A 55898-nucleotide genomic window follows, 5' to 3' on the forward strand; every position below is an offset into this window, starting at 1 on the left:
GGGTTAAGGGAATGCCTCGAATCAGTGTCAGTTTCAAGAGCTAATCGGTTGGTCGAGCGGGATGCTTTTGTGGCGAGGGAGCTTGCTCCCGCTGGGCTGCGCAGCAGCCCCTCTCAAGCTCACTCAATCAACCTGATCTACCGTGTCGCCAGGTTTTAGGGCCGCTTCGCGCCCCAGCGGGAGCAAGCTCCCTCGCCACAACTGCATTCCAGGCGGAAAATCCAATCAATCCCAAGGTCTGGCGCAAAAGCTGCATCCCACGACCATTCGCCGGTTTTCCGACACCGGTTTTTTGGAGGGTAGGATGCGTAGCCTGGTTTTGCTGCTGGCCATTTTGGCGCTTGGTGGCTGCATGAATGTCAGTGACATGGGAGAGGGCGTTCGTTACCACATGAGCGACGCCGGCCTGCTAGACCATAGCGACAGCCGTCGTGTGAACAACCTGCGTATTCAGCCCGACTCGTTCATCTACATCGCCCAGGGCGCCTTCGCTCCGCCAGGCAGTGCTTATCCGCGTCCCAACGTCGTGGCCGAGGAAGCCTTCAATGGCTTCATCGAATATTTCCCCATGGTCCGTCGCGCCCGCGTTCCCGAAGGCCTCGACCAGGCCATGGGCGAGGCCCGTTCCGCTGGCGCCCATTATTTGCTGTACACCCGCTTCGCCAAGGCTGACAACCGTATCGGCAACACGGATGAATGGCAGGATGAAGAAGCCTTGGATCGCTTGGGTGTCGATACCAGCGTGATTCAAATCATGTTGATCGAGACCAGCACCCAGTATTTGATTGATACTGCACGGATCAAGAGTCGTGGCGGTTTACTGACGTTGCACGACAAGCAGCCACAAGACCTCATCGCCACGCCTTTGCGTGAATATGCCCGCAGCCTGCTGGGGATGAGCGACGAATAAATAATCAGGAGTCACCATGAGCGGACCGCAAAAAGCCAATGACTTGCTGGGGCAGATCCCCAAGACCAAAGGGCTGCCGCCGGTCCACTTGTGGAACCCCGACTTCTGCGGCGACATCGACATGCGCATCGCCCGGGACGGCACCTGGTATTACCTGGGTACGCCCATCGGGCGAAAGCCGATGGTCAAGCTGTTCTCCACCATCATCCGCCGCGACGGCGATGATTACTTCCTGATCACTCCTGTGGAAAAAGTCGGCATCAAGGTCGATGACGTGCCGTTCGTGGCCGTGACCCTTGAGGTCGAAGGGCAGGGGGAAGGGCAGTTGTTGCGCTTCACCACCAATGTCGAGGAAACCACTGAGGCCGGCGGCGAGCATCCGCTGCGGGTGGTGATCGATCCCCAGACCCAGGAACCCGCGCCCTACGTGCATGTGCGCAGCAATCTCGAAGCACTGATCCATCGCAATGTGTTCTACCAACTGGTGGAGCTGGCGGTCAGTCGCGAGATCGATGGGCAGCGCTGGTTGGGCGTGTGGAGCGGTGGCGAGTTCTTCCCCATAGGCCTGGAACCCTGAGCCCTTTTGGGAGCGATGGTTGATCCAACAGCTGTGTTGGCTGGACGACCGCTATCGCGAGCAAGCTCGCTCCCACAGGTGGGTTACGTAAATTCAAATTGACACCCAATCGTATGATGATTAGCGTGAGCCTCCTATAAGAGTGGCTCGCGGGGTTTTCATGTCCAGCAGTTTTCATGCATCGACCGTCGATTGGCTGGGGGGCTGGATAGCCGCCGGCCAGGTCAAGCCTGGGCAAACCATCAAGGTCGAGGCGGACTTGGGCGAACAATTGGGCGTCAGTCGCACGGTGATTCGCGAGGCGATCAAGACCCTGGTGGCCAAAGGCATGCTGGAGGTCGGGCCGAAAGTCGGCACGCGGGTGTTGCCGGTGCGACGCTGGAACCTGTTCGACCCCCAAGTGGTTGGCTGGCTGTCACGCAGCGGCTTGCCGGAAAATTTCGTCGATGACTTGCTGGACCTGCGCCGCACCATCGAGCCGATGGCGGTGCGTTGGGCCTGTGAACGGGCCACGGCCGACCAGGTGCAGGCGATCCGCCTGGCCTACCATGCGCTGGAGCGGGCCGTGGACAGCGGCGCGGATTACAACCGCGCCGACCAGTTTTTCCACGAATGCATCCTCGCCGCCAGCCATAATCAATTCATCGAACAGATGGTCCCGGCCCTGGGCGCGCTGCTGGCGGTATCGTTCGAGGTGTCGGCTGCCGACCCGGATGAGCTGCGCCGCACCTTGCCCATCCACAAGGACATCGCCGACGCCATCGCGGCCCGTGACGCGGCGCGGGGCGTCTGGGCCTGCATGACCCTGATCGATAACGCTGACCTGGCCATCAAGCGCTTTTACCCTAATGTCATGGCCGGTCGGACAGACGCTGCCGGGCAGATAGGGAACGGGAGGTTTCAATGAAGTGGACGGCTGTTACGGAACATCGGGCGATCTTGGGCGAGGGGCCGTTCTGGGATGAGCCGACCCAGGCGTTGTACTGGGTCGATATCGCCGGCAAGCAGGCGTTGCGTTTGATCGGCGCCAATGTGCAGATCTGGCAGATGCCCGAGCATGTGTCCGCCTTTATCCCGACGCAGAGTGGCGATGCGCTGGTGACGCTGAGCAGTGGTGTCTACCGGCTGGACCTCGATTCGCCGGGCCTGGAACCGCGCCTGACCCTGCTGTGCATGGCCGACCCGCAACTGGGCAATCGTGCCAACGAAGCCCGTTGCGATGCCTTGGGCCAGCTCTGGCTCGGCACCATGCAGAACAACATCGGTGAAAACGCAGAGGACCTACCCATCGAGCGGCGCTCCGGCGGCCTCTTTCGTGTCAGTGGCGATGGCCGGGTCATGCCGTTGTTACGCGGGCTGGGTATCCCGAACACCTTGTTGTGGAGTCCAGATGGCACCACGGTGTATTTCGGCGAGAGCCTCGACGGCACTTTGTATCGGCACTTTATCCATCCCGATGGCAGCCTGGCTCCCGCCGAGGTCTGGTTCGGTCCACACCCGCGCGGCGGGCCGGACGGTTCGGCGATGGATGCCCGGGGTTATATCTGGAACGCGCGCTGGGACGGCAGTTGCCTGCTGCGATTGAATCCGCAAGGCCAGGTCGACCGGGTGATCGAACTGCCCGTCAGCCGGCCGACCAGCTGTGTGTTTGGAGGCGAAGACCTCAAGACGTTGTACATCACCAGTGCGGCGAGCCCGTTGGGTCATCCGCTGGACGGTGCGGTGCTGTCCATGCGGGTCGACATACCGGGCGTGGCCTGTACTCGGTTTGCGGGATGAATCCCAAAATATGGGATGTAAATATATATATTGAGATTATTCGACGGTCGGGTTTATAGTCGGCTCCATCGGCAATACGCACTCACACTAAAAAAACAAAACAGGTGAAGTGATGCAACGATCCTCCCCCGTACGCCTCGGCGGCGTACGCGATTCACGGCTGCTTACAACGTCTTTTGACCGGTCGTCCCTGGATGCCCGGTTTTTGTCGTGCCTGCGTCCGGGAGTCTTGATCCATGGCTGAGCCGCTTTCATTGCCGCCAGTGCCCGAGCCCCCGAAGGGCGAGCGCCTGAAAAACAAAGTGGTGCTGCTGACCGGTGCGGCCCAGGGCATTGGCGAGGCGATCGTCGCCGCGTTCGCTTCGCAACAGGCACGGCTGGTGATCAGCGATATTCAGGCCGAGAAGGTCGAGACGGTTGCCGCTCATTGGCGTGAACGCGGGGCGGACGTGCATGCGCTGAAAGCCGATGTGTCGAACCAGCAGGACCTGCACGCCATGGCCCGGCATGCCGTCGAGCGGCACGGTCGCATCGATGTGCTGGTGAATTGCGCCGGTGTCAATGTCTTCCGTGACCCGCTGGAAATGACCGAAGAAGATTGGCGTCGCTGCTTCGCCATCGACCTGGATGGTGCCTGGTACGGCTGCAAGGCGGTGTTGCCGCAGATGATCGAGCAGGGCGTGGGTAGCATCATCAACATTGCTTCGACCCATTCGTCCCACATCATTCCCGGTTGCTTCCCTTACCCGGTGGCCAAGCATGGCCTGCTCGGCCTGACCCGCGCCCTGGGCATCGAATACGCACCCAAAGGCGTACGCGTCAATGCCATCGCACCGGGTTATATCGAGACCCAACTGAACGTCGACTACTGGAACGGCTTTGCCGATCCTTATGCCGAACGCCAGCGCGCGCTGGATCTGCACCCGCCACGGCGCATCGGGCAACCGATCGAAGTGGCAATGACGGCCGTGTTCCTGGCCAGCGATGAAGCACCGTTTATCAATGCCTCATGCATCACCATCGATGGGGGACGTTCAGTCATGTACCACGACTGAATATTCCTGGGTTGCAGTGGGAAACTTCGCCTGCAATCCAATCATCATACGATATGACTATTCAGGCCTATGCTGTGTAGCAACTTGATGTGACCGCCCAGCCTGCGCATTTCCACCGACGGTGGAGCAGAACCCTGGTCGTTTGGCTTTCAATAAAAAAAACAAGGAGTCAACTATGAAACATCGTCGTGGGATCCGTTCCCTGTGTCGCGCCGCCCTGGCGGTTACCGCGGTCAGCCTCAGCAGCCACTTGCTGGCGGCCGATGCAGTAAAAATTGGTTTCCTGGTCAAGCAGGCCGAGGAGCCTTGGTTCCAGACCGAATGGGCGTTTGCCGAGAAGGCGGCCAAGGATAAAGGCTTCCAGTTGATCAAGATCGCCGTGCCCGACGGCGAGAAAACCCTCTCGGCCATCGACAGCCTGGCCGCCAACGGTGCCAAGGGCTTCGTGATCTGCCCGCCGGACGTCTCCCTCGGCCCAGCCATCGTGGCCAAGGCCAAGCTCAATGACATGAAAGTGATCGCCGTCGACGACCGCTTCGTCGGTTCCGATGGCAAGTTCATGGAGGACGTACCGTACCTGGGCATGGCGGCGTTCGAAGTCGGCCAGAAGCAGGGCAGCGCCATGGCGGCTGAGGCGAAAAAACGTGGCTGGGATTGGAAAGACACCTATGCCGTCATCAACACCTATAACGAACTGGATACCGGCAAGAAGCGCACCGACGGTTCGGTCGATGCCCTGAAGAAAGCCGGGATGCCGGCAGACCACATCCTTTATTCGGCGCTGAAGACCCTCGACGTACCCGGGAGCATGGACTCCACCAACTCGGCCCTGGTGAAGCTGCCAAGCGCCGCCAAGAACCTGATCATCGGTGGCATGAATGACAACACTGTGCTTGGCGGCGTGCGCGCCACCGAAGCCGCTGGGTTCAAGGCGGCCAATGTGATCGGCATCGGCATCAACGGCACCGACGCCATCGGTGAATTGAAGAAGCCTGACAGCGGCTTCTTCGGCTCGATGCTGCCAAGCCCTCACATCGAAGGCTACAAGACCGCCGAAATGATGTACGAGTGGATCACCACCGGCAAGGAGCCGCCGAAGTACACCGCCATGGACGAGGTGACGCTGATCACCCGGGAGAACTTCAAGCAAGAGCTGGAAAAAATCGGCCTGTGGAACTGATGGCCGGTTGATTCAAAAGCGGCCCTGGTCACTTGAGTGGCGGGGTCGCTTGATCTCTGTAAGTTCGAGGTGGTTATGCAAGCGCAAACAGCGACACGGCAACACAACATCGGCGGCAGCTTGCGATTCAACGGGATCGGCAAGTCCTTTCCCGGCGTGCAGGCGCTGGCCAATATCAGTTTCGTCGCCCATCCGGGGCAGGTCCATGCCTTGATGGGGGAAAACGGCGCTGGCAAGTCCACGTTGCTGAAGATCCTCGGTGGTGCCTACATCCCGAGCAGCGGCGACTTGCAGATCGGCGAGCAGACGATGGCCTTCAAAGGCACCGCCGACAGCATCGCCAGCGGCGTGGCGGTGATTCACCAGGAACTGCACCTGGTGCCGGAAATGACCGTCGCTGAAAATTTGTTTCTCGGCCATTTGCCGGCGCGTTTCGGCCTGGTCAATCGTGGCGTGCTGCGCCAACAGGCGCTGACGCTGCTCAAAGGCCTGGCCGACGAAATCGACCCCCAGGAAAAAGTCGGTCGCCTGTCCCTCGGCCAGCGCCAATTAGTGGAAATTGCCAAGGCCTTGTCTCGCGGTGCTCACGTCATTGCTTTCGACGAGCCCACCAGTAGCCTGTCGGCCCGGGAAATCGACCGTTTGATGGCGATCATCGGCCGGCTGCGAGACGAGGGCAAAGTGGTGCTCTACGTCAGCCATCGCATGGAAGAGGTGTTCCGCATCTGCAATGCGGTGACGGTGTTCAAGGACGGTCGTTACGTGCGGACCTTCGAGAACATGAGCGAGTTGACCCATGATCAACTCGTCACGTGCATGGTCGGTCGCGATATCCAGGACATCTATGACTACCGTCCTCGGGAGCGCGGCGATGTGGCGCTGCAAGTGAAGGGCTTGTTGGGGCCGGGCTTGCATGAGCCGGTGAGTTTCCAGGTGCACAAGGGCGAGATCCTCGGTTTGTTCGGGCTGGTCGGCGCCGGTCGTACCGAGCTGCTGCGCTTGCTCAGTGGCTTGGAGCGCCAGCGCGAAGGAAGTCTCGTCTTGCACGACAAGGAACTGAAACTGCGTTCACCTCGGGATGCCATCGCCGCGGGCGTGCTGCTCTGCCCGGAGGATCGCAAGAAAGAAGGCATCATCCCGTTGGGCAGTGTGGGCGAGAACATCAACATCAGTGCGCGCCCGTCTCATTCCACGCTCGGCTGCCTGTTGCGTGGCGACTGGGAGCGGGGCAATGCCGACAAACAGATCAAGTCGCTGAAAGTGAAGACCCCCACGGCGGGACAGAAAATCATGTACCTGTCCGGCGGCAATCAGCAGAAAGCGATTCTCGGTCGCTGGCTGTCGATGCCGATGAAAGTCCTGCTGCTGGACGAGCCTACTCGCGGCATCGACATCGGGGCCAAGGCGGAGATCTACCAGATTATCCACAACCTGGCGGCCGATGGCATCGCGGTGATTGTGGTGTCCAGCGACCTGATGGAAGTGATGGGCATTTCCGACCGAATCCTGGTGCTTTGCGAAGGGGCCATGCGCGGCGAGCTGTCGCGTGACCAGGCCAACGAATCCAACCTGTTGCAACTGGCGCTGCCGCGCCAACGCGTTGCCGACGCGGCGAACTGAGAGGTAAATCATGACCATTCAAAACAATGCACTGCCAACGGCACGCAAACCCCTGGACCTGCGTCGCTTCCTGGATGACTGGGTCATGTTGCTGGCGGCCATCGGCATCTTCGTGCTCTGCACCCTGATGATCGACAACTTCCTGTCGCCGCTGAACATGCGCGGGCTGGGCCTGGCGATTTCCACCACCGGCATCGCGGCCTGCACCATGTTGTATTGCCTGGCGTCCGGGCACTTCGACTTGTCGGTCGGTTCGGTGATTGCCTGTGCCGGCGTCGTCGCGGCGGTGGTGATGCGCGACACCAACAGCGTGTTCCTTGGCATCAGCGCGGCGCTGGTGATGGGGTTGATCGTCGGCTTGATCAACGGCATCGTCATTGCCAAGCTGCGGGTCAATGCGTTGATTACCACATTGGCGACCATGCAGATCGTCCGCGGCCTGGCCTACATCTTCGCCAACGGCAAAGCGGTGGGTGTGTCCCAGGAATCGTTCTTCGTGTTCGGCAACGGGCAGATGTTCGGCGTGCCGGTGCCGATCCTGATCACCATCGTGTGCTTCCTGTTTTTCGGCTGGCTGCTGAACTACACCACCTACGGGCGCAACACCATGGCCATTGGCGGCAACCAGGAAGCGGCGCTCTTGGCCGGCGTGAACGTTGATCGCACCAAGATCATCATCTTTGCCGTGCATGGCGTGATCGGTGCCCTGGCCGGGGTGATCCTGGCCTCGCGCATGACCTCGGGCCAGCCGATGATCGGCCAGGGCTTCGAACTGACCGTGATCTCGGCTTGCGTGCTGGGTGGGGTGTCGTTGAGCGGTGGTATCGGCATGATCCGCCACGTCATTGCAGGCGTGCTGATTTTGGCGATCATCGAAAACGCGATGAACCTGAAGAACATCGACACCTTCTACCAATACGTCATCCGCGGCTCGATCCTGCTGCTGGCGGTGGTGATCGACCGCTTGAAACAACGCTGAACAACCCATAGCGATCTCTGGCGACTGATCTACCGCTATCGCGAGCAAGCTCGCTCCCACAGGATGTTGTGCCGGGACGCAGAACTCCAGCACAGCGCAGGCCCACTGTGGGAGCGAGCTTGCTCGCGAAGGCGTGCACCCAGACGCCGACAATCACCCCGCCTTGCGCAACGCCTCAACCAATTGCTGCTTACGCATCTTCGAGCGCCCGGGAATGTTTTTCGCCTGGGCCTCCTTCATCAGGCTGTCCACCGTCTGGGCCTCATGAGAGGCCTTGCTGGTGCGTGGATGACCTTCGCGGGTCTTGGCGGCGCGGCGGGCCGATTCCTTGCGGTCAGTTTTCTTTGCCGCGGCCGGTTTCGCCTTCCCCGAACCACCGGAGCGTTCGCCGCCGCCGGACTGTTTGTTGACCGTTGCCCAAGCGCGTGCCTCGGCCGTGTCCTTGGACAGGCCTTTTTTCTCGTAGCTCTCTTCGATGTGCTCGGCCTTGCGCTTTTGTTCGGCGGTGTATTTGTCTTTGCTTCCACGAGGCATGGATGTTCCTCCTCAAATGTCTGAGCAGAGGCTATTGGCTGGCGGCGCCCCCTTCGGAGCCCGAACCACCGGTCGTGGTTTTCGAGCCCACACCGGTCTCGGCGTTATCAGGCGCTGTCGAGTCCGGCGTATTCATGCCGCCCTGACGACCCGTGTCATTACCCTGCACACGCGGATCGGTGCCGGTGGCGGGTGGCTGGCCATTGTTCAGGCCGCCGCCGGTACCGTCGGTGTTCAATTTGGGCAGGCCTTGCGTGGCGGGGGAGTTGGGCGCTTGCACGGGATCGGTCGGCCCGGTGCCGGAGGTCGAAGCCGCGAAGGCCACCGAGGACAGCAACGCGGCGAAGGTGAATGCGGTCAGCCTTGAAGTGATCATGGGTGTCGCCTCCATTTTTCAGAATGCTTACCTGATCTTGGGCCTCGCTGGATTTGGGTTGGTGCCTCGGACGCGACGAATGGCGGTTCTGAAGGAGGCGTGCGCCGCGATCAAATAGTTGGATCGATATGTGACGAGCGCCGCGTCGCGGCTTAGTATGGCGCTTTCAATTGGCTACAAGGCCTGTTCATGTCCATCGAGATCCGTCCTGCGCAACCCAGCGATGCGCCTCAAATCCTTGCCTTCATCACCGAGCTGGCCGATTACGAAAAGGCCCGCCACGAAGTCATCGCCAGTGTGGCGGACATCGAGCGTAGCCTGTTCAGCGAGGGCGCGACCGCCCACGGCTTGATCTGCCTGCGTGACGGCGTGCCAATCGGTTTTGCGGTGTTTTTCTTCAGTTACTCCACTTGGCTGGGCAGCAATTGCCTGTACCTCGAGGACCTGTACATCACGCCAGAGCAGCGCGGCGGCGGGGCGGGCAAGACCTTGCTTCGCCACTTGGCGAAAATTGCCTGCGACAATGATTGCGGTCGCTTCGAATGGAGTGTCTTGGACTGGAACACCCCGGCCATCGAGTTCTACAAATCCCTCGGCGCGCAGCCCCAGGAAGAATGGGTGCGCTACCGAATGGACGGCAAGGTGCTACGGGATTTCGCCCACGGCAACTGAGCACTTCACGAATATGCGGCAGATGCGTACTCGGCAAATCCGGGGCGCTGTTCCAACCGCTTGCAATAGGCGGCGACCGCCGGATAGTCGGGACGCTCCATGGGGGTTTGGCGCCAGCGGTGCGCGGACAGGCCGATGAGCACATCGGCGAGGGAAAAATCCGCGCCGGCCACATAGGCGCCGGTGCGGTTCAACTGCTGCTCGAGCAAACCCATCTTCTCGTTCCAGCCTTTGATGCCGGCGGCGATGCGCTGTGGGTCTTGGAAGTCTGGATTCTTGCGTACCAGGGCGTGGAATGCGTAGCCCCATGACGGGTTGAGCTCTGTGGCTTGCCAGTCCATCCACTGTTCGATGCGCGCCCGGGCGGCAGGCTCGACAGGTAGCAGATCGCTGCGTCCATGCTTGCCCACCAAGTATCGGCAGATGGTGTTCGACTCCCACAGCACGCCGTTCTCATCGATGATCACCGGCACCTGGGCATTGGGATTCAAGGCCAGGAACGCCGGGTCGTGGGTTGAGGAAAAACCGATGCCCCAGTCTTCGCGCTCGTAGGCAATGTCCAGTTCCTGGCAGGTCCACAACACTTTTCTGACGTTGATCGAGGAAGTGCGACCGAGGATTTTCAGCTGTTGTCCCATCACTTTTTCCCTAGTTGTTTGGCGTCCGCTCAGAAACGTAGCAGGGTCTTGGACGGATGGCGATGGGCTTTAGGGTTGGCTCATCATATCCCAATATATGGGAGTGATATTTATATATTGAGATTTTGTCGCGCCCAGGTTTATAGTCCTTTCCACTCACTGCCAAAAAACAGAACAGGTGAAGCGGATGCAGGCGCAATTGATCGCGCTCGATTGGGGGACCACCTCATTACGGGCTTACAAACTCGCAGCCGGTGGCGAGGTGCTCGAGCAGCGCTCGCTGTCATCGGGGATCATGCAGTTGCCTTCCGGGCCGCGAACCCTGGCCGGCGGGGTGTGCATCGACGGTTTCGAACTGGCCTTCGACGAGGCCTGCGGCGACTGGCTCGATGCCCAGCCAGGCTTGCCCGTGATTGCCTGTGGCATGGTCGGCAGTGCTCAGGGCTGGCGTGAAGCGCCTTACTGCGACACACCCGCCAACGTCGCCAATCTCGGACATTCCCTACAAACCGTTCGCAGCCTTCGCGGTGTCGATGTGCACATCGTGCCCGGCGTGATTCAGCGTTCACGCTTGCCCAATGTCATGCGCGGTGAAGAAACCCAGGTGCTCGGCGCCTTGCACAGCCTGCCGGACGAGGCGGTGTTGATCGGCTTGCCCGGCAGCCATTCGAAATGGGTGGAAGTGACCGATGGCTGCATCGTGCATTTCGACACCTTCATGACCGGCGAGATCTTTGCCGTGCTCAGTGACCACAGCATTCTCGGCCGCACCCAGCAACGGAGTACGACCTTCGATGGCGTGGCCTTTGATCGTGGCGTACAGGTGGCGTTGTCGGTGGACGGCCAGATCGGTCCGCTGTCCACGGTGTTCAGCGCTCGCAGTCTGGGCTTGACCGGCGAACTGGAGGCCAGCGCCCAGGCCGATTACCTCTCGGGCCTGCTGATCGGCCATGAGCTGACGGCGCTGGCCGAGGTGCAGCGTCGGCGACGCGACAGCCTCCATCTGCCGACGGTGGTGCTGATCGGCAACTCCCAACTCTGTGTCCGTTATCAACGGGCCCTCGACGCCTGCGGCTTCGCCCGGGTGGTCCTGGCCGAACAGGCCACCGAACGCGGTTTGTGGCAACTGGCCGTAGCGGCCGGGTTGCTCGATTCCACCGCCCCCTGAACCTGACTGGAGGTCTGACATGCTCACTCAAGCACTGGCGCACAACGGGCTGATCGCGATCCTGCGTGGCCTGCGTCCCGAAGAGGCGGCGGCCATCGGCGAAGTCCTGTACAGCGCCGGATTTCGCGTCATCGAAGTGCCGCTCAATTCCCCCGAGCCGTACGAAAGCATCCGCATCCTGCGTAGCACCTTGCCCGCCGATTGCCTGATCGGCGCCGGCACCGTGCTCACGCCGGAGCAGGTGGAGCAGGTGAAAGCCGCTGGCGGCCAAGTGATCGTCATGCCTCACAGCGATCCGAAGGTGCTGCGGGCGGCGAAAGCGGCGGGTCTGTACCTGTCGCCGGGTGTCGCCACGCCTACCGAAGCGTTTGCCGCGCTGGCCGAAGGCGCCCATGTACTGAAGATGTTCCCCGCCGAGCAGATGGGCCCGGCGGTGGTCAAGGCCTGGCTCGCGGTGCTGCCGGCCGGGACCGTGCTGGTGCCGGTGGGCGGGATTACGCCGGACAACATGGCGGTGTTCGTCGAAGCCGGCGTCAAGGGTTTCGGCCTCGGTTCCGGGCTATTCAAGCCGGGCCTGACAGCGGATGAAGTGGCGGTGCGCGCCAAGGCCTACGTGGCCGCATGGAACGCCTTGAACTGAAGACTTTTCCAGCGCCCTGTGCGCTGCATCTGACAAGAGAGACAACAAGATGAAAATCACCAAGCTGACCACGTTTATCGTCCCGCCGCGCTGGTGCTTCCTCAAGGTCGAGACCGACGAGGGCGTGACCGGTTGGGGCGAGCCTGTGGTCGAGGGCCGTGCCCACACGGTGGCGGCTGCCGTTGAAGAATTGTCCGACTACCTGATCGGCAAAGACCCACGCAACATCGAAGACATTTGGACCGTGCTCTATCGCGGCGGCTTCTACCGTGGTGGGGCCATTCACATGAGCGCCCTGGCCGGCATCGACCAGGCGCTGTGGGACATCAAGGGCAAGGCCCTGGGTGTGTCGGTCAGCGACCTGCTGGGCGGCCAGGTGCGCGATAAGATCCGTGTGTATTCGTGGATCGGCGGCGACCGGCCGGCGGACACCGCCCGGGCGGCGAAAGAGGCGGTGGCGCGGGGCTTCACGGCGGTGAAGATGAACGGCACCGAAGAGCTGCAGTTTCTCGACACCTTCGAAAAAGTCGACCTGGCCCTGGCCAACGTGGCGGCGGTGCGGGATGCGGTGGGGCCGAACGTCGGCATTGGCGTGGACTTCCACGGCCGGGTGCACAAACCGATGGCCAAGGTGCTGATGAAGGAACTCGACCCTTATAAACTGATGTTCATCGAAGAGCCGGTGCTCAGCGAAAACTACGAAGCCCTCAAGGAGTTGGCGCCGCTGACCAGCACCCCGATTGCCCTGGGCGAGCGGTTGTTCTCGCGCTGGGACTTCAAGCGTGTACTCAGCGAAGGCTACGTGGACATCATCCAGCCGGATGCCTCCCATGCCGGCGGCATCACCGAAACCCGCAAGATCGCCAACATGGCCGAGGCCTACGATGTCGCGCTGGCGCTGCACTGCCCGCTGGGCCCAATCGCCCTGGCGGCGTGCCTGCAACTGGACGCGGTCTGCTACAACGCGTTCATCCAGGAACAGAGCCTGGGTATCCACTACAACGAGAGCAACGACCTGCTGGACTACATCAAGGATCCGCAGGTGTTCGACTACGACAAGGGCTTCGTGAAAATCCCGAATGGCCCGGGCCTGGGCATCGAGATCAACGAGGAATACGTCATCGAACGCGCGGCCATCGGCCACCGCTGGCGCAACCCGATCTGGCGCCATGCCGATGGCAGTTTTGCCGAGTGGTGATCGCCTAGACACCCACAACCCCTGTGGCGAGGGAGCTTGCTCCCGCTGGGCTGCGCAGCAGCCCTTCGATTTATGGACAAACAACCTGCGACTGCTGCGCAGTCGAGCGGGAGCAAGCTCCCTCGCCACGGGTCGACTCGACTGCTCGTTAGTTTCGCCCTCAATAACCATAAAAAGAGGCACCTCACATGCAAGCGCACACCCTGAGCGCGCAGGCGTCGTTGGTGACGCCCAGCCGCAAGCGTTTTTTCATCATGGTCCTGCTGTTCATCACCGTGGTGATCAATTACCTGGACCGCAGCAACCTCTCGATCGCCGCCCCCGCGTTGACCAGCGACCTGGGCATCGATCCGATCCATGTCGGGCTGATTTTCTCGGCGTTCGGCTGGACCTATGCCGCCATGCAGATCCCCGGTGGCTGGCTGGTGGACCGGGTGCCGCCGCGCATTCTGTATAGCGTGGCGTTGCTGTTGTGGTCGGTGGCCACGGTCATGCTGGGTTTTGCCGCCAGTTTCATCGCGCTGTTCGTGCTGCGCATGGCGGTCGGTGCCCTGGAAGCGCCGGCTTATCCGATCAACAGCCGCGTGGTCACTACCTGGTTTCCTGAGCGTGAGCGGGCCACGGCCATCGGTTTCTACACCTCCGGGCAGTTCGTCGGGCTGGCTTTCCTGACGCCAGTACTGGCGTGGCTGCAACACGCGTTCGGTTGGCACATGGTGTTTGTCGCCACGGGCGCGGTGGGCATTCTCTGGGCGGCGATCTGGTACGCGGTGTACCGCGAGCCACGGGATTTCAAAGGCGCCAACGCCGCCGAAATCGAACTGATCCGCGAAGGCGGTGGGCTGGTGGATATCCAGGCCGATACCGCCAAGGTCAAGGCCAAATTCAGCTGGGCCGACCTGGGCATTGTCCTGACGCAACGCAAGTTGTGGGGCATTTACCTGGGGCAGTTCTGCCTCAACTCCACGCTGTGGTTTTTCCTGACGTGGTTCCCGACCTACCTGGTGAAATATCGCGGCATGGATTTCATCAAGTCCGGCCTGCTGGCGTCGTTGCCGTTCCTCGCGGCGTTTGTCGGCGTGTTGTGTTCCGGGTTCTTTTCCGACTGGCTGATCCGCCGCGGTGCCACGGTGGGGTTTGCCCGCAAGCTGCCGATCATTGGCGGTCTGTTGATCTCCACCTCGATCATCGGCGCCAACTTTGTCGAGTCGACACCGCTGGTGATTGCCTTTCTGGCCCTGGCGTTCTTTGGCAACGGCCTGGCGTCGATCACCTGGTCGCTGGTCTCCACACTGGCCCCGGCGCGGTTGCTCGGGCTGACGGGTGGGGTGTTCAACTTCATCGGTAACCTGGCGGCGATCGCCACGCCGATCGTCATTGGCTTCCTTGCCAGCGGCGATTCGTTTGCCCCGGCCATCACCTATATCTCTGTCCTGGCACTGGCTGGCGCGCTGTCCTACATCCTGCTGGTCGGGAAGGTCGAGCGCATCGAGTTGTAGTCCGACGGGGCGGGCGACCATAATGCCGCCCGTTCCCGCTCACTGTTGAAGGCCGGCTATGCAGCAAGACGATCCAAAAATCACCAAGGATGCCGCACCTACGGGCACGCAGACATTGTTGCGTGGCCTGGGGGTGGTCCAGGCGGTCGCCAGCGGCGCCCGTGACTTGAAGGAAATCGCCCGGCTGATCGGCACCACCCGCAGCACCACCCATCGCCTGGCCAGTTGCCTGGTGGACGAACGTTACCTGCGCGTGGTGCCGCAAGTGGGCTACCTGCTGGGACCGAAGCTGATCGAGCTGGGTTTCCAGGCTCGCGAAGAGTTGCCACTGGTGAGCCTGGCGGGGCCGTACTTGGACGAACTGTCGGCACTGACCGGGGACACCGTTCACCTGGCGATTCGTGAGGGCGACGAAGTCTTGTACCTGCTGAAGAATCCAGGGCGCAACGGCCCGGAAATGCGTTCGCGCGTAGGCCATCGCATGCCGCTGGCGCGCACCGGGATCGGCAAGGCGCTGATGCTCGATGATTCGCAGGAACAATGGAAGCGGCTGTATGAAATCAGCCTGCCAGCCGGTGGGAAGAATCAGTTCTGGCCCCAGCATCAGGAGCAATCCTGGGAACAGTTCCAGCAACGGATGCTGGAGTACGTGGCGGGGGGTTATGCCTTCGACCTGGAAGACAACGAACCGTCGATTCGCTGTGTGGCGGCGCCGATCCGTGACGCCGGCAAGCGCATCGTCGCCGGTATCAGCATCGCCAGCACGGTGCCGTACATGCCGCTGGAAAAGATGGCCGAGCTGATTCCCCTGGTCAAAGGGGTCACAGCCCGGCTGTCGGCGGAACTGGGTGCCAAGGTTTGACGAAGGTCAGGCCTTGAGCGTCGCCATGTCGATGACAAAGCGGTACTTCACGTCCCCGGCGATCATGCGGCTGTAGGCCTCGTTGATCTGACGGATGTCGAGCATCTCAATGTCGCAACTGATGTTGTGCTCGGCGCAGAAATCCAGCACTTCCTGGGTTTCTGCGATCCCGCCAATCAACGAACCGGCCAGGACGCGCCGGCCCATGATCAAGTTGGCCGCATGGACCGGTGGATCGATCGGCTCGACCAGACCCACCAGGATGTGCACGCCGTCGAAGCGCAGGGTGCTGAGGTAGGGATTGAGATCGTGCTGCACTGGAATGGTGTCCAGCAGGAAATGGAAGCGTCCGGCCGCGGCGGCCATCTGCTCGGGATCGGTGGACACGATCACATGATCGGCGCCCTGGCGACGGGCCTCTTCAGCCTTGCTGGCCGAGCGGGTGAACAACGTGACTTCCGCGCCCATGGCTTTGGCGAACTTGATACCCATATGGCCGAGGCCACCCATGCCCAGCACGCCGACCTTGTCGCCGGCCTTCACACCGTAGTGCTTGAGGGGCGAGTAGGTGGTGATGCCGGCACAGAGAATCGGTGCGGCGCTGGCCGGGTCGAGCGCGGCCGGGATGCGCAACACGAAGTGCTCTTGGACCACGATGCTGTTGGAGTAGCCACCCATGGTATGCCCGCCGCTGACCCGGTCCGGGCTGGCATAGGTCTGGGTCATGCCCTGATAGCAGTATTGCTCCAGGTCCGCGTGACAAGCTTCGCACTCGCGGCAGGAATCGACCATGCAGCCAACACCCACCAAGTCGCCGACCTTATGACGGGTGACATTTGCACCGACGGCGGTGACTTTGCCGATGATCTCGTGGCCAGGCATCAGTGGATAAACGGCGATGCCCCATTCGTTGCGCGCCTGGTGGATGTCGGAGTGGCAGACGCCGCAATAGAGGATTTCGATCGCCACATCGTCAGCTCGCGGGCTGCGGCGTTCGAACTTCATGGGGGCGAGGGGAGTGGTGGGCGATTGGGCGGCGTATCCGATGGCGGTGTACATGATGGACCTCGCTAAGCAGTGAACAGTGAGGTGATCTATTCTGGGAGCCTTGACCGTATGCGGCGATGACCATTCCTACGGGTGTCATGCCTAATCCTCCGGCCTTGGCCTAGGATTGCTCCTATGTGACGCCAGACCTGCGATGATGTTCCCATCCATTTTTTCGTGAAGTTTCCCCATGTTGCTGACCCGTCATCTCGATGCCAACGCGGCGCTGGTTTCGCTGATCGAACCCTTGGCGACCCGTGACGGCTTTATTCCTACGCGCCTGCCTGGCGTGCAAGTGCTGCGGTGCAGCCAGGACATCGCCCGTGGCCCGCAGCTCTACGAGCCGAGCCTGGTGATCATCGCCCAAGGCAGCAAGCTGGCGTACCTGGGACCGCGTACGCTGGAGTACGGCGCCGGGCATTACTTGATCCAGGCGTTGCCGGTGCCGTTCGAATGTGAAACCTACGCCATGCCCGATGCTCCGTTGCTCGGGATTTCGGTTGCGATCGATCGGGCGCTGTTGGGCGAGCTGGTGCTGGCCATGGGATTGATGCCGGGGCGAAGCCTCGCGGCCCAGACGCCGGAGTCCATGACCAGCGCCGTGCTCGATGGCGCCATGCGCGGATGCGTCGAACGCCTGTTGCAGTGCTTGCACGACCCACTGGAATGCCAGGTCATGGGCCAGGCGCGGCTGCGGGAGTTGCTGTTCGTCGCGTTGCGCGGGCCCCAGGCCGATGTGCTGCGGGCGCTGGTGGAGCAGCAAGGCCAATTCGCCCGGATTGCCGCGGCCCTGAGCCATTTGCATACGCACTTCACCGAGCCGCTGAACGTCGAGACATTGGCCAGTTGCGCGAACATGAGCGCTTCGACCTTCCATGAGCATTTCAAGCGCAGCACCTTGCTGTCGCCCGTGCAGTACCTCAAGCGTCTGCGCCTGCTCAAGGCTCAACGACTGCTGCTCAGCGAAGGCTTGGGCGTGGCCCAGGTCGCGCATCAGGTGGGGTATCAGAGTTCGTCGCAGTTCAGCCGGGAATACAAGCGTTACTTCGAGCGCAACCCTGGGGAAGAGCGCGCCGCCTGATCCGCTGAAAATCCCTTGTGGGAGCGGTGTTCCTGGGATGGCAGGCAACAAAAAGGCCCCCATTGCGGGTAATGCTGTTCACTTAAGGCAGTCGACAAACCCGTGGCGAGGGAGCTTGCTCCCGCTGGGCCGCGAAGCGGCCCCAAAACCTGCCAAATACGGAGCATCAGACACACCGCACCCGGCGGTTTACGACTGCTTCGCAGCCGAGCGGGAGCAAGCTCCCTCGCCACAGGTCCATCATTTTTCTTAAGTGAACAGCATTACCCCATTGCGGGAGCCTCGATGTTCAGCGTGTCGGCTTACATGTTCGGGTAAGTCGGTCCGCCAGCGCCTTCCGGCGACACCCAAGTGATGTTCTGCGAAGGGTCCTTGATGTCACAGGTCTTGCAGTGCACGCAGTTCTGGGCGTTGATCTGGAAGCGCTTCTCGCCGTCTTCCTTGGTCACCACTTCGTACACGCCCGCCGGGCAGTAGCGTTGGGCTGGTTCGTCGTACAGCGGCAGGTTCTTGCTGATCGGGATGCTCGGGTCGGTCAGCTTCAGGTGGCAGGGCTGTTCTTCTTCATGGTTGGTACCGGAGATGAACACCGAGCTGAGTTTGTCGAAGCTGATCTTGCCGTCCGGTTTCGGGTAGTCGATCTTCTTGCTGTCGGCCGCCAGCTTGAGGCAGGCGTAGTCCGGCTTGTTGTCGTGCAGGGTGAACGGCAGCTTGCCGCCGAAGATGTTCTGGTCGAGCCAGTTGAAGCCGCCGCCGATGATGGCGCCGTACTTGTGGATCGCCGCGCCGAAGTTGCGACTGGCGAACAGCTCTTCGTACAGCCAGCTGTTCTTGAAGCTGTCGACGTAGGCGGTCAGTTCATCACCGCCTTCGGATTCGGCGAACAGGCGATCGGCCACCGCCTCGGCGGCGAGCATGCCGGACTTCATGGCGGTGTGGCTGCCCTTGATCTTGGCGAAGTTCAAAGTGCCGAGGTCGCAACCGATCAACGCGCCGCCCTTGAAGACCATTTTCGGCAGCGAATTCAGGCCGCCCTTGCAGATGGCGCGGGCGCCGTAGCTGACGCGCTTGCCGCCTTCCAGGTACTGCTTGAGCACCGGGTGATGCTTGAGGCGCTGGAACTCGTCGAACGGCGACAGGTAGGCATTGCTGTAGGACAGGTCGACGATCAGGCCGACCACCACCTGGTTGTTTTCCAGGTGATAAAGGAAGGAGCCGCCGGTGTTCTCGGTGCCCATGATGTCCAGCGGCCAGCCGGCGGTGTGCACCACCAGGCCGGGTTGATGCTTGGCCGGGTCGATTTCCCAGATTTCCTTCAGGCCGATGCCGTAGTGCTGGGCGTCGGCCTCGCTGTCCAGGTTGAAGCGCTTGATCAACTGCTTGCCGATGTGGCCACGGCAGCCTTCGGCGAACAGCGTGTATTTGCCGCGCAACTCCATGCCCGGGGTGTAGAGGCCTTCCTTCGGATTGCCTTCGCGGTCGACACCCAGGTCGCCGGTGATGATCCCGCGCACCACGCCGTTCTCGTCGAACAGCGCTTCCTGGGCGGCGAACCCTGGGTAGATCTCCACGCCCAGGTTCTCGGCTTGCTGGGCCAGCCAGCGGCACAGGTTGCCCAGGGAAATAATATAGTTGCCTTCGTTGTGCATGGTCTTGGGCACGAAGAAGTCAGGGATTTTGCTCGCGGTCTCGGCGTTTTTCAGGACATAAATGTCATCGCGTTTGACGGGCGTATTCAGCGGTGCGCCGAGTTCTTTCCAGTCTGGAAACAGTTCGTTCAGGGCACGGGGTTCGAACACCGCGCCGGAGAGAATGTGCGCACCGACTTCCGAGCCTTTTTCGACCACGCAGACGCTGATTTCCTTACCGGCTTCGGCGGCCTTCTGTTTCAGTCGGCAAGCGGCAGACAGGCCAGCGGGGCCGGCACCGACGATGACCACGTCGAATTCCATGTATTCGCGTTCCACAGGGCTATCTCCTACTCAAGGCTCACAGTTTTTTCTAATTGGAGGTTTGGCGTTGCATCCGTTGTTTCCTTCGCAAAAAGCGACGAAAGCGACAATGGATGAAACGCGTGTCTCTCTTAAGCGGCGCATTATATCTACACCACTCTCAGGGTCCAATACAAACGTTTGTTTGAAATTGCCGCAGCCCAGATAAATCACTGACGTACGGCTTATGACTGACCATTTTGCCGTATTGACCGGAATAGGCGTTCCGGTCAAGATACGGGCGGTTTTGCGCTCGCCGTAGGCTGACTGTTGGTTTCAAGAGCACCTCTAAAGACAGGGCGAAGGCAGCACAAAGTGACGCATTGCGTGGTTCCGACGCGCAGTTTACACGCCGCGATAATGAATGACTCATCGGTCATCACTGACGAATGGTCTTCACTCCCGTGAGCTGGGTCATGTGTGGTTCATGCCGGCGTTTTTAGAGGTGCCCTTGCGCCCATGAGCATCAACCGCCAGGTTCGCCTAGGCGACTTTTTTTCACCGGAGAGTAACGAGGAATCCATGAAGGTTCTTGTAGCTGTCAAACGAGTGGTCGACTATAACGTCAAGGTTCGCGTCAAGGCGGACAACTCCGGCGTCGACCTCGCCAACGTCAAGATGTCGATGAACCCTTTCTGCGAAATCGCCGTAGAAGAAGCCGTACGCCTGAAGGAAAAAGGCGTGGCGACTGAGATCGTCGTCGTCTCCATCGGCCCGACCACCGCCCAGGAACAACTGCGCACCGCGCTGGCACTGGGTGCCGATCGCGCCATCCTCGTCGAATCCGCCGAAGACCTGACCTCGCTGGCTGTGGCCAAGCTGCTCAAGGCCGTTGTCGACAAGGAACAACCATCGCTGGTGATCCTCGGCAAACAAGCCATCGACAGCGACAACAACCAGACCGGCCAGATGCTCGCTGCTTTGAGCGGCTACGGTCAGGGCACCTTCGCCTCCAAAGTCGAAGTGTCTGGTGACAGCGTTGCCGTGACCCGCGAGATCGACGGCGGCGCACAGACCGTTTCCCTGAAACTGCCAGCGATCGTCACCACCGACCTGCGTTTGAACGAGCCGCGTTATGCGTCCCTGCCAAACATCATGAAAGCCAAGAAGAAGCCGCTTGAAGTGCTGACGCCTGACGCTTTGGGCGTTTCCACCGCCTCCACCAACAAGACCCTCAAGGTCGAAGCGCCGGCTGCACGCAGCGCGGGCATCAAGGTCAAGTCGGTGGCTGAACTGGTCGAGAAACTGAAAAACGAAGCGAAGGTGATCTGATCATGGCTATCCTCGTAATCGCCGAACACGATAACAAGGCGCTGGCTCCGGCCACGCTGAACACTGTTGCTGCTGCCGCTAAAATCGGTGGCGACATTCACGTGCTGGTAGCTGGCCAGGGTGCTGGCGCCGTGGCTGAAGCTGCTGCGAAAATCGCAGGCGTGGCCAAAGTGCTGTCGGCCGACAACGCCGCCTACGCGCACCAATTGCCGGAAAACGTTGCGCCGCTGGTAGCCGAGCTGGGCAAGGGCTACAGCCACATCCTGGCGGCCGCCACGTCCAACGGCAAAAACATCCTGCCGCGCGTGGCTGCTGCACTGGACGTCGACCAGATCTCCGAGATCATCTCGGTCGAAAGCGCCGACACCTTCAAGCGTCCGATCTACGCGGGCAACGCCATTGCCACCGTGCAATCGACCGCTGCCGTCAAGGTCATCACCGTCCGCGCCACCGGTTTCGACCCGGTTGCCGCCGAAGGTGGCTCGGCTGCCGTTGAAGCCGTAGGCGCTGCCCATGACGCCGGCATCTCCAGCTTCGTCAACGAAGAACTGGCCAAGTCCGACCGTCCGGAACTGACCGCTGCCAAGATCGTCGTTTCCGGCGGCCGTGGCATGCAGAACGGCGACAACTTCAAGCACCTGTACGCCCTGGCCGACAAGCTCGGCGCTGCCGTCGGTGCTTCCCGCGCTGCCGTCGACGCAGGCTTCGTGCCCAACGACATGCAGGTCGGCCAGACCGGCAAGATCGTTGCGCCACAGCTGTACATCGCCGTCGGTATCTCCGGCGCGATCCAGCACCTGGCGGGCATGAAAGACTCCAAAGTGATTGTTGCGATCAACAAGGACGAAGAGGCGCCGATCTTCCAGGTGGCCGACTATGGTCTGGTCGCGGACTTGTTCGAAGCCATCCCTGAGCTGGAGAAGCTGGTCTAATCCGGCGTCTTCACTTATAAAGAGCCCGGCCCTTTGGCCGGGCTTTTTATTTCTGCCTCAGAGGAGCGTATTGCCATGGATCTGCGTCGTTTGGCCGGCTGGCCGTTGCTGTGGACGTTGGCGCTCGTGCCAGGCCTGTCTGTCGCCGCCGGCAAATGTGAACGACTGATCGCTACCGGCAGCCCGGATGCGCCGCCCTATCTCTGGCAGGACCCTCAAGACCCCAAGCACTTGATTGGCGCCAGTGCCGACCTGCTGGCGCACGTCGCGCAAGAACTGGGGATCAAGATCGAACTGCTGTATGCCGGCAAGCGCGCCCAGGCGTTGGACGAAGTGCGCAGCGGACGCATGGACCTGCTCACCGACGCGCCATTGACCGTTACCGGGCTTGAAGTGCTGGATTACGTTCATCCGCCCTTGCTCGAAAACGATTACCTGGTCTGGACCCGCAAGGACTCGACGCTGGTCATCAACCAGCCCGCAGACCTTCACGGTCATCCCGGGGCCTTGTCGGAAAAGGCCCGTATGACCCAGGGATTTGGCGTCTTTGCCGAGCAGCAATTGTCCCTGGTGCGCACGCCCAACCTGACCCAGGCCTTTCAGAAATTGCTGCTGGGAGAGGTGGAATATGTCCTGGCGGGGCGCTATTCGGGCCTGGCGATGGCGCAGACACTGGGGATGGCCAACGATCTGCAAGCCGCACCGCAACCGGTGGATAAACCCGGGCTGTTCCTTGCGGTTTCCCATAACTCCGCCTGCAATGACCCATGGTTACGCGGACAGCTGGCGCAAAAGATGACAGAATTGGCCGCGTCCGGTCTGACGGAGGCTGTGTTGCAGCGCAATCTCGAGCGTTGGAAAACACAGTTGCAGCCACCTGTCAGTGCCCCAAAACAGTAGGGAACATTAGTGACTATTCGACCTCTTTTCGCTGCCCTGGCCGTTCTGGCTCTGGCGGGCTGCGCAGCCGATCCGGCGCCGAATGAACAGATCCGCCTGACCGAACAGGCACTGGAGCAAGCGCGGGCCGTTGGCGCTACTGCCGACGAAGTGCCCGAATTGAAACTGGCTGAAGAAAAATTCGCTCGCGCCAAATCCAACATGGCCGACGAATCCTACAAGAAGGCGCGCATGCGGGCCGAACAGGCCGAACTCGACGCCCGCCTGGCCGAAGCGAAGGTGCTGACCCTCAAGAGCCAGGAGCAACTGAACGTGCTCGACACCCGCATCAAGCGCTTGCGCAAACAGCTGAGGGAGGATGCCCAATGAAGCACTCCCACGTATTGGGCGGTCTGGTACTCGCCGGCCTGGCCAGCTTGTATGGCTGCGCCGGCCAACGCAGCGAAGCGGCGCTCGACCAGGCCAGCACCGATTTCCAGAAGGTCAAGGAAGACGCCAACGTGTTGCGTGCCGCGCCCCGGGACGTGATTCGCGCTGGTGAATCCCTGGCCCGTGCTGATCGTTTGTCCAGCTACTGGGGCAGCGGCGAAGATGTGCAGCATTACGCCTACCTGAGCCAGCGCTACAGTGCGATCGCCCGGGAGCACAGCAATCAGGTGCTCAACGAAGAGCGCGCGGCGAAGCTCGAACTGGAGCGCCAGCGCCTGCAACTGGCCCTGCGCGAATCCAAGTTGCTGAGTGTGCAGCAGCAGGGCAAATGGCTCGAAGAACAGATCATGGCGATGGCGACCACCCAGACCGATCGCGGCCTGGTGATGACCCTGGGCGACGTGCTGTTCGACACCGGCGAAGCGGAACTGAAAAACTCGGCCAACCGGGTGGTGCTCAAGATCGTGCAGTTCCTGCAGCTCAACCCCAAGCGCGTGGTGCGTATCGAGGGGTATACCGACAGCACGGGCGGCAAGCAGGAAAACCTCAAGCTGTCTCGCGATCGCGCGCAAGCGGTCGCGGATGTGCTGGTGGACCTTGGGGTTGATGAAAAGCGCATCCAGGTCGAAGGCTACGGTGATGAATACCCGGTGGACGTCAACGCTACCGAGCGCGGCCGGGCACAGAACCGTCGCGTTGAAATTGTGTTCTCTGACGAAAAAGGCCAGCTCGGCGCCGCCCGCTAAGGGTTGCGTCACTGGAAAACCCGGCCCCTGTAGAAGGCGCCGGGTTTTTTTGGCCCTGCAATCGATGCGCGATGAGTACAGTTAGAGCTGTCACTCCACTGTACTGTCGAGTAATCTGGCAACTGTCCCAGTACACTTCTAAACTGTTCCGGTATCGTTTCCGACAAGAATAAAATGCCCGTGAAATCGAGTGCTGCGTCATGACTAACCTTCTGCTCTATCAACGTATTGCTCAACAGCTGGCTGAAGACATCCGGCGCGGTGTGTATCAGCCCGGTGAGCGCGTGCCTTCGGTGCGCAAGATGAGCTCGCAGCTCAACGTCAGCCATGCCACGGTGCTGCAGGCCTACGCCAACCTTGAAGACCAGGGGCTGATCCGCGCGCGGCCGCAGTCGGGCTACTACGTGCACCAGACGCCGGCCCTGACGGCACCGACGCCGGACATTGCCCGGGTCGAGCGTCCGGGGCTGGTGACGCGCAGCAGCATCATTCAGCAAGTATTGGTCGAGTCGCGCCGCGAAGGGGTGTTTCCCCTGGGCGCGGCGGTCCCGAGCGTCGACTATCTGCCTGTCCGGGCCCTGCATCAGCAATTGGCCAAGGTCACACGCTTCCACAGCCCGCGGGCGTTCAGCTACATGTTCAGCCCGGGTTTCGAGCCGTTACGCCGCCAAGTGGCGATTCGCATGCGCGATGCCGGCGTCGTGGTGGATCCTTCCGAGGTGGTGATCACCCACGGCTGCGTCGATGCGTTGCAGATGTCCTTGCGGGTGCTGACGCGGCCCGGGGACTTGATCGCCGCTGAGTCGCCGACCTATTACGGCTTGCTGCAACTGGCGGATCTGTTGGGCCTCAAGGTTATCGAGATCCCCAGCGACCCGGTCACCGGTATGAGCCTGGAGGCCTTGCAGTTGGCGGCCAACCAATGGTCGATCAAGGCGCTGGTGCTGACCACGCGCCTGAGCAATCCTCTTGGCGGCACCATGCCGGAAGAGCGGCAAAAGCAACTGCTGCGCCTGGCGTCGGACTTCGACATCCAGATCGTCGAGGACGATATCTATGGCGAGTTGATGTTCGAGCAGGGGCGCACCAAGGCCCTCAAGGCCTACGACCGGCTGGACCGGGTCATCTACTGCTCGAGTTTTTCCAAGACGTTGTCGCCGGGTGTGCGCATCGGTTGGATGATCGCGGGGAAATTCCAGCAGGAAATCCAGCGGCTCCAGACCTTCAGTACGCATTCGGCGTGCAGCGTCACGCAGATGGGCATTGCCGCGTACCTGGAAAACGGCGGCTATGACCGGCACTTGCGTTATATCCGGCAGGAGTACCGCAAGAATCTCAGCGCCTTTCAGCTGGCGGTGCAGCAGTACTTCCCCGAAGGCACGCAGATGAGCCGTCCCACTGGAGGCTTCATCCTGTGGGTCAGCCTGCCGGGGCGGGTCAATACCCAGGAGTTGCATGTGCGGGCGTTGCAACAAGGCATCAGCATCGCGCCAGGGCTGATTTTCAGTAACACCGAGCAGTTCAACCACTGCATTCGCTTGAACTGCGGCACCCCTTGGAACCGTGAGGCAGAGCGGGCCTTGATGACGCTGGGGCTGTTGGCCACTCAATTGTGCCAGGAGACAGCCAACGGATTTCTTTAGACGTCAGTGGCTTAGCTCGATGTGCTTGTCAGCGCCTCATTATCAGGCGAGCATGGGGGTCTCTGCCGTCAATGCTGTTGTATCTATGAAAGCCATTGTTCCTGCTGCCTGGGTTTTGATCGGCCTGTTGAGCGTCTTCCACATGGGAGGCGTAGTCGCGGCAGCGCCGGCGCAGGAAAAACCGGCCGCCAGTGCCACGAAGGATGCGCCGAAAAAAATCACAGCGGCCAAGAAACCTTCCGCCAAGAAGGTGGCACCGGCGAAGAAAAAACGCGCGCCCATCGCCTCCAAGAGCAAATCCGCCCACGAGGTCGCCAAGACCCCATTGCCGCCGGCCAAGCTGGATTTGAGCTTGCCCCATGAGATGGTCGATCAACTGCAACCACCGGGTAAGGTGGTGCAGTTCAAGCGTGAACCCCTCTTGCCGTCGATGTTCGGCGAGAAACCCGGGCCGTTTCAGCTCAATGGCCGTTTGTTGAGCAATGAAATGCAGCTGCCACTGCGCAACCAGGAGCGCAATGAGGTGGAAGGTGCAGCACTGGATTTCGAATTCAAGCAATAAACCTTCGACAGGCCTGCAGTTCGTCGCTGACCATTCGGTCATCCCGCCGTGGGCAAAAAAACACGCAGACGGTAATTTAAAACGAGTGTTTTAGCCGTTACTCTGTGTTCTGTTACTAACCATTACCTGTCCTGAGGATGTTGTCGTCATGAAATGCCGTGAAGGCTGTGGCGCCTGTTGCATCGCCCCTTCCATCAGCTCACCTATCCCTGGCATGCCCCAAGGCAAGCCGGCGGGAGAACGTTGCGTGCAATTGTCGGTCGATAACCTGTGCCGGATCTTCGGCCTGCCGGAGCGTCCGGCGGTGTGCTCGGCGTTCGAAGCCGACATCGAGGTTTGCGGCAGCAGCAGTGAAGAGGCCATCCGGCTGATCGGTTGGTGGGAGCAAATCACGGCAGCGTAATGAGTCAATGAACGGATCCTAACTGAACGAACTTGGACAATAAGGAAAAGAACTATGGGTTCGCTGCATCGTATGGCTGTGTTGTGTGGGTTGACCGTGTTGCTGGCAACGGCCACCGCTCAGGCAGAGGACTGGCAGGTTGCCAAGGAGAAAGACGGTATCAAGGTTTCCCTCAGTGAGGTGGCGGGCTCCAAATACAAGGCCTATCGCGGCGTGACGGTGATGAAAACCACCATGGCCAAGCTTCGGACCCTGCAGGAAGACGTTCCCGGTGCCTGCGCCTGGATTCATGAATGCAAGAGCCAGAAACTGCTCAAGCACGAAGGCAATCAGAGCTGGACCTACACTCAGTTCAACACGCCATGGCCGGTGACGTCCCGGGACTCGGTACTGGAAGTCACCACCGAGGAGGGCGCCGATGGCAGCCTGACCCGCAAGCTCAAGGGGGTGCCGAAATACCTGCCCGAAGAGCAAGGTTTCGTGCGAGTGACCCAGGTCGACGGCTTCTGGAAGTTCACGCCAAAGGGCGCTGGCCAGATCGAAGTGACCTACCAGGTCCACACCGAACCAGGGGGGGACGTGCCGTCCTGGCTGGCGAACAAGTTCGTGGTGGATGCACCGTTCAATACTTTGAAAGCCTTGAAGGAACGCGCAGAAAACTGATCGGCCACGGCTTCATACCCGGAGACCGCCCCAGAGGCGGTCTTTTCATGGGTGCCGTCCAGACGCCCGGCGGAACGATTGTCCAGACCTCAATGTCGAGATAAAGGTAAGCCAGGCCCTGAATTGATCAAGGAGACACCGATGCAAAAGTGGGAAATCACTTTCGTGGATGATCATGGCGAAGCCATCGCCGAGCAGTTCGACTATGAGCAGGAGCCTACGATGGAGCAGGCTGCACAACTGATTCGCGAAAAATTGCTGCCCGTTTCCGCCCAACTGGACCTCAACGACCTGGAAGGTCGCACTGAAGATCCCACCGTCAAGAACCTCAAGTCCCAGCACAGTATCGAAATCATCAGCATTACACCGATTTCATGAAACGGTGCCTGGTCTCGCTTGGCAGCGGCCGCCACTTGCGGCTACTCTGCAATTGAGATCAGCGAAAGGATCGCCAAGGTCCGGTCTTGTCAGCTACATGCTTGTGTCCCGACGGCCATTTGATGCCGTACCGCTTGCAGCCTGAGGGCTTCACGCACGGGAAGACGGAAAGTCTATCCATTGGTTTCAGGAGGACGTTTCATGAGCACAGCCTATCAAGAAGACATCAGCACCAGCGTGTTGCGCCGCATGAAAGAAGGCGGTTTCGATTTTTCCCGATTCCATCCCATTGAGTTCTACGCCATTTTCCCGGACGAGGAGCGGGCGCGCAGGGCGGCAGGTCATTTTCGGGGAGAATCGTTGAACGCGCAGATCAGTGCACGGGACGATGGGGCTTGGTCGTTGGAACTGAGCCGGGTGATGTACGCCACTTACGATGACATTGGCGACTTCGAGCAAGACTTTGAGGCAGTCGTCGAACCCTTGGGTGGTGTGATCGAGGGCTGGGGTGTCAAGCAAGAGATCCGGCGCCTGCAGGCCTGACAGTCACTCACCGCAACCACAGCAACGGCTGACCTTGTGTCGGCCGTTTTCATGTCTGTGAGCTAACGAGAGTCCCTGTGGGAGCCGAGCTTGCTCGCGATGGCGGCTGCACGATCAACATCATTACTCGCTGACACACCACAATCACTTCCCCAGGTTTTGTACTTAACTGTATCCAGATCAAGTCGCGTCGTTTTTCCGAGACTATGCTCAGCAGAGCGACGCCCCTGCGTCGCAATGAAGCGGGGGCAGCGGGGTGGGGGCATTTGTTGCACTAGAAAAGTGCGCGGCCTGTCAGAGGAGAATCCAACCCGTTGATCATAAAGCGTTTATGCCGATGGCACGGGGCTTGCGAAGCCTTGCTGCCAGGGTGACAAGGAGTACGGCATGATCCGCAGCGGTTTTGATGAAATGTACGATGCCAACGGCCAGGTCCGCCCGCATTACCAGGCGTTTGCCCGCTGGCTGGCTGAAACGCCTGGTGAGCTGCTGGCGCAACGCAGGCGCGAAGCCGACCTGTTGTTTCATCGTGCTGGCATTACGTTTACGCTCTACGGGGACGAGCAGGGGACCGAGCGCCTGATCCCTTTCGACACTATTCCGCGCAGCATCCCGGCCAGTGAATGGCGGGTGGTCGAACGCGGCTGCATCCAGCGGGTCAAGGCGCTGAACATGTTCCTGGCCGACCTCTACCACGAACAACGGATCATCCGGGCCGGCATCATTCCCGCCGAACAGGTGCTGGTCAACGAGCAGTACCAACTGGCGATGCAGGGGCTTGATCTGCACCGCGACATCTATGCCCACATTTGTGGTGTCGATCTGGTTCGCGACGGTGACGGCACGTACTACGTGCTCGAAGACAATCTTCGTACGCCCAGCGGCGTCAGCTACATGCTCGAAGACCGCAAGATGATGATGCGCCTGTTCCCCGAACTGTTCGCCGCCCAGCGCATCGCCCCTATCGATCATTATCCGAACCTGCTGCTAGACACCCTGAAAAGCGCCAGCCCGCTGGACGATCCCAGTGTCGTGGTGCTCACGCCGGGGCGTTTCAACAGCGCGTTCTTCGAGCACGCGTTCCTGGCCCGAGAGATGGGCGTGGAGTTGGTGGAAGGCGCCGACCTGTTCGTGCGTGATGACAAAGTGTTCATGCGCACCACCGACGGCCCGAAAGCGGTGGATGTGATCTACCGTCGCCTCGACGACGCGTTCCTCGATCCGCTGGCCTTCAACCCGGACTCGATGCTCGGGGTGCCGGGCCTGTTGTCCTCCTATCGTTCCGGCAACGTGGTGCTGGCCAACGCCATCGGCACGGGCGTGGCGGACGACAAGTCGGTGTACCCCTTCGTCACCGACATGATCCGTTTTTACCTGGACGAGGAGCCGATTCTGAAGAACGTCCCTACATGGCAATGTCGTAATCCTGCTGAACTTTCCCACGTGCTGGCGAATCTTCCCGACCTGGTGGTCAAGGAAACCCAGGGTTCCGGCGGTTACGGAATGCTGGTGGGGCCGGCCGCGACGACGGCGCAGATCGATGCCTTCCGAGAGCGGATCAAGGCCAAGCCGCACGCCTATATCGCTCAGCCGACGCTGCCGCTCTCGACCTGTCCGACCTTTGTCGAAAACGGCATCGCCCCGCGCCACATCGACTTGCGGCCGTTTGTGCTGTCGGGGCGCGAGACCCGCGTGGTGCCTGGTGGGCTGACGCGGGTGGCGCTGCGCGAAGGTTCCCTGGTGGTGAATTCATCCCAGGGCGGTGGGACCAAGGATACTTGGGTAGTCGAGGATTGAGGAGCTGCCATGCTGAGTAGAACCGCCTCGGACCTGTACTGGATGTCGCGCTACCTGGAGCGCGCGGAAAACCTCGCACGGATGCTCGACGTCAGCTATTCGTTGTCACTGATGCCCCAGGACGGGCGTGGCGATGGCTTGCACGAGCTGGCCATGCCATTGCTGATCACCGGCACGCTGGATGATTATCGGGAGCGACACGCCGATCTGCACGCCGAGCGCCTGCTGCATTTCTTTGCCCTGGAAGCGGCCAACCCGGCCAGTATCTACAGCTGCCTCGGCGCCGCGCGAGCCAGTGCCCACGCGGTACGTGGGCGAATCACCGCCGACATGTGGGAGAACATCAACGCCACCTGGCTGGAAATTCGCGGTATCGCCGAGCAAGGCTTGAATCGCTACGGCATGAGCCGTTTCTGTGAGTGGATCAAGGAGCGATCCCACCTGTTTCGCGGCGCCACCTACGGCACCATCATGCGCAACGATGCGTTCCGCTTCATTCGCCTGGGGACCTTCATCGAAAGGGCCGACAACACCCTGCGCTTGCTCGACGCCCGCTACGAAATGGCCGGTGACCAGGCCGACACGGTCAGCGATGGCACGGCCCACGCCTATTACCAATGGAGCGCCTTGTTGCGAGCCTTGTCGTCCTTCGAGGCTTACACCGAGATCTACCGTGACGCCCCGGGCGCTCGCCATGTGGCTGAGTTGCTGCTGTTGCGCGCCGATGTGCCGCGTTCGCTGCGCGCCTGCACCGAAGAAATCAACCAGATCCTCGCGAGCCTGCCGGGCACCAACGGTCGGCAGGCACAACGGCTGGCGGCGGAAATGGACGCACGCCTGCGCTACACCGGCATCAATGAAATCCTCGACGGGGGCCTGCATGCCTGGCTCACCGAATTCATCCCACTGGTCCGTGAACTGGGCAATGCCATTCACAGTTCCTACCTGGAGGTCATATGAGACTCTCGATCAGCCATGAAACGGCCTACCACTATGAAGATCAGGTGCGCGCCAGCATCCAGTACCTGCGCCTGACGCCCCACGACAGCGAACGCCAGCATGTGCTGAGCTGGCAACTGGATTTGCCCCGGCCGGTGCGTGCGCAGTTGGACCCGTTCGGCAATATCCTTCACGTACTGACCCTGGACGAACCCCACGAAACAATCATCATCGGTGCCCGCGGACAGGTGGATATCGATCCGTTGCGCGAAGCCGAGCACGAGAGCCAATCGGCGCTGCCGTTCCTGCGCTTCACCCGGCTAACGGAAGCGGACGAAGCCCTTCGAGCCTTCGCCGCGCAGCAATGCCAGCAGCGTCGTGATCGCTCGGCGCTGATCGACCTGATGCACGGGCTGAACCAGCACATGATCTACACCCCAGGCACCACTGAGGTGGAGACCAGTGCGGCCCAGGCTTTTGCCGGTCGTAGCGGGGTGTGCCAGGATCACACCCACGCCTTCCTGGCCTGCGCCCGTAGCCTGGGGGTGCCGGCGCGGTATGTCTCGGGGTATCTGTTCAGCGAAGAGAGCGAACACCTGGCAAGCCATGCCTGGGCGGAGGCCTGGCTTGACGACGCCTGGTACAGCTTCGACGTGACCAACCAACTGGCCCGTCCGGAGCGCCACCTGAAGCTGGCCGTGGGCCTGGATTACCTGGACGCCTGCCCGGTACGTGGCATGCGTCGTGGCGGCGGTTGCGAGCAGATGCATGCCAAGCTGGTCGTGCCACCGGCGCCGGTGATCACGGTGCAACAACAATAACCTTCCAACGAGGGCGCTTTTGTGGCGAGGGAGCTTGCTCCCGCTCGAGTGCGAAGCGCTCGCAAGCTTTTTAAGGGTCTGCTGCGCAGCCCAGCGGGAGCAAGCTCCCTCGCCACAAAAAAAGCAATCTCACGGGGCCAATGGCTGCTTGCGTCCCGCCATATGCTTCAAATAACCCACCAGCAAATCCAGCTCGGAATCTGGCAGCACCGCAGCCGAGAACCCGGGCATCTTGCCCTGGGGCCAGCGACGCAGCGCTTGCGGGTCGCGAATGTAGTGCTTGAGGAAATCCCCGGAGAAGTATTCGGTCGGGTTGAAGGGAATGTTCAGGTCAGGGCCGAACTGTGCATCGCCTGCGCCATTGAGCCGGTGGCATGCCAGGCAATTTTTCTGGAACAGTTCGAAACCTTTATTGACCGGGTCGTCCTTGGCCAGGCTGGGCGCCGGTAGCAGGGCGGGGAAGCGTTCGGCCACGGCCGACAGGCGCTTGATGGTCGCCACCGCGTAGGGCCATTGCTCCGGGCTGATGTGGCCAGCCTGCGGATCGGTCCAGACCAGATAGAAAGGCCCGGCACTGTGCTTGCCTTCCCCCAGCGACGGCCATGGCTTGGCCGGGTCCTCGATCGCCAGCCAGGCCCGGGCCCCGCTCTTGTTGAGTAACGGCGCCGCAGGCATTTCGGCAGCGAAGCCGTCCAGGGCAATGGCTTGCAGGTGGTCGTTCGCTTGGACGCCCGTCAATAGTGCCGTCAGCGGCACGGCTCGATAGCTCATCGGTTTCTTGTAGGAAACGTCATCAGCGATCTGGACCGTTTGAACGTCCGGATGCTTGAGCAGTTCTTCGGTTTGCCAGGTGCGCGTGCCCGCGCCCAACTCCAGCACCAGTTGAGCGGCATAAAGGGGCGTGCTGAGCAGCAACGCCCCGAACACAATAAGAGCTTTCAAGTCGATCGCCTTCCATGTCGAGGGGATGCCGCAAAGGTTGGCACAGCCATCGCGGCTCGAACAGAGAACCCGTCACATTTTTTGGCGACACAACTAATGGATGATGCAGATGCCCTCGCGCAGGAATCAGCCAATCACCTTGGTGATATTCGGCAAAATCAACAGCAGCGTCGTGGCAAAGAGAATGAGTCCGGCTTGGCGAACTTTCGAATGTTTGAACATGGCTGACCCGCCTTTATTGTTATTTCCTAAAAGCCAGCCTGCATATCCATGGCGGCTGGCATTGCACTTCCTGTTCGACAAGCGCCTCGGCAAAACCCGACGACTTTCTTGTACAAGGATTACATTAGGGGCCGCGGCGGCCTTGGCTTAGATCCAATTCGTATCAGTTTGGTACAGATTGCTCTAAAAAAGGCATGAGGCCTATTGCCACCTTCCTGTCGGCCCTTTTGCTAGACAGCTTGCCCTCCTGAATCGGTTAACCCGATAGCTCGCTACCGTTCGTCTGAGCGTGGCCGTCAACGCCATTGAGCACTGCGGTCATTGAATCCGGCGCCGCTGGGCTTATGGTTGAAGGCATCGCATTACCCGTGGTTTCGAGGACGTCATGACCCAAGCTTTGATTTTCGACGCATTACGCACGCCCCGCGGCAAGGGCAAGGCCGACGGCGCCTTGCACAGCGTCAAGCCGGTGAACCTGATGGGTGGCCTGCTCAGCGCTTTGCAGCAGCGCATGGATCTGGACACCAGCCAGGTCGATGACATCGTGCTCGGTTGCGTGACCCCGGTTGGTGAGCAGGGGGCCGATATCGCCAAGACCGCCGCGCTGGTGGCCAATTGGGATGTCAGCGTGGCAGGCGTGCAACTCAATCGGTTTTGCGCCTCGGGCCTGGAGGCGGTGAACCTGGCGGCGATGAAAGTGCGTTCCGGGTTCGAAGACCTGGTGGTGGCCGGCGGCGTCGAATCCATGTCCCGGGTGCCCATGGGCAGCGATGGCGGCGCGTGGGCGCTGGACCCGCAAGCCAACCTGCACGGTCACTTCGTTCCCCAGGGCATCGGCGCCGACTTGATCGCCACGCTGGAAGGCTTTAGCCGTGAGGATGTTGACGGTTATGCGCTGCATTCCCAGCAAAAAGCGGCGCGTGCCCGGGCTGACGGTTCGTTCAATAAATCCTTGGTCGCCGTGCAGGACCAGAATGGCATCGTGCTGCTGGACCACGACGAGTTCATCCGCGCCGACTCCACGCTCGAAGGCCTGGGCAAGCTCAAGCCAAGCTTCGAGGCCATGGGCCAGATGGGGTTCGATGGCACGGCGTTGCGCGTCTACAGCCATGTCGAACGAATCCATCACGTGCACACGCCGGGCAACAGTTCCGGCATCGTCGATGGTGCGGCGCTGATGTTGATCGGTTCCGAAGCCAAGGGGCGCGCCATGGGCCTGCAACCCCGGGCGCGGATCGTCGCCAGCGCTGTCACCAGTACCGACCCGACCATCATGCTCACCGGCCCGGCGCCGGCTACCCGCAAGGCCCTGGCCAAGGTCGGGTTGCGGGTGGAGGACATTGACCTGTTCGAAGTCAATGAAGCCTTCGCCTCGGTGGTGCTCAAGTTCATCAAGGACATGGCCATCGACCCTGCCAAGGTCAACGTCAACGGTGGCTCCATCGCCATGGGGCATCCCTTGGGCGCCACGGGGTGCGCAATTCTCGGTACGTTGCTCGACGAATTGGAGGTGCGTCGCCTGCGTTATGGCCTGGCGACCCTGTGTGTCGGCGGCGGCATGGGCATTGCCACCGTCATTGAACGCCTCTGAGCCCCGACTTCAAGGAACACTTTTTCATGACCGATGCCATCCGTTACGAAACTGGCCAGGACCGGATCGTCGTCCTGACCCTGGACATGCCGGGCCAGAGCGCCAACACCATGAACGCGGTGTACCGTGAGGCCATGGCCGCCTGCGTCGCCCGTTTGCAGGCTGAAAAGGACTCGATTACCGGTGTGATCATCACCTCGGCCAAGCACACCTTCTTCGCGGGTGGTGACCTCAATGAATTGATCAAGGTCGGCAAGCCCGAGGCCAAGGCTTTCTACGACATGGTCCTGCTGCTCAAGGCCCAACTGCGTACTTTGGAGACCCTGGGGAAACCCGTGGTGGCGGCCATCAATGGCGGGGCCCTCGGCGGTGGTTGGGAAATCTGCCTGGCCTGCCATCATCGTGTGGCCCTGGACCTGCCGTCGGTGCAGCTCGGCCTGCCGGAGGTCACGCTCGGCCTGTTGCCGGGTGGTGGTGGGGTGGTGCGGATGGTGCGACTGCTCGGTTTGGAAAAGGCCTTGCCGTATCTGCTCGAGGGCAAGAAGGTCAATGCGCAACAAGCGCTGCTGGCCGGTTTGATCGATGAGCTGGCGAAGGATCGTGATGAACTACTGGCCAAATCCCGGGCCTGGATTCTTGCCAACCCCAGCGTCATCCAACCCTGGGATGCAAAGGGCTATCGACTCCCGGGCGGCACGCCGTCTGATCCGAAAGTTGCGCAAATGCTGGCAATCGCCCCTTCGATCCTGCGCAACAAGACCCAGGGTTGCCTGCCGGCACCGGAGAAAATCCTCTGCGCAGCGGTGGAGGGCGCCCAGGTTGATTTCGACACCGCGCACCTGATCGAAACCCGCTACTTCACTGAACTGACCACCGGCCAAGTGGCGAAGAACCTGATTGGCACCTTCTGGTTCCAGCTCAACGAGATCAAGGCCGGTGGTTCTCGCCCACAGGGTCTTGCGCCTTATCTGACGAAAAAAGTCGGCGTGCTCGGCGCAGGCATGATGGGGGCGGGTATCGCCTATGTCAGCGCCGTGGCCGGCATCGCGGTGGTACTCAAGGATGTCGATCTGGCGGCGGCCGAGAAGGGCAAGGCCCGTTCGGCGGCGTTGCTGGATAAAAAGGTCGCCCGCGGCCAACTCACCGCCGAGCAGCGCGAAGCCACGCTGGCGCGGATTCACCCCACCGACAGCAACGCAGACCTGGCCGGCTGCGACCTGGTCATCGAAGCGGTGTTTGAAGATCGCGCCCTGAAAGCCAGCGTGTCGGCCGCCGCCCAGGCGGTGGTGGGCGATGATGCGGTGATCGCTTCCAACACCTCGACCTTGCCTATCACCGGCCTGGCCCTGGCTGTACCGGACCCGACGAAGTTCATCGGCCTGCACTTCTTCAGCCCGGTGGAAAAAATGCCCCTGGTGGAGATCATCAAGGGGGCGCGTACCAGTGACGCGACTTTGGCTCGGGGTTTCGATTTTGTCCTGCAGATCAACAAGACGCCGATTGTGGTCAACGACAGTCGCGGTTTCTTCACATCGCGGGTGTTCGGCACCTTTACCAATGAGGGCATCGCCATGCTCGGCGAGGGCGTGAGCGCGCCGATGATCGAGACCGAAGCGCGCAAGGCCGGGATGCCGGTCGGGCCTCTGGCGATCTCTGACGAAGTTTCCCTCAGCCTGATGAGCCATATCCGCGCGCAAACCGCCAAGGACCTGCACGCAGAAGGGAAGATGCCGATTGAGCACCCGGCATTCGCCGTGATTGACTTGCTGCTCAACGAGTACAAGCGGTCGGGCAAGGCCGCCGGTGCCGGTTTTTATGAATACCCGGCCAATGGGCAAAAGTACCTGTGGCCACAGCTGAAGAGCCGCTTCGAGAAAACCGATGGGCAGATTTCCCCGCAGGATATCCGGGATCGCCTGCTGTTCATCCAGGCCCTGGAAACCGTGCGCTGCATGGAGGAGGGAGTGCTGACTTCGACGGCCGACGCCAACATCGGCTCGATCTTCGGCATCGGCTTCGCTGCCTGGACCGGCGGTGCGCTGCAGTTCATCAACCAATACGGCCTGCAAGACTTTGTCGGTCGCGCCCAGTATCTGGCCGAGCAATACGGCGAGCGCTTCTCCCCGCCGGCCTTGTTGTTGGAGAAAGCCGCCCGCCACGAACTGTTCTGACAGACCGGGGAAGGGCTTGCCTTGGAACCATGTTTCAAGGCAGGCTCTGGGGTGTGCAATATTCCCATCATCGTGTCAGGTATTTTTTATGTCGCTACGCATCTGCATTCTGGAAACCGATATCCTGCGTCCGGAACTGGTCGACCAATATCAGGGTTACGGGCAGATGTTCCAGCGCCTGTTTTCGCAGCAGCCCATTGCGGCCGAATTTGTTGTGTACAACGTGATGGAGGGGCATTACCCCAGCGATGACGAGCAGTTCGACGCTTATCTGGTGACCGGCAGCAAGGCTGATTCCTTCGGCACCGACCCTTGGATTCAAACCCTCAAGACCTACCTGTTGGCGCGCTATCAGCGCGGCGATAAATTGCTCGGTGTGTGCTTTGGTCACCAGCTGCTGGCGTTGTTGCTGGGCGGTAAGACCGAGCGCGCCACCCAAGGCTGGGGCGTCGGCACCCATCGCTACAAGCTCGCCGCCAAGGCGCCTTGGATGAGCCCGGTGATGGAAGAGTTGACCTTGCTGATCAGCCATCAGGACCAGGTCACCGAATTGCCCGAAAGCGCGACGGTCATCGCTTCCAGCGATTTCTGCCCGTTCGCCGCCTACCACATCAACGATCAGGTGCTGTGCTTCCAGGGGCACCCAGAGTTCATCCACGATTATTCCCGGGCCTTGCTGGAGATTCGCCAGCAGCACCTCGGCGAGCAGATCTATAGCCAGGGCGTAGCGAGCCTTGCCCACGAGCACCACGGCACCACGGTGGCGGAGTGGATGATGCGTTTCGTCGCGCACAAGCCGCAGGCCGAAGCCACCCAAGGCTAACGATCACCCCTCATGTGGGAGCGAGCTTGCTCGCGATAGGGGGGATCAGTTGGCCTGATGCTGGATGTGCCAGGTCATCGCGAGCTTGCTCGCGATGAATCCCACACACATCCCAGCGAAGAACGCGCCTACAACCATCCCGATCGCTTGAAGCTCCACCACAGCGACGAGCATCCCACCGCGATAACTCCTAGCACCGCGAAATAGCCGTATTGCCAACTCAGCTCCGGCATGTCCTGGAAGTTCATCCCATAGATCCCGGCCACAGCCGTGGGAAACGCCAGGATCGCCGCCCAAGCTGCAAACTTGCGCTGCACCACGCTCTGGCGCGACGCTTCGAGCAACACGCCGACTTCGATGGTCTGGCTGGCGATGTCGGCCAGGGTTGTCAGGTCTTCCATTTGCCGCGTGACATGAATCTGCACGTCGCGGAAGTACGGGCTCATGTTCTTGTCGATGAAGGGGAAGTCCAGTCGCTGCAACTCTTCACTGATCTCCACCATTGGCGCCGCATAACGGCGCAGGCGCAATACGTCGCGGCGCAAGCTGTGCAGGTTCTGGATGTCCCGTTCGTTCAGGGAACTGCACATGACATTGTGTTCCAGCTCATCGATTTCGGCGTGGATGGCCTCACCCATTGGCTGGTAGTTTTCAATCACGAAATCAAGGATGGCATAGAGGACGAAATCTTCCCCGTGTTTCAGCAACAGCGGACGCGCCTCACAGCGCTGTCGGACGTGGGCGTAGGACGCGGAGTGGCCGTTGCGAGCCGTGATGATGTAGCCCTTGCCTGCAAAGATATGGGTCTCGATGAACTGCAGCTTGCCGTCCTTGCGTATCGGCGAATACGTGACGATAAACAGCGCATCGCCAAAGGTCTCCAGCTTGGGACGGCTGTGTTTCTCCATGGCGTCTTCGATTGCCAGTTCGTGCAGGTTGAATTGACGCTGCAGGTTGGTCAGCTCCAGGGCGCTGGGCTCTTCGAGACCGATCCACACAAAATGACCAGGTTTGGCAGCCCAGGTGCTGCCTTCGTCGAGGGTGATATTGGTGACTTTCTTACCGGCGCTGTAGACCGCAGCAGCAACGACTCTACCCATAATGTGGTTCACTTCTTATTGGAAATGGCAGTGACAGGCGGCGTCCAGCTTAACGCGCCCTGTAGCTTGAGAGTCAGCAAAATCTGCGGAGTTCGGCAGCAAAAGAAAACCCACCGAGGGGGGTAGGTTTCCATTCAGGCGGCTTGCAACTGCCGGTCCATTGTCGCGATGCACTCGCGCATCTGTTCACGGCATTGGGCAATGAGCCGGGGCATGTCATCCATACTCAATCCGGCCGTAGGAATCGCCGGCAATGAACGTATGAGGATGTCACCGCTGCGCCAACGATTGAGGCGCATGTGCTTGATGTAGCTGCTCACGCACACCGGAACAATCGGCACTCCGGCGGCGATTGCCATCTGGAAGGCGCCTTTCTTGAATGGCAGCAGGTCTGCGCCCAGATTGCGTGTGCCTTCCGGAAAAACCCAGATCGAGGTGTCCTCGTGCTGCAAGGTATGGGTGGTGGTCAGCATCGATTTTCGGGCCTTGATCGCGTTACCGCGGTCGATCAACACGTTGCCCGCCAGCCAGAACAATTGCCCGAACAGCGGCACCCATTTCAGGCTCTTCTTGCCGATGCACACGGTACGGCGCGGCACCACGTTGCCGAACATGAACAGGTCATAGTTGGATTGGTGGTTGGCGATGATGACGCAGCCGTTGGGCTTATTCACCAGCGAGTCGACCTGCGTCCGGACCCGCAAACGCAAAATGCACATCGCCGGCAATGCGTACAACCTTGCGCATAAACGGCTGTTGTCCGGGTTGAACGGCCGGCACAGGCCCAGAATTACCCCGAGCACGCCAGCCATTACAAAATGCAGGCCCATCAATAACATACGCAATACAAACAGCATCTACGGGCCCCATCGGGACAAAAGGTTGCGCAGTGTACGGATGTGCACTGTTTTCGGCAATTGCCCCTATAGATGTAGGAAATAGACGATGTTTAAGCGCATGTTTCCAAATAACGTGACAGAAGCGGCCTAGAGCGGTTGCGGACTTTTAAACGGCGCGCGTAGGAAAAAGCCCGGCTCTACAAGCGTCAGCCCAAGTGCTCCTGATCCAGCAGAATCGCACTGTCCAGCGTATCCAGCAGAGCCTTGCGCACTTTCAGCTTGGTGTTCTTGTGGGCTGTCATGTTGATCTTCTTCAACTGACGCGCCGCTTCCAGGGCTGCGCCCTGCAGTTCTTCGGCCGACACCACCTTGTCGAGGAAACCGGCATCCACAGCGCCCTGCGGATTGAACATCTCGGCATTGATCACCGAGCGGTGAAACGCCGACTTGCGCAGGCGATCACGGGCCAGCTCGATACCGGCGTGGTGCATGGTCATGCCGATCTGCACTTCGTTCAGGCCGATGCTGAATGGCCCTTCCACACCAATGCGATAGTCCGCCGAGAGCAGCAGGAACGCACCCTTGGCCACCGCATGCCCCGGGCAAGCGACAACGACAGGGAAGGGGTGCGACAACAAGCGACGGGCCAGGGTCGAGCCTGCCGTGACCAGGCTCACCGCTTCCTTGGGACCGGCAGTCATCACTTTCAGATCGTAACCACCCGACAAAATCCCCGGTTGCCCGGTAATGATCACCACCGCCCGATCCGCCGTCGCCTGGTCCAGCGCAGCGTTGAACGCGGCAATCACATCTGGCGAGATGGCATTGACCTTGCCGTTGTTCAAGGTCAGGGTCGCGATACCGTCTTCGAGATGGTAGGTAATCAAGTCGCTCATGACGCTATTCCTTGTAAGAGAAGTGACGCAGACGTTACCCACCGCCGCAGGTCAGGTAAAGCACCGTGACTGACTCACCGGTCAGCCCCAAGCCCCGCAAACAGCCTGGCCCTCCCATCCCACCAAGCCTTCATCTATAGAGCATTGCCTATACAGCCCCGAAGATTGGCCGGTTTGCCCTGCCCAGATGCGTTTGAAATGCCCGACCAAGCTTAACCGCATGAAAATTCTGAAAAAAACCTTTGCCATCGGAAAAGCTTTCGACTACATTAGCGCGCCTCGACAGACTGAACGTTTGTCGAGATACGGTGAAGTGTCCGAGTGGCTTAAGGAGCACGCCTGGAAAGTGTGTATACAGGAAACTGTATCGAGAGTTCGAATCTCTCCTTCACCGCCACATTCTGCAAACACAAACCCCTGATTTTCCTAGAGAAAGTCGGGGGTTTGTGGTTTTTGGTGTCTGGAAAAAGGCGATATGGGACCAATCTGGGACCATGAGGGCGTTTTCATCGCTTAGGAGTGCCGCAGGATGTGGACTAGCTCCAACGGTTTTGGAAAGAAAGTCCGCACTGGATGAGGGGCGTTGGGCTTTGGCAGGGGGAAGGTGAGCCGTCGACTTCGGCCGACAAGCGCAACGATTACCCTTGCGGTCATATCAGTAACCGCAGGCGCTTCGTCTATAGAAGTTCTGGTAATTTTTAGCAAATAAAAAGGCCTCACCTATACTCAGGTGAGGCCTTTCCTATTTCTGATTAACGCGTGCTGTCTGGAGTTCTGTGGGTAGGTACCCAAGTAGAGTCCGGACGACTGGTTGGTGGTAGGCGCGTATTATCAGGAACAGTTGTGTAGTTGGGCCGCTTGCCGCCGCGTGGCCCTTGTTCCTGAAAAATGCCGCCGTTGTTACCGGTATTGGAACCGGGAGTTTTGCCATTTGCCATGAGGATTCTCCTTAGGCGATAAATGCGCATGAACCCCGAAGCAGCGGTCGCAACAAGCTGTACAAACAATGTGCGTACGCATAGAATCTCGCTCCTCAGGTTCTGCGCTTGGGTAGCCGTAAGGGGGACCGTCTCGACAACATTCCCCCTTACGGCCGATTGAGTCCCGCTTTCGCGGGACTTTTCATTTAGGCCAAAAGCCAATCTCTTACAAACGTTAGTCATTAATTTGACTAATCGTCTCGTTCTGTCTGCTTGTTGACACTCTAATGATGGCCACGGAAGACATCAAGGGTTTTTTCGTCTTTTTTTTCTTGTGCATATCTTTTTTGTTCTGTGCATAAACCTGTGGATAAAAATTGGATCCTAGTCGGCAACGCCCAATCGATTCAGCCTTGAGGGGTTAGTTATCTAAAAATATTTTTATTTGTACGTTTTTTGATCAACGTGTCGATGCGCCGTGAAGGCTGATGTCTCACAAGGCAGTCAATAAAGTACACCTAAGCCGTTGTGCTTGTAGGATAAAGCTTACACGCGATAGTGTTTTTCGATTCCCATGGCTCTAGATATCGTAAATTTGCACATCTACAGCTTCAGCGCTAACTGCAACATCCCCACCACATCCGGCCCATCCTCATTAATCCACGTCCCATAGTGCTGCCGAATCATATTTCCGTTGGTATGCCCCATCTGTTCGGCAATCCAGTCAATCGAAGCCACGCCCGTAGTGAGCAACTGGCTGGCGTAGGTATGCCGACACTGGCCGGGCCCACGATAACGAACTCCGGCTGCGTTCAAGTGAGCCTTGAAGAAACGATCCCGCACAACAAAGTCGCTGACATGCGGCAGACCGCTTTTGGTGTTCAGGAACACAAAGTGCAGCTTATGCTGCCGCACCGTCTTGTTGTCCCGCTCAACGACATCGACCGTCTGCGCCTTTTTTGCCGGATTCATCGCATCGATCTTGCGTAGCGCATCCCAAGCCGGCTCTAGAAGTCGCACCTTCCGAGTCGAGCGCCGTGTTTTCGTGACCCGATAAGCCCCTCGCACCTTAGAGCGACGAAACGTCACCGTCCCATGCTGTAAATCGACATCCTCCCAAGCCAACGCAATTGTTTCCGATACCCGCGGCCCCGCCCAAATCATGAACTGAACCATCAGTAGCTCTTGCGTCCGATTGGTTGGCGTCTCAAGGATTTGCTTGATCTCCGCCCTGGTGAACGGGTCCGGTGCTTCAGGATCAGGTAAGCGCACAAACAACCCCTCAGTCGGATCATGTGCAACCTTCTTGCGAGTCCGGTAAAGCCTAAAGACCTGCCGCACATTGCTGATGATGTCCCGAATGGTCTTGTTCTTCAGTCGCGTCGACAATGTGTCCTGTACCCACTCCTGCAGGTCTAGATGATCGATCTGGTCGATCTGAACCTTGCCCCAACGTGGCCGGACATGCACTTCCGCTTTATTGGCATAGCCCCTATAGGAGGTGGCGGCAACGCTGTTGCTTTTGATCTTCAACCATAGATCAAGGTAGTGGCCGAATGTGTTCTCGACTAGGCTGGCTGAATTGGGAAAATGTCGGCTGTAATTGAAGGTGCCAGCCTCTATCTCGTATTGAATGATATTGACCAGACGCTGTGCCTGCTCCCGGTTGGCCGCTGTGTTTCCCCCCGGTATGAGTTCCCGGCACCGCTTCCCATTAAAACGAAAATAGACTCGTATGGAATTGCCTCGAGTCTCTACTCCCTGTGTCATGTGCTTCCCCTTTGCAACGTATCGAGGAAGGGTCCATTGACGGACCTTTCCGTATTGCGTTCGTTTTCGGGCTCGGTTTTAAAGATCACTCCTGGCGAAGTAGCCACCAAACACTGGCGCTCTTTTTAGGTCTGGGAGATACACCGGATCGTGCTTCTTCGGCCCGACGTCGCTCGTTAATGGCCTGTCGGGCCTTACTGCACTTGTAATGGTTGCCGTGGGCGCGGTATTTCCCGCATTGGTCGCAGAACCCCGTCAGGTCGAGATTCCAAGGAAAGGATTTACCATTGTTCATCGCGCCAACTCCTTGATACCGACGCCTAGGGAGTCATGAAATACAGCGATACGGCGCGCCATAGTTCGGCTGACGTAGGAAAGGTCATCATCGGGTTTCAGCGCGTTCGTGCTAGTCTCCCCGGCGCTGCTGCTTGGGTTCCGTGCTTGCATGGTGCTGCTCCTTAGTGGTGGTCGGTGTCGGGGAGTTGGCGCTCCTCGACACCATCTTTCAGGCCTTGGCCTGGTATTGCGTGATGATCGCTACGACTTCGCTCCAGTCTTCATGCCCATCGATTCCGCAACTCCTCCCAAATCGCATCACCATTCTCGAAGTACCGATGCACCTCTCGTTCGGTCGTGTTATCGAGCCGCAAGACGGTGATGCAGTCATCAAAAAGAGCCGCATCGAGTCGACGCAGTTCGGTCATGTCGAAGGGGTAGTCCTGGCCGTTGTAAAGCCCGAGCAAGAATCGGCCTATGACGCCACTCTGTCCCGAGTGACCTTGAGCCACAGGCATCAATCGGTGTAGCGCCTTAATACCTGCTAGGCGAATAGCAGGAAGAGCTCTCTCGTATCGAAAAATTTCGTCAAACGCTTCTATGATTCGATCTGGTGACATGGTGTTGCTCCTTTGATGTTGTCCAGGCGTTGCCCGTCTGGTGGTGGTTACAAGCGGTGTTGCTTAGGCGTTCTGGAAGGTCCAGCAACGCACGGTGGTGGATTTCCTAGCCATCGCGTTATTGGCCGCCTGGGCCGCTCGGACGGCGCTGTAAGTGGCCTTGTTCACCTCAAGCAGCTTGCGGCTGCGGCTATTGACCAACAGCGTGCGCAGGGTCTTGAGATCCGCGAGGTTCTGTCGGTGATCGCTGGCTTTTTCGGCGAAGTCGTTGAGGTTGATGGCGATGAGTTTCGGGTCGACGCTGTGATTGACCTGCGGTCCTTCGCCGAGGCTCTCCAGGTACTCGTAAACGTCCCAAAATTCGGCAACCAAAGGATGGTCAGCGCTGATCGCCACCTGGCGTTCCAGAGCCATGCTGGTGAGGGCTTGATGGGTAGTGACACGCTGGTTTTCATCCAGCGGACAGATCAAACAAAGGCAATCCACCAGCGCCATGATCTGGCTATGGTTCTTGATGATCCGCTCCACACGGATCTCCTTAAGCTGGCGCAGACGCTGCTCGTGTACCGCCACGCGCTCGGCAAACTTCGTCATGACCTGGGCTTCAGCCCGCACAGCCATCAGCAGGAAGTGGCTGAGCTGCTCCACCGGGATCAAGTTCAGGTTATCCGCGGCGGCACGGCTTTCGGTGGTCACCGCAGGGCGAGCAAAGTGAGTTTTGATAATCCGGGTCAGGATCGCCTCCGACGCGCTGACGTCGGCGTTCTGGCTGATGGCGACGACACCTCGAAACGGTGGCTCGTAGGTTTCGTTACCACTGGTTTTCATCCCCCGAGTGCCGAGGGTGCCGCCGCCAAAGAAGTCCTTGAGCTCGTCCCAGTCAAAGCCCTTGGCATGCGCCTTGTCCGGCTCGTTGCGGTCGCCCTCGATCAACACCACCGGCATGTTGGAAACTTGGCCCATGGCCCGCTGGCGGCCTGCACGTGTTGATTTCGAAGGGTCGAAACCTTCGTGTTCTCGGCCCAGGAGCTTCCAGAGAAAAGTCAGCAGTGTTGTCTTGCCGGCACCGGCCTCGCCCGTCACTTCCAGAAAGGGAAACGACTTGTACTGTGCGCGAATCTGTTCGGCGAACAGCGAGCCGAACCAGAACGCCAGTGCAACGATTCCCTTGGCGCCGAAACATGTCCAAAGCATGGGCAACCAGTCGTTGCGGTACTGCTTGGCGTCACGTTGGATGTGCATCGCAATCGATTTCTGCAGCGTCTTGAGCCGCAGCTTGTCGAACTCAAAAAAGTCTTCTTTGTTGACCTGGCTGACGATGCCATTGCGCACGGCAATGTCGCCGAACACATAGGCCCCATGCTCCTTGCTGTAGCCCACATAATCGATGGTCTCTACAGTTTTAAGCCCATAGAGCTGGTCCTTCATGATCTTGTCGAGCTGCTGCCCGCTGCCAGTGAACACCGCGCCGGCAGCCATGCTGAGCAAGCGTTTCTTGAACTCGCTGGCGGCGGCGACCTGACCGCCCGTGAAGGTGTTTTTTACGCTGCCGCCGTCGTGCGGAAAGTCCACGCGGAAGTAGTACCAGGACTCGTCAGTGACTTCGTTGCGCTGGAAGTACAGCGCCTGGGGGTAGCAGTTGGCGATTTCGACAACACCACCACATTGGCGCAGTGCCTTGTCACGACGTTGTTTATCGTTAAGCAACTGGTCTTCGTGGCGCTCCGAAGAGTCCAACGCCTGCATGGCCTTGTTGAACTTCTCCAGGTCCATCTTGAACCAGTACAGCCGGCTCTCGAACTCGAAGTGAAACTCATAGCGCTCGCGCCATTCGTACATCAGCGCGCCTTTCTCGGTCGCGCTTTCGGCGATCAGAAGCGAGCCGTGATAGCGGGCGGTAGCCAAGTCTCTTTTAATTTGCTCGGTGCGCTGGGGCTCGTCATCTATAAAGGCCCAGCGTTGATGCAGGTCATTCCAATCGACCTTGCGGCTGTCAGGCTGAGGGATTTGCGCTGCTTCGCATTCATAGCCCAGGGCGCGGGCCTGTCGTACCCATTGTCTGGTGTATTTGTGTGCACCGGGCTCGTTGTCCAGCGCCCAGACCAACTTGGGCAACTTGCCGCCGCGCAGTCGTGCCAGCTCTCTCAACGACTCTTCGGGAAACGCGTTGGATGACATGGACGACACCGCTGCAATGCTGTTATGCACCAGAGCGATAGCGTCGAAGATCCCCTCGACAATCCACAGTTCGGCGACATCCAGCAATTCGATGCAAGGCGGACACCACCAAACGCCGCGAGGACTACCGCCAGGCTTGAACCGAGCTTTCATCTTGCCGAAGCGATGCGGGCGATCGATCAACCGTTCCCAATATCCCCCTTTGTCCAGGGCGAAGCGGACCGTAGTGCTGCCTTCGTTCAGCTCTCGGCAAAAGTAGGACTCTTGGCTAAACCAGCCCTGAATCAGCTCAAGCCGAAACCCACGGGCAAACTCCAGATAGGCTCGAGCTGTTGCGGTGGGATATTGATCGCAAGAGGGCACTCGCCGGCTCCAGTCATCGAATAGATCCTCATACAATTCCTTAACGTGCCAGCGCTTCGCACATTTGCTTTCGCGTCCACAAATGATCAGCCACGGTTTTGAAACGCGGGTATAAAGCTCTTTTTGTCCACAAGCTGGGCACTTGCCGCCGCGCCAATAGACGTCGCTGTGCCGCGCCTTGAATCCATAATCGTCCTTGAGCCGTTGAAGCACTTCAGCCCGTAGCGTTTCTGACTGTTCCATGTCGCACCAACTGATAGGCAATACAAACCCAGCCCTACGGTCGAGTAGGGTTGAGTCAATGATTAAGGTTTAGAGCGAAGTAGGGTGGTCGAGGCCGGCCGCCGCGTGATGCTCAGTCCAGGCTAACTGCACCAGTTTCATCGCAATGCCGGACGGCACCTCAAGTGCAACGATCAGATGGCGGATACAGTTTTTGAACAGCTGATCGCCATCGGCAAGATGTTCTGCTTGGTGGCGAGCCAGATAGGCAAGGGCGGCCTGTTGCATGCTGCTGCGGTAATCAAGCGAAATAGGCTGGGTATCGTTCATTCAGTCCGCTCCATCCTTGAGTGGGGGTAATAGTTCGAGTTGAGCGACGCTCGTTGTCATCGCCTCACGACGTAGCGCGACATCTGCCAAAGGCAACTTGACCGACGGGTTGGCCATCCCGCTGGGGCTCATCTCGTGTGTCATTTCAAACTCGGCGCGAACAGACCAACCGCAAGCTTCGTTAGTGCATTGCAAGTAAGCAATGCGAAGAAAAATATGTGTGCCCTCACTGGTGCGGATGCGCATCCGTGATTGGCAATGGGGGCAGACCAATTTGTAAGTGCTCACGGCGGCGTCCTTGCGCGAGGGCTGATGGATTGATGATTGCCGGGACAGTGCCGACCTTGATACCCAATAACACCGCAGCCCGATGGGCTTCGCCGCGGCGTCCTTTCTTCCGACCATTCAGCAGGTCGCTGACCAGGTTGCTGTTCAGCGAGTTCTGACGAGAGAACTCCGCAATACTGATACCTTTTCGATCAAGCACCGCTCGGGCTTGCTCGGGTGTGAGAGGGGCGGGCATAGTGTCCATTCGTGGGCATCCGTGTTGATTTGGTGCAATTATGCCCAAAGATTTGTGCCTGTAAAGGGTGAAAGTTTGAAAAGTTGTGCATCTGAAAATGACATGGACGTTGGCGTGGGTGAACGCTTGCGTGAAGAACGGACGCGGCTTGGGCTCAACCAGGAGGCCTTCGCGCAACTGGGTGGCATCACCCGCAATACCCAGGGCAGCTATGAAAAAGGCGAGCGAAACCCTGATTCCGTCTACCTTACGGCGGTGCTTAAGGCTGGTGTCGATGTGCCGTATGTTTTGACGGGAAGGCGGATGCAACCTGCGCTCGAAGGCTTGAACGAGGCCGAAGAAGCGCTGCTGCACCAGTTCAGAACGCTGTCTGACTATGACCAAAAAGCTGTGCATCGCATCATCAGCGCGATGGCTGTCGCTCCCGGCCTTTCCCGTGCCGAGAAATAACTAGTCGTATTTAAACGATTCGTTACGACGATTTTCAGTTTCGATTTCCCACATGCCTAAGTAACGTTGCGCACGCAATGCACTTAATGGAGTAGTGGGCATGTTGGATCAGGATGACAAAAAGAACACTCGCTTGGATATGAGCGAACGCGAAAATTCTGAGCTGACACAAGATGAGCGGAAAATTCTTACATGGTATAGGGAAATGTCTGAAGTTGATCGAGGTTATATCCGACACGTTGCGCAGCTGTTAGCATCTGCGCTCTTGTGTGTGGAGTCATAGAGGTTTGATTAAATAATTTATTTAGATTAAATACATGTCAGCGAAAAGAAGCCCGGTTAGACGCCGGGTTTCTAGTGTGATCCAACATTAGCGTAATGTTCGCCGTTATCCGATAGGACACGGCGTATGGGTTCTCATTGTCGGTAAGGGCAATGCACGAAAACATAGGACGGTTACAAATGATGATAAAGGCAGGAGGAGACTGCCTCGCCGGCCGGAACGGAGACCTTAGTGACCGCCTATTTTCCGCGACTGACCATTGGGGGTCAGACCTACGATTTCGCTCATCTTGAGCCGTTTACATTCACAGTACAGAGCGATTTGGTGGGGCGAAAGCTGAGCGTGCACGTCACCTTTTCGAGTCATTGCTTCAGTCGGGCTTATGACGAGGCCCTGCATCCATCTGGAGAGCAGATTATTTTCGATCATGCTGGGCGACCCCGAACCTTCTGCTCAATCCGCTATCGCCTATCACTGATGCTGCCTACTGTGATTCAAGGGCTGAACCATCACCAAGCCAAGGTGCGCGAGACAGCTGCGCAACGCAACTGGGCGTATTCGATAACGATCGCGGACCCGAACGGGCCTTATCACGTGTTTTTTGAAATTCGTCGGGCTGCGGCGGGTAAGCCTCAGGATCTAAACCTGATAATCGAAAGCGCTTATCACCAGACAGACAAGCCGCCTCGATTGCTGGGCAGAATGGGTTTCATTTTGCTGTGCGGTAAGATCCACATGCGGCAGCCTACGTCGACCAAACGCTAGGGAGCAGAAACGAAAAAAGACGCCGTAGGCGTCTTTTTTCGTGTTCGGTAAAGCAGATCCAGACACCACTTGCGAACCGCCTTGCGCGGTTACGGTTTTCACCGCTGGGAAGCGCTCAATCTCATCTGGTCAGTCGCTTCGTTAGGGCAATTTAAGTCAAAACAGGCTTCACGTCAAACTGGCTTTTCTCCGCGTGGCGGGTAACCGAATCCCTGATTCGCATGATGGCGAGCGTTGGTTTGGTGCGCCCCTCTTAGCGTGATTGCAAAGTGCTGCTATTCTCCGCTTGCAAGCTTACGTTCTACGGCCTAAGCAGTAAGTGACTAGTTAGATGCTTTTAAACCCAAAAAACGACCTTAAGAGTTATGCTGATGAAGTTCGAAATGGATTTGGAAGATTTTTTATTTGAATCAGAGTTATCTTTAGAGGATTGGCAAAAATCGAATGCTGATTGGGATCAACTGAGTTTAATCGCTAATGATTTTGTCGCTCAGTTGCCAGCCCTTACGAGTGCAGCCGAACAAATTTCATCTAGAATTCGAACATTCAGCGGCGTCCATTCGGTCCGCTGGAGGATAAAAAATGTAAAACATCTTCTCAAAAAAATCATTAGGAAGAAATTAGAGGAGCCCGTTAAAGATAAGTGGCTGAACATATGTGTTGATAACTATCTCGATGTTGTTACTGATTTGATTGGGGTCCGAGCACTTCATTTATTCAAAGATGAATGTGATGCTATCGATTCCCATATTCGTAAGGTTTGGGATCTGTGCGAGCCTGTGGTTATATATGTTCGCAAAGGAGATGAACCAAATGTTGATATTATTAAACGAGGGGCGGAGGCAGCTATACATGATGCAGGGTATAGATCAATTCACTATATCGTTCAAAGCCAACCTGAAAAAAACATTCTGAAGGCGGAAATTCAGGTCCGTACCATTTTTCAAGAAGGTTGGAGCGAAATAGATCATAAAGTCAAATACCCCGACCATTCAAAAAATGAACAAATTAAAGTTTTTTTGGATTTGTTTAATGTCCTAGCTGGCAGTGCTGATGAGATGGGGTCGTTTGTAAAAAATCTAACCCTAGTTTTGAAAGAAACGGAGGAAGAAAAAAATTTAGCGATCAGGGACCGCGAAAATGCATTGAAGGAGCGCGATGAGGCTATGGCTGACATAGCAGATCGTTTAAATGAGCTGGATGCTTTAAAGGCGGAAGATAGCAAGTCTCAAAAGATTATCAAACAGATGAAAGAGGATATGGATAGGCTCAAGGGCAGCCAATCCGCAGCTGGCATTGATATTCTTGCTTCTCTGGCAGGTAGGGCTCTTCAAGCGTATGATGTAGGCGTAACTCAGCGGACTATCGATGCAGTTAGTTCCGTTTTTGGACGAACTTTGAGTGAAATAAAAGCAGAGAAGGAATTGATGAGTGCAATAACCGTAGGCAACACGTTACGGCAAATTAGGAACTCTCAAGAAGACAAAGATTAATCCATTTTCATAGTCTAGAGCTTTGAGAAGTTGAGTCCGAGTTAGGCTCAACCTCATCAATTAAGTATTTTATTTTTCAAGCTTGTTCAACGGTGGCCACGTTGCCACTGTTGACTCAACCCCCGCCCAACCCACTCCGCCACCTGCGTAACAACGGCATTTCCGGCACTGAAAGCCTCCGCAAGGTTGGCCGCATCCAGTCCGAGGCAAAACCCATCATCTTCAGCCGCTCGCTGCCGCTCAGCCATCTGATCCCATCCGTTCGCGTGAGCGACGAAAGTGGTACAGCCCAAAGCGATTTGGGATCCGGCCTTGTTTGCCAATAGAGTATTGGCAGCCCAGGCATCCGCGGGGCGTGGCCATCGGATCGAGCGAGACGCTGGAGGTATTGCGTCCACTGGCGCGGCGTCAGCCAGGAACTCGAAGGGGGGCATGCGTCGATAACCTGCGACCAGGAATATTCGACGACGTTGCTGGGGGACTCCGAAATATTGAGCATTAAGCACTCGCCAAAATCCCACATACCCGCAGTCCGCAAGGGCCCGGATGACTGTCTCAAAGTCTTGGCTATCGTTGACAGCGAGCAAGTTAACGACGTTCTCAAGGACCACCCAGCCAGGTTGTATCTCTTTGAGGATACGTATGACTTCCCAGAACAGGCCGCTGCGTTCGCCGCGCAGGCCTCGGGTGTCTTGATTGCTCTCCCGACATCCGGCGATGCTGATGTCCTGGCAGGGGAAGCCAGCGGTGAGGACATCGACGGGGGAGAGGTTATGGGCGCCGCACTGGCGCACGTCTTCGAACTGGCGTGCATGGGGAAATCGATCGGCAAGCACAGCCCGGTTGACGGGGTTGAGTTCAACTTGCCAGGCGCTGCGGTATCCCGCGTTTTCAAATCCGACATCAAAGCCTCCTATGCCTGCGAACAGGCTGCCAATGGTGGGTTGCTGCATTCATGAACTCGTTGTTCTGGGTGCTCGCGGCACGCTTGGGGGAGGCTCTGGGCCTTCAGATGGTTGAGTGTCCGACAGCGCGGGCACTTGATCTGTAATTCCTGGAAGCCGCTGGCAGCGGCGAGTTTGCGGCAGCAATGGCCGCAACGTATGTCTTGCATGAGGTCGTCCTTGAGCATTGTCTTTAACGTCTTCGTAATACGGGTTATTGCCGTTCTGTCTTCATTCGCTTCCACTCCCGATCTATAACCCGCTTCGCCGAATGCTCCGTGGCGTACAACCAGTGCAGCCGCTTGGGCTTGCTCTGGTCTCCAATCGTCACGGCCTTTTCCTTCCCGGACTTCCTATCGCGGTAGTAGGCGATGACGCCGGTGAAGTCACCTCTGTTCTCTTCAGCCAGCCCCTCAACCGTGTCCTCGGGTAGCTTGCTCTCCAACTCCAAACTGACGGTGTAGCCATTGTCCGCACTCAGGCTATGCAGCACGTTGCCGCCGTACCAAATGATGGCGTCTATCTCCTGCTTTACGCCCTGGAGCGTGTAGGTCAGTTCTGGAATCAGGTCAGGACGTCCCCGGGCCAAGGTGTAGCTGAGGGTCGCGCTACCGCGCTGCAACCGGTTGAATTCAGAGCGAGCGGCGCGCAAGGCAGACTGGCGGTCGCTGTAGGTGTGGCGAAGGTCTTTGAGAGAGTCGCCGCCACCGGCAATAGCTTCCTGTTTCTTCGCGCTGTTTACGTCATAGAAATACGCACGTACCCCGTCGTAACTGCCACGGTCAGCTTGTAGATAATGGTGTTGGTCGCCATCGGTCCGGTTGAGAGTGATGTGGGGCAAATCTGCACCGCTGGCGGTCTTGCCACCGCCAGCCGGCAGGCACAACAGGTGTCCGGCTTTGACGGTGACCACGGCGTCGAACTCTTCCCCAAGGCGGCTGATTAGGTTGGCATCCGATTCGCTCGCCTGGTCCAGCTGCAGGATGGGCAACTCGGCCAAGGCACCGGCAACATTGGCGGTTAGGTCGTTGCCCAAAGCGATGTCATCCAGGACGTCGCCCAGTTTGGTGTTGCTCCAACTGCGCTCGCGTTTGGTTTTCAAACCCTTGCGAAGATCCGCCGAGCGAGCGCGAATATTAAGTACGTCCGGTGCGCCGCTGTGCTCGGTTTCATCGACGGTGTAGCTGCCTTTGTCCACCAAGCCGGTGTCACTCCAACCCAACCACAGCCGGATGACCGCGCCTTTAGGCGGGATGGTTAAAAGTCCGTCGTGGTCGCTGAGGGTGATGCTCAACTGATCGACCTCGATGCCGCGATTGTCGGCCAGTTCCAGGTTCATCAATCGCGGACTAATTAACTGGGCGATGTCTTTTCCATCGACCGTGATGCGGAACGCCGGCACTGGATGGGCGGTATCTTGGCGATTCAGATAGCCGGTGACATGGGGGAGAGCAGTATCGATCACAGCAACGCCCTCATGATGCTTACGCCGACGCTGGTCGCCGCGCCGAGCAGGTCGATGCGGTCGTCATCGATGCGCTTGAGGCTGAGGCTGAACTGAATCCGCCGTGGTGTGCCGTCGCGAAAGAACAGCGTTTTGGTTTCGCTCAGGTTGTCGATAATCCACAGCCCATAGATTCGTCCGCTGCCCTCGACCATCGGCCAGGCCTTCCCGGTATTCGCCATCAGGCGTAGGGCGTTGAGGCTCAAGGCACTGCTGGCCAGTTCCGGCAGGATGACGCCAGGCAGGGTGATAACGTCCTCACCGCGCCCGACAAATTGCCTCGCCGGGGCGGCGCCGATGCGTGGGTTGCTCACGTGGCGCCATTCGGTTTGGCGTTGCAGTTCCTGATAGGCCGCGGTGGAGAGGCTAAATACGAACATGCCCAAGGCAAGCATCATGGTTGGCTACTCCAGGTCCGAAAGACGGCTGCGGCGTCGAGCGGCCTTCTCGTTTTGATGCCGTGCTATTTCGGCACGTACGGTCCGGGCGACTGCGTTGGCGTCCATGCCTGGCGTGGTGTGGATGTGAATGGCATAGGTGTCGTGGCTATCAATGTGTTGGGAAGGTCGTGGGCTGATCGGAGCGCGAGTATCGACCGTCAGTGAATCAATCGACGACAACCGTCCTCCGGCAGCGATGAGCTGCTCGCCCAGGGCGGTTATAGCGCCCAGGGGGCCATCGGCATGCAACGTTAGGCCTTGGACAAGCCCCTCCACCGTGAAGCCGCCCAACTCGGCAAATATGCGTGAGGGACTATGGATGCCCAGGGTCTCTTTGAAAGCCTCGATGGTCCGGGTGCCGAGGCGGTCAACCACCTCTTTCAGGCGGTTCATGCCCGCGGTTAGTCCGTTGACCAGGCCGTCGACCATCAACCCACCGAAGGCGGTAAAGCGGTTGGGCAAATCGATGCCCAGGTACTTCATGACAGCGGCGAACGCTTGGTAGATCAACCCGACCGGGCTGAAGTCCGCAAGCACTTTCAAAATGCCGCCCAGCCCATTGTCGAAACCGGTCTGGATTTCACGCCAAGCGCCGGCTAAATACCCCGTCACCGCGTCCCAGTGTTCATACAGCAGATACGCCGCGCCGGCGATGGCGGTGATTGCCAGTCCAATTGGATTAAGCATCAGGGCACGCCCGACAATGAGCAACGCCCTCGCCACGAATGGCAGCACGGTACGGCCCAAAGTCGACAGCAAGCCAATCAAACCCGGCAGACGAAAACCCAACTGAACAAGGACGAAACGCAACGCTGCGAATGGCAACAGAACGCTCGCTAACGCCAGCATCAGCCCGCCGACAGCGACGGCCAGCGCGGCGATGATTGCAACGGTTTTAACGAGTCCAGCCGCGAGTTTGGGATTCTCCCGCGCCCAGGATTTGATGCTCCTGACAAGCGCGGTGACGGATTGAGCCAGCTCTCTAAGCGGTTCGTTCTGTTGGTCCTGTAATTCGATACCTAGGTCCTGCCAGGCGCTGCTGAGGCTGGTCAAATCACCCTTGAGGTTATCGGCCATAACCTTAGCCGTGCGCGCCGCTTCGCCCTGGCTTTGGCGCAGGTTGGCGATGAGCACCTGCAACTGTCCAGTGCCCGCCTGTTCTACCAGTTGAGCCATGCCCTTGACCGCTTCTTCCCCGGCAATCGCTTTGAACAGCCCGCCTTTCTCGGCGGTGCCCAGGCGATGGGTTTTGCTGTAGATCTCCTTCAAAAGGTCGGGCAGGGGGCGCAGGTTTCCGACCGCATCGGCCGTGGTGATGTTCAGTTGCTGCAAGGCTTTTTCAGCGCCTTTGGGTGGGGCGGCCAAGCGGTTCATGATCGAGCTGAGTGCGGTGCCGCCCATGCTGCCCTGTAGGCCTGCATCGCCGAGTTTGCCGGCCATCGCGGCGGCCACTTCCAATTCCACACCGTACGTTTTCGCCATGGGCGCGGCGTACTTCATGGTGTCGCCCAGCATTTGCAGAGTGGTATTGGAGCGGGTGAACGTCCCCACCAGCACATCGCCGAGGCGATCCATTTCATCGGCTGTCAGGCCCAGCCCCGACAGGATGTTCGACGCGATGTCAGCGGTCTGAGCCAACTCAGTACCACCTGCCGCCGCTAGGTTGAGCATGCCTGGCATCGCGGCCCGGATGGCGTTGGGTTCGAAGCCTGCCATCCCTAGGTAGCCTTGGGCATCGGCAGCCTGTCCTGCGGTGAATTGGGTGGCGCCGCCCAGCTCGCGAGCTTGAGTGCGCAAAGCCTTGAGCGCATCGGCATGCTCATCCAGACGAGTAATCGCCTGCACCTGGCTCATGCTGGCGTCGAAGTCGACGCCCGGCGATAACATCCGTGCCCCTGCGTACAACACCGAACCGCCACCGGCAGTTGCGACAGCACCTTTGGCGGTCAGCTCGCCGGCGCTACGCCGTGAAGTATCCAATGAAGCCCGCGCAGTGCTCAGGCGCCGTTGCTGTTCATTCAATGCGGCCAGTCGTTTGTATTGTGTGCTTAGGCTGGCATTGGTGGCTCCGATCTGTTGGCGTAGCTGGCGTTCGTCACGGGCCAGATGTTGGGTGCTGATACCCGCGCCGGCCAGTCGAGCACGCAGCGCTTGGAGCTGTTCACCTTGCTTGCGATGCTGCTGCTTAAGCGCCTGGGCGGCCCTGACGGCGGCCTGAAAGTGCTTAGTCATGGCTCGCGTCGGCGCTCCGGTCGCTGCGAACTGTTGGCTGAGGGCGCGAACCTTTTCCCGTGCCGCGTTAAGCGCCTCTTCGGTGCGCAGTGACGCCGACCGCTGAGCACGCCAGGCGCTGATGTCTTGTTGTTGGGCATTGAGCGCCTTGAGGCGATCACGGGTTT

The 55898-nt window shown here is 59.1% G+C and carries 54 protein-coding genes, 1 tRNA gene and 1 pseudogene (1 of these 56 running past the window's edge); 36 read left to right on the forward strand and 20 right to left on the reverse strand.

What is annotated here, in order from left to right; translation table 11 throughout:
* Positions 1 to 304: 304 nt before the first annotated feature.
* The 8 genes from BM300_RS09110 (at position 305) to araH (ending at position 8100) form a co-directional block, all read left to right on the forward strand.
* Positions 305 to 910 (forward strand): DUF4823 domain-containing protein, encoded by a 606-nt coding sequence (locus tag BM300_RS09110; RefSeq protein WP_063324923.1) that lies wholly within the window; start codon positions 305 to 307, stop codon positions 908 to 910.
* Positions 911 to 926: 16 nt separating this feature from the next.
* A complete protein-coding gene (locus BM300_RS09115; RefSeq protein WP_092462601.1) occupies positions 927 to 1487 on the forward strand; it encodes a DUF1285 domain-containing protein in 561 nt (186 codons plus the stop codon).
* Between the two features lie 160 nt (positions 1488 to 1647).
* Positions 1648 to 2394, forward strand: a complete 747-nt coding sequence (locus tag BM300_RS09120; protein WP_063324924.1) for a FadR/GntR family transcriptional regulator — start codon at positions 1648 to 1650, stop codon at positions 2392 to 2394.
* On the forward strand, positions 2391 to 3266 hold the full coding sequence (locus BM300_RS09125; protein ID WP_092147151.1) for an SMP-30/gluconolactonase/LRE family protein: 876 nt from the start codon (positions 2391 to 2393) through the stop codon (positions 3264 to 3266). The genes BM300_RS09120 and BM300_RS09125 overlap by 4 nt, the downstream gene beginning before the upstream one ends.
* A 236-nt stretch (positions 3267 to 3502) precedes the next feature.
* Positions 3503 to 4321, forward strand: a complete 819-nt coding sequence (locus BM300_RS09130) for an SDR family oxidoreductase (protein WP_063324926.1) — start codon at positions 3503 to 3505, stop codon at positions 4319 to 4321.
* Positions 4322 to 4496: 175 nt separating this feature from the next.
* The gene (locus tag BM300_RS09135) at positions 4497 to 5501 is read left to right on the forward strand and encodes a substrate-binding domain-containing protein (RefSeq protein WP_092147154.1); all 1005 of its coding nucleotides are present in this window, start codon (positions 4497 to 4499) and stop codon (positions 5499 to 5501) included.
* Positions 5502 to 5576: 75 nt separating this feature from the next.
* Complete coding sequence (gene araG, locus BM300_RS09140) at positions 5577 to 7121, forward strand: L-arabinose ABC transporter ATP-binding protein AraG (RefSeq protein ID WP_063324928.1); 1545 nt, start codon at positions 5577 to 5579, stop codon at positions 7119 to 7121.
* Positions 7122 to 7131: 10 nt separating this feature from the next.
* On the forward strand, positions 7132 to 8100 hold the full coding sequence (araH, locus tag BM300_RS09145) for an L-arabinose ABC transporter permease AraH (RefSeq protein ID WP_063324929.1): 969 nt from the start codon (positions 7132 to 7134) through the stop codon (positions 8098 to 8100).
* 153 nt (positions 8101 to 8253) lie between these two features.
* Here the strand turns inward: araH and BM300_RS09150 are convergent, their stop codons facing one another.
* Together BM300_RS09150 and BM300_RS09155 are read right to left on the reverse strand one after the other, a co-directional pair.
* Positions 8254 to 8634 (reverse strand): Rho termination factor N-terminal domain-containing protein, encoded by a 381-nt coding sequence (locus BM300_RS09150; RefSeq protein WP_092147160.1) that lies wholly within the window; start codon positions 8632 to 8634, stop codon positions 8254 to 8256.
* Positions 8635 to 8665: 31 nt separating this feature from the next.
* Positions 8666 to 9010 (reverse strand): hypothetical protein, encoded by a 345-nt coding sequence (locus BM300_RS09155; RefSeq protein WP_018613594.1) that lies wholly within the window; start codon positions 9008 to 9010, stop codon positions 8666 to 8668.
* A 189-nt stretch (positions 9011 to 9199) separates the two neighbouring features.
* Between BM300_RS09155 and BM300_RS09160 the strand changes: the two genes are divergently transcribed.
* Positions 9200 to 9682 carry a GNAT family N-acetyltransferase gene (locus tag BM300_RS09160; protein ID WP_053123788.1) on the forward strand — a complete coding sequence of 161 codons (483 nt, stop codon included), beginning with the start codon at positions 9200 to 9202 and terminating at the stop codon, positions 9680 to 9682.
* A 5-nt stretch (positions 9683 to 9687) separates the two neighbouring features.
* On the opposite strand, the gene BM300_RS09165 is transcribed toward BM300_RS09160, so the two are convergent.
* Positions 9688 to 10320 carry a glutathione S-transferase family protein gene (locus BM300_RS09165; RefSeq protein ID WP_092462603.1) on the reverse strand — a complete coding sequence of 211 codons (633 nt, stop codon included), beginning with the start codon at positions 10318 to 10320 and terminating at the stop codon, positions 9688 to 9690.
* Positions 10321 to 10507: 187 nt separating this feature from the next.
* Between BM300_RS09165 and BM300_RS09170 the strand changes: the two genes are divergently transcribed.
* The 5 genes from BM300_RS09170 to BM300_RS09190 all read left to right on the forward strand — a co-directional run bounded on the left by BM300_RS09170 (position 10508) and on the right by BM300_RS09190 (position 15687).
* The gene (locus BM300_RS09170) at positions 10508 to 11488 is read left to right on the forward strand and encodes a 2-dehydro-3-deoxygalactonokinase (protein ID WP_092462605.1); all 981 of its coding nucleotides are present in this window, start codon (positions 10508 to 10510) and stop codon (positions 11486 to 11488) included.
* A gap of 19 nt (positions 11489 to 11507) precedes the next feature.
* The gene (locus tag BM300_RS09175) at positions 11508 to 12128 is read left to right on the forward strand and encodes a 2-dehydro-3-deoxy-6-phosphogalactonate aldolase (protein WP_003204208.1); all 621 of its coding nucleotides are present in this window, start codon (positions 11508 to 11510) and stop codon (positions 12126 to 12128) included.
* A 49-nt stretch (positions 12129 to 12177) separates the two neighbouring features.
* On the forward strand, positions 12178 to 13326 hold the full coding sequence (gene dgoD, locus BM300_RS09180; protein WP_003179439.1) for a galactonate dehydratase: 1149 nt from the start codon (positions 12178 to 12180) through the stop codon (positions 13324 to 13326).
* A 188-nt stretch (positions 13327 to 13514) separates the two neighbouring features.
* Positions 13515 to 14825 (forward strand): MFS transporter, encoded by a 1311-nt coding sequence (locus BM300_RS09185; RefSeq protein WP_092147175.1) that lies wholly within the window; start codon positions 13515 to 13517, stop codon positions 14823 to 14825.
* Positions 14826 to 14883: 58 nt separating this feature from the next.
* The gene (locus BM300_RS09190; protein ID WP_063324935.1) at positions 14884 to 15687 is read left to right on the forward strand and encodes an IclR family transcriptional regulator; all 804 of its coding nucleotides are present in this window, start codon (positions 14884 to 14886) and stop codon (positions 15685 to 15687) included.
* Positions 15688 to 15693: 6 nt separating this feature from the next.
* On the opposite strand, the gene BM300_RS09195 is transcribed toward BM300_RS09190, so the two are convergent.
* The gene (locus BM300_RS09195) at positions 15694 to 16746 is read right to left on the reverse strand and encodes an NAD(P)-dependent alcohol dehydrogenase (RefSeq protein ID WP_092225064.1); all 1053 of its coding nucleotides are present in this window, start codon (positions 16744 to 16746) and stop codon (positions 15694 to 15696) included.
* A gap of 178 nt (positions 16747 to 16924) precedes the next feature.
* On the opposite strand from BM300_RS09195, the gene BM300_RS09200 reads away from it, so the two are divergent.
* Positions 16925 to 17815 (forward strand): AraC family transcriptional regulator, encoded by an 891-nt coding sequence (locus tag BM300_RS09200; RefSeq protein WP_063324937.1) that lies wholly within the window; start codon positions 16925 to 16927, stop codon positions 17813 to 17815.
* 302 nt (positions 17816 to 18117) lie between these two features.
* On the opposite strand, the gene BM300_RS09205 is transcribed toward BM300_RS09200, so the two are convergent.
* Positions 18118 to 19782 (reverse strand): electron transfer flavoprotein-ubiquinone oxidoreductase, encoded by a 1665-nt coding sequence (locus BM300_RS09205; RefSeq protein ID WP_092147184.1) that lies wholly within the window; start codon positions 19780 to 19782, stop codon positions 18118 to 18120.
* Positions 19783 to 20328: 546 nt separating this feature from the next.
* Here BM300_RS09205 and BM300_RS09210 point away from each other — a divergent pair.
* The 14 genes from BM300_RS09210 (at position 20329) to BM300_RS09275 (ending at position 31834) form a co-directional block, all read left to right on the forward strand.
* Positions 20329 to 21078: an electron transfer flavoprotein subunit beta/FixA family protein gene (locus BM300_RS09210; RefSeq protein WP_014339477.1), complete on the forward strand. Its 750-nt coding sequence runs from the start codon at positions 20329 to 20331 to the stop codon at positions 21076 to 21078.
* 2 nt (positions 21079 to 21080) lie between these two features.
* Positions 21081 to 22010: an electron transfer flavoprotein subunit alpha/FixB family protein gene (locus tag BM300_RS09215; protein ID WP_092147187.1), complete on the forward strand. Its 930-nt coding sequence runs from the start codon at positions 21081 to 21083 to the stop codon at positions 22008 to 22010.
* A gap of 75 nt (positions 22011 to 22085) precedes the next feature.
* Positions 22086 to 22910, forward strand: coding sequence for a substrate-binding periplasmic protein (locus BM300_RS09220; protein ID WP_092348540.1), 825 nt, complete (start codon positions 22086 to 22088; stop codon positions 22908 to 22910).
* A 9-nt stretch (positions 22911 to 22919) separates the two neighbouring features.
* The gene (locus BM300_RS09225) at positions 22920 to 23279 is read left to right on the forward strand and encodes a DUF4398 domain-containing protein (RefSeq protein WP_003204190.1); all 360 of its coding nucleotides are present in this window, start codon (positions 22920 to 22922) and stop codon (positions 23277 to 23279) included.
* Entirely contained in the window at positions 23276 to 24085 is an 810-nt protein-coding gene (locus BM300_RS09230) for an OmpA family protein (protein ID WP_063324941.1), read from the forward strand. The genes BM300_RS09225 and BM300_RS09230 overlap by 4 nt, the downstream gene beginning before the upstream one ends.
* A 200-nt stretch (positions 24086 to 24285) precedes the next feature.
* On the forward strand, positions 24286 to 25728 hold the full coding sequence (locus tag BM300_RS09235) for an aminotransferase-like domain-containing protein (RefSeq protein WP_014339472.1): 1443 nt from the start codon (positions 24286 to 24288) through the stop codon (positions 25726 to 25728).
* Positions 25729 to 25813: 85 nt separating this feature from the next.
* Positions 25814 to 26290, forward strand: coding sequence for a translation initiation factor 2 (locus tag BM300_RS09240; RefSeq protein WP_092462607.1), 477 nt, complete (start codon positions 25814 to 25816; stop codon positions 26288 to 26290).
* A gap of 148 nt (positions 26291 to 26438) precedes the next feature.
* A complete protein-coding gene (locus BM300_RS09245; RefSeq protein ID WP_063324943.1) occupies positions 26439 to 26693 on the forward strand; it encodes a YkgJ family cysteine cluster protein in 255 nt (84 codons plus the stop codon).
* A gap of 54 nt (positions 26694 to 26747) precedes the next feature.
* Positions 26748 to 27356, forward strand: coding sequence for an START domain-containing protein (locus BM300_RS09250; protein WP_092147196.1), 609 nt, complete (start codon positions 26748 to 26750; stop codon positions 27354 to 27356).
* Between the two features lie 141 nt (positions 27357 to 27497).
* Positions 27498 to 27734 (forward strand): hypothetical protein, encoded by a 237-nt coding sequence (locus BM300_RS09255; protein ID WP_057452053.1) that lies wholly within the window; start codon positions 27498 to 27500, stop codon positions 27732 to 27734.
* A 201-nt stretch (positions 27735 to 27935) separates the two neighbouring features.
* On the forward strand, positions 27936 to 28277 hold the full coding sequence (locus BM300_RS09260; RefSeq protein WP_003179463.1) for a ribonuclease E inhibitor RraB: 342 nt from the start codon (positions 27936 to 27938) through the stop codon (positions 28275 to 28277).
* A 387-nt stretch (positions 28278 to 28664) separates the two neighbouring features.
* A complete protein-coding gene (locus BM300_RS09265; protein ID WP_092462609.1) occupies positions 28665 to 30074 on the forward strand; it encodes a circularly permuted type 2 ATP-grasp protein in 1410 nt (469 codons plus the stop codon).
* A 9-nt stretch (positions 30075 to 30083) separates the two neighbouring features.
* Positions 30084 to 31034 (forward strand): alpha-E domain-containing protein, encoded by a 951-nt coding sequence (locus BM300_RS09270; protein ID WP_063324946.1) that lies wholly within the window; start codon positions 30084 to 30086, stop codon positions 31032 to 31034.
* Positions 31031 to 31834, forward strand: coding sequence for a transglutaminase family protein (locus tag BM300_RS09275; RefSeq protein ID WP_063324947.1), 804 nt, complete (start codon positions 31031 to 31033; stop codon positions 31832 to 31834). Before BM300_RS09270 ends, BM300_RS09275 begins: the two co-directional genes overlap by 4 nt.
* Before the next feature lie 129 nt (positions 31835 to 31963).
* Here the strand turns inward: BM300_RS09275 and BM300_RS09280 are convergent, their stop codons facing one another.
* Positions 31964 to 32776, reverse strand: a complete 813-nt coding sequence (locus BM300_RS09280; RefSeq protein ID WP_063324948.1) for a c-type cytochrome — start codon at positions 32774 to 32776, stop codon at positions 31964 to 31966.
* A gap of 607 nt (positions 32777 to 33383) precedes the next feature.
* Here BM300_RS09280 and BM300_RS09285 point away from each other — a divergent pair.
* The 3 genes from BM300_RS09285 to BM300_RS09295 all read left to right on the forward strand — a co-directional run bounded on the left by BM300_RS09285 (position 33384) and on the right by BM300_RS09295 (position 37583).
* A complete protein-coding gene (locus BM300_RS09285) occupies positions 33384 to 34589 on the forward strand; it encodes an acetyl-CoA C-acetyltransferase (protein WP_092462611.1) in 1206 nt (401 codons plus the stop codon).
* A 26-nt stretch (positions 34590 to 34615) separates the two neighbouring features.
* Positions 34616 to 36760: a 3-hydroxyacyl-CoA dehydrogenase NAD-binding domain-containing protein gene (locus tag BM300_RS09290; RefSeq protein WP_092462613.1), complete on the forward strand. Its 2145-nt coding sequence runs from the start codon at positions 34616 to 34618 to the stop codon at positions 36758 to 36760.
* Between the two features lie 88 nt (positions 36761 to 36848).
* The gene (locus tag BM300_RS09295) at positions 36849 to 37583 is read left to right on the forward strand and encodes an amidotransferase (RefSeq protein WP_063324950.1); all 735 of its coding nucleotides are present in this window, start codon (positions 36849 to 36851) and stop codon (positions 37581 to 37583) included.
* 128 nt (positions 37584 to 37711) lie between these two features.
* Here the strand turns inward: BM300_RS09295 and BM300_RS09300 are convergent, their stop codons facing one another.
* From BM300_RS09300 to BM300_RS09310, 3 genes are all read right to left on the reverse strand, one after another.
* The gene (locus tag BM300_RS09300) at positions 37712 to 38683 is read right to left on the reverse strand and encodes a magnesium and cobalt transport protein CorA (RefSeq protein WP_063324951.1); all 972 of its coding nucleotides are present in this window, start codon (positions 38681 to 38683) and stop codon (positions 37712 to 37714) included.
* Positions 38684 to 38817: 134 nt separating this feature from the next.
* On the reverse strand, positions 38818 to 39540 hold the full coding sequence (locus tag BM300_RS09305; RefSeq protein WP_063324952.1) for a 1-acylglycerol-3-phosphate O-acyltransferase: 723 nt from the start codon (positions 39538 to 39540) through the stop codon (positions 38818 to 38820).
* 188 nt (positions 39541 to 39728) lie between these two features.
* Positions 39729 to 40418 carry a crotonase/enoyl-CoA hydratase family protein gene (locus BM300_RS09310; protein WP_092147211.1) on the reverse strand — a complete coding sequence of 230 codons (690 nt, stop codon included), beginning with the start codon at positions 40416 to 40418 and terminating at the stop codon, positions 39729 to 39731.
* A gap of 307 nt (positions 40419 to 40725) precedes the next feature.
* Here BM300_RS09310 and BM300_RS09315 point away from each other — a divergent pair.
* A tRNA-Ser gene (locus tag BM300_RS09315) sits at positions 40726 to 40815 on the forward strand.
* A gap of 1126 nt (positions 40816 to 41941) precedes the next feature.
* Here the strand turns inward: BM300_RS09315 and BM300_RS09325 are convergent.
* From BM300_RS09325 to BM300_RS31340, 6 genes and pseudogenes are all read right to left on the reverse strand, one after another.
* Positions 41942 to 43108 (reverse strand): Arm DNA-binding domain-containing protein, encoded by a 1167-nt coding sequence (locus BM300_RS09325; RefSeq protein WP_092462615.1) that lies wholly within the window; start codon positions 43106 to 43108, stop codon positions 41942 to 41944.
* Positions 43109 to 43665: 557 nt separating this feature from the next.
* Positions 43666 to 44004 (reverse strand): DUF7673 family protein, encoded by a 339-nt coding sequence (locus BM300_RS09335; protein ID WP_092462619.1) that lies wholly within the window; start codon positions 44002 to 44004, stop codon positions 43666 to 43668.
* A 63-nt stretch (positions 44005 to 44067) separates the two neighbouring features.
* The gene (locus tag BM300_RS09340) at positions 44068 to 46788 is read right to left on the reverse strand and encodes a toprim domain-containing protein (protein WP_170862037.1); all 2721 of its coding nucleotides are present in this window, start codon (positions 46786 to 46788) and stop codon (positions 44068 to 44070) included.
* A gap of 69 nt (positions 46789 to 46857) precedes the next feature.
* Positions 46858 to 47097 carry a hypothetical protein gene (locus BM300_RS09345; RefSeq protein WP_092462621.1) on the reverse strand — a complete coding sequence of 80 codons (240 nt, stop codon included), beginning with the start codon at positions 47095 to 47097 and terminating at the stop codon, positions 46858 to 46860.
* Positions 47098 to 47385 carry an Ogr/Delta-like zinc finger protein gene (locus tag BM300_RS09350; RefSeq protein WP_092462623.1) on the reverse strand — a complete coding sequence of 96 codons (288 nt, stop codon included), beginning with the start codon at positions 47383 to 47385 and terminating at the stop codon, positions 47098 to 47100.
* A gap of 43 nt (positions 47386 to 47428) precedes the next feature.
* Positions 47429 to 47620, reverse strand: a pseudogene (locus tag BM300_RS31340) (DNA-binding protein); the annotation flags it as partial.
* 114 nt (positions 47621 to 47734) lie between these two features.
* On the opposite strand from BM300_RS31340, the gene BM300_RS09360 reads away from it, so the two are divergent.
* The 3 genes from BM300_RS09360 (at position 47735) to BM300_RS09375 (ending at position 50611) form a co-directional block, all read left to right on the forward strand.
* On the forward strand, positions 47735 to 48070 hold the full coding sequence (locus tag BM300_RS09360; RefSeq protein WP_256575815.1) for a helix-turn-helix domain-containing protein: 336 nt from the start codon (positions 47735 to 47737) through the stop codon (positions 48068 to 48070).
* Between the two features lie 514 nt (positions 48071 to 48584).
* Complete coding sequence (locus tag BM300_RS09370) at positions 48585 to 49118, forward strand: hypothetical protein (RefSeq protein WP_092462629.1); 534 nt, start codon at positions 48585 to 48587, stop codon at positions 49116 to 49118.
* 371 nt (positions 49119 to 49489) lie between these two features.
* The gene (locus tag BM300_RS09375; RefSeq protein WP_170862038.1) at positions 49490 to 50611 is read left to right on the forward strand and encodes a RelA/SpoT domain-containing protein; all 1122 of its coding nucleotides are present in this window, start codon (positions 49490 to 49492) and stop codon (positions 50609 to 50611) included.
* 86 nt (positions 50612 to 50697) lie between these two features.
* On the opposite strand, the gene BM300_RS09380 is transcribed toward BM300_RS09375, so the two are convergent.
* The 5 genes in view from BM300_RS09380 to BM300_RS09400 are tightly spaced (at most 26 nt apart) and all read right to left on the reverse strand, a layout consistent with a single transcriptional unit that may run on beyond the window.
* Positions 50698 to 51564 carry a DNA cytosine methyltransferase gene (locus tag BM300_RS09380; protein WP_092462633.1) on the reverse strand — a complete coding sequence of 289 codons (867 nt, stop codon included), beginning with the start codon at positions 51562 to 51564 and terminating at the stop codon, positions 50698 to 50700.
* Positions 51525 to 51743: a Com family DNA-binding transcriptional regulator gene (locus tag BM300_RS09385; protein WP_310650581.1), complete on the reverse strand. Its 219-nt coding sequence runs from the start codon at positions 51741 to 51743 to the stop codon at positions 51525 to 51527. Before BM300_RS09385 ends, BM300_RS09380 begins: the two co-directional genes overlap by 40 nt.
* A gap of 26 nt (positions 51744 to 51769) precedes the next feature.
* Positions 51770 to 53020: a phage late control D family protein gene (locus BM300_RS09390; protein WP_092462634.1), complete on the reverse strand. Its 1251-nt coding sequence runs from the start codon at positions 53018 to 53020 to the stop codon at positions 51770 to 51772.
* On the reverse strand, positions 53017 to 53457 hold the full coding sequence (locus BM300_RS09395) for a phage tail protein (protein ID WP_092462636.1): 441 nt from the start codon (positions 53455 to 53457) through the stop codon (positions 53017 to 53019). The genes BM300_RS09390 and BM300_RS09395 overlap by 4 nt, the downstream gene beginning before the upstream one ends.
* Positions 53458 to 53463: 6 nt before the next feature.
* Positions 53464 to 55898: the 3' portion of a phage tail tape measure protein gene (locus tag BM300_RS09400; protein WP_092462638.1), read on the reverse strand. 109 nt of this gene lie beyond the right edge of the window; 2435 of the gene's 2544 nt are visible here — the last part of the coding sequence; its start codon lies off the right edge, out of view; the stop codon is at positions 53464 to 53466.

It is taken from the genome of Pseudomonas sp. NFACC46-3 (assembly GCF_900114515.1).
In the GTDB taxonomy this organism is placed as follows: Bacteria; Pseudomonadota; Gammaproteobacteria; order Pseudomonadales; family Pseudomonadaceae; genus Aquipseudomonas; species Aquipseudomonas fluorescens_Q.

What these genes read in the sequence shown, in the direction of transcription:
- BM300_RS09110 (WP_063324923.1), top strand. Translation starts at nt 305, where the DNA reads ATGCGTAGCCTGGTTTTGCTGCTGGCCATTTTGGCGCTTGGTGGCTGC.
- BM300_RS09115 (WP_092462601.1), top strand. Translation starts at nt 927, where the DNA reads ATGAGCGGACCGCAAAAAGCCAATGACTTGCTGGGGCAGATCCCCAAG.
- BM300_RS09120 (WP_063324924.1), top strand. Translation starts at nt 1,648, where the DNA reads ATGTCCAGCAGTTTTCATGCATCGACCGTCGATTGGCTGGGGGGCTGG.
- BM300_RS09125 (WP_092147151.1), top strand. Translation starts at nt 2,391, where the DNA reads ATGAAGTGGACGGCTGTTACGGAACATCGGGCGATCTTGGGCGAGGGG.
- BM300_RS09130 (WP_063324926.1), top strand. Translation starts at nt 3,503, where the DNA reads ATGGCTGAGCCGCTTTCATTGCCGCCAGTGCCCGAGCCCCCGAAGGGC.
- BM300_RS09135 (WP_092147154.1), top strand. Translation starts at nt 4,497, where the DNA reads ATGAAACATCGTCGTGGGATCCGTTCCCTGTGTCGCGCCGCCCTGGCG.
- araG (WP_063324928.1), top strand. Translation starts at nt 5,577, where the DNA reads ATGCAAGCGCAAACAGCGACACGGCAACACAACATCGGCGGCAGCTTG.
- araH (WP_063324929.1), top strand. Translation starts at nt 7,132, where the DNA reads ATGACCATTCAAAACAATGCACTGCCAACGGCACGCAAACCCCTGGAC.
- BM300_RS09150 (WP_092147160.1), bottom strand. Translation starts at nt 8,634, where the DNA reads ATGCCTCGTGGAAGCAAAGACAAATACACCGCCGAACAAAAGCGCAAG.
- BM300_RS09155 (WP_018613594.1), bottom strand. Translation starts at nt 9,010, where the DNA reads ATGATCACTTCAAGGCTGACCGCATTCACCTTCGCCGCGTTGCTGTCC.
- BM300_RS09160 (WP_053123788.1), top strand. Translation starts at nt 9,200, where the DNA reads ATGTCCATCGAGATCCGTCCTGCGCAACCCAGCGATGCGCCTCAAATC.
- BM300_RS09165 (WP_092462603.1), bottom strand. Translation starts at nt 10,320, where the DNA reads ATGGGACAACAGCTGAAAATCCTCGGTCGCACTTCCTCGATCAACGTC.
- BM300_RS09170 (WP_092462605.1), top strand. Translation starts at nt 10,508, where the DNA reads ATGCAGGCGCAATTGATCGCGCTCGATTGGGGGACCACCTCATTACGG.
- BM300_RS09175 (WP_003204208.1), top strand. Translation starts at nt 11,508, where the DNA reads ATGCTCACTCAAGCACTGGCGCACAACGGGCTGATCGCGATCCTGCGT.
- dgoD (WP_003179439.1), top strand. Translation starts at nt 12,178, where the DNA reads ATGAAAATCACCAAGCTGACCACGTTTATCGTCCCGCCGCGCTGGTGC.
- BM300_RS09185 (WP_092147175.1), top strand. Translation starts at nt 13,515, where the DNA reads ATGCAAGCGCACACCCTGAGCGCGCAGGCGTCGTTGGTGACGCCCAGC.
- BM300_RS09190 (WP_063324935.1), top strand. Translation starts at nt 14,884, where the DNA reads ATGCAGCAAGACGATCCAAAAATCACCAAGGATGCCGCACCTACGGGC.
- BM300_RS09195 (WP_092225064.1), bottom strand. Translation starts at nt 16,746, where the DNA reads ATGTACACCGCCATCGGATACGCCGCCCAATCGCCCACCACTCCCCTC.
- BM300_RS09200 (WP_063324937.1), top strand. Translation starts at nt 16,925, where the DNA reads ATGTTGCTGACCCGTCATCTCGATGCCAACGCGGCGCTGGTTTCGCTG.
- BM300_RS09210 (WP_014339477.1), top strand. Translation starts at nt 20,329, where the DNA reads ATGAAGGTTCTTGTAGCTGTCAAACGAGTGGTCGACTATAACGTCAAG.
- BM300_RS09215 (WP_092147187.1), top strand. Translation starts at nt 21,081, where the DNA reads ATGGCTATCCTCGTAATCGCCGAACACGATAACAAGGCGCTGGCTCCG.
- BM300_RS09220 (WP_092348540.1), top strand. Translation starts at nt 22,086, where the DNA reads ATGGATCTGCGTCGTTTGGCCGGCTGGCCGTTGCTGTGGACGTTGGCG.
- BM300_RS09230 (WP_063324941.1), top strand. Translation starts at nt 23,276, where the DNA reads ATGAAGCACTCCCACGTATTGGGCGGTCTGGTACTCGCCGGCCTGGCC.
- BM300_RS09235 (WP_014339472.1), top strand. Translation starts at nt 24,286, where the DNA reads ATGACTAACCTTCTGCTCTATCAACGTATTGCTCAACAGCTGGCTGAA.
- BM300_RS09240 (WP_092462607.1), top strand. Translation starts at nt 25,814, where the DNA reads ATGAAAGCCATTGTTCCTGCTGCCTGGGTTTTGATCGGCCTGTTGAGC.
- BM300_RS09245 (WP_063324943.1), top strand. Translation starts at nt 26,439, where the DNA reads ATGAAATGCCGTGAAGGCTGTGGCGCCTGTTGCATCGCCCCTTCCATC.
- BM300_RS09250 (WP_092147196.1), top strand. Translation starts at nt 26,748, where the DNA reads ATGGGTTCGCTGCATCGTATGGCTGTGTTGTGTGGGTTGACCGTGTTG.
- BM300_RS09255 (WP_057452053.1), top strand. Translation starts at nt 27,498, where the DNA reads ATGCAAAAGTGGGAAATCACTTTCGTGGATGATCATGGCGAAGCCATC.
- BM300_RS09260 (WP_003179463.1), top strand. Translation starts at nt 27,936, where the DNA reads ATGAGCACAGCCTATCAAGAAGACATCAGCACCAGCGTGTTGCGCCGC.
- BM300_RS09265 (WP_092462609.1), top strand. Translation starts at nt 28,665, where the DNA reads ATGATCCGCAGCGGTTTTGATGAAATGTACGATGCCAACGGCCAGGTC.
- BM300_RS09270 (WP_063324946.1), top strand. Translation starts at nt 30,084, where the DNA reads ATGCTGAGTAGAACCGCCTCGGACCTGTACTGGATGTCGCGCTACCTG.
- BM300_RS09275 (WP_063324947.1), top strand. Translation starts at nt 31,031, where the DNA reads ATGAGACTCTCGATCAGCCATGAAACGGCCTACCACTATGAAGATCAG.
- BM300_RS09285 (WP_092462611.1), top strand. Translation starts at nt 33,384, where the DNA reads ATGACCCAAGCTTTGATTTTCGACGCATTACGCACGCCCCGCGGCAAG.
- BM300_RS09290 (WP_092462613.1), top strand. Translation starts at nt 34,616, where the DNA reads ATGACCGATGCCATCCGTTACGAAACTGGCCAGGACCGGATCGTCGTC.
- BM300_RS09295 (WP_063324950.1), top strand. Translation starts at nt 36,849, where the DNA reads ATGTCGCTACGCATCTGCATTCTGGAAACCGATATCCTGCGTCCGGAA.
- BM300_RS09300 (WP_063324951.1), bottom strand. Translation starts at nt 38,683, where the DNA reads ATGGGTAGAGTCGTTGCTGCTGCGGTCTACAGCGCCGGTAAGAAAGTC.
- BM300_RS09305 (WP_063324952.1), bottom strand. Translation starts at nt 39,540, where the DNA reads ATGCTGTTTGTATTGCGTATGTTATTGATGGGCCTGCATTTTGTAATG.
- BM300_RS09310 (WP_092147211.1), bottom strand. Translation starts at nt 40,418, where the DNA reads ATGAGCGACTTGATTACCTACCATCTCGAAGACGGTATCGCGACCCTG.
- BM300_RS09325 (WP_092462615.1), bottom strand. Translation starts at nt 43,108, where the DNA reads ATGACACAGGGAGTAGAGACTCGAGGCAATTCCATACGAGTCTATTTT.
- BM300_RS09335 (WP_092462619.1), bottom strand. Translation starts at nt 44,004, where the DNA reads ATGTCACCAGATCGAATCATAGAAGCGTTTGACGAAATTTTTCGATAC.
- BM300_RS09340 (WP_170862037.1), bottom strand. Translation starts at nt 46,788, where the DNA reads ATGGAACAGTCAGAAACGCTACGGGCTGAAGTGCTTCAACGGCTCAAG.
- BM300_RS09345 (WP_092462621.1), bottom strand. Translation starts at nt 47,097, where the DNA reads ATGAACGATACCCAGCCTATTTCGCTTGATTACCGCAGCAGCATGCAA.
- BM300_RS09375 (WP_170862038.1), top strand. Translation starts at nt 49,490, where the DNA reads ATGAAGTTCGAAATGGATTTGGAAGATTTTTTATTTGAATCAGAGTTA.
- BM300_RS09380 (WP_092462633.1), bottom strand. Translation starts at nt 51,564, where the DNA reads ATGCAGCAACCCACCATTGGCAGCCTGTTCGCAGGCATAGGAGGCTTT.
- BM300_RS09385 (WP_310650581.1), bottom strand. Translation starts at nt 51,743, where the DNA reads ATGCTCAAGGACGACCTCATGCAAGACATACGTTGCGGCCATTGCTGC.
- BM300_RS09395 (WP_092462636.1), bottom strand. Translation starts at nt 53,457, where the DNA reads ATGATGCTTGCCTTGGGCATGTTCGTATTTAGCCTCTCCACCGCGGCC.